The organism is Mycetocola sp. Y171, from assembly GCF_056713165.1.
This window is the reverse complement of record NZ_JBWYGX010000003.1, coordinates 1-57,671: the sequence shown is the minus strand read 5'-3', so window position 1 is coordinate 57,671 and position 57,671 is coordinate 1. Positions and strand designations below refer to the sequence as shown.

At 65.5% G+C, this 57,671-nt stretch carries 50 protein-coding genes and 1 pseudogene (1 of these 51 running past the window's edge); 15 read left to right on the top strand and 36 right to left on the bottom strand.

Annotated elements, in window-relative coordinates; genetic code table 11:
• The 7 genes from AC1M2K_RS16295 to AC1M2K_RS16265 all read right to left on the bottom strand — a co-directional run.
• A protein-coding gene (locus AC1M2K_RS16295) for a WXG100 family type VII secretion target (RefSeq protein ID WP_480239211.1) crosses the window boundary here: on the bottom strand, window positions 1–46 show its beginning. It extends 251 nt beyond the left edge of the window; 46 of the gene's 297 nt are visible here — the first part of the coding sequence; the start codon lies at window positions 44–46; its stop codon lies beyond the left edge, outside the window.
• A gap of 112 nt (window positions 47–158) precedes the next feature.
• Window positions 159–4,652, bottom strand: a complete 4,494-nt coding sequence (locus tag AC1M2K_RS16290; protein ID WP_480241794.1) for an FtsK/SpoIIIE domain-containing protein — start codon at window positions 4,650–4,652, stop codon at window positions 159–161.
• Between the two features lie 60 nt (window positions 4,653–4,712).
• Window positions 4,713–5,150: a hypothetical protein gene (locus AC1M2K_RS16285; protein ID WP_480241793.1), complete on the bottom strand. Its 438-nt coding sequence runs from the start codon at window positions 5,148–5,150 to the stop codon at window positions 4,713–4,715.
• 1 nt (window position 5,151) lies between these two features.
• Window positions 5,152–6,222 carry a hypothetical protein gene (locus AC1M2K_RS16280; RefSeq protein WP_480241792.1) on the bottom strand — a complete coding sequence of 357 codons (1,071 nt, stop codon included), beginning with the start codon at window positions 6,220–6,222 and terminating at the stop codon, window positions 5,152–5,154.
• A 106-nt stretch (window positions 6,223–6,328) separates the two neighbouring features.
• Window positions 6,329–7,114: an amino acid ABC transporter ATP-binding protein gene (locus AC1M2K_RS16275; protein ID WP_480241791.1), complete on the bottom strand. Its 786-nt coding sequence runs from the start codon at window positions 7,112–7,114 to the stop codon at window positions 6,329–6,331.
• On the bottom strand, window positions 7,101–7,763 hold the full coding sequence (locus tag AC1M2K_RS16270; RefSeq protein ID WP_480241790.1) for an amino acid ABC transporter permease: 663 nt from the start codon (window positions 7,761–7,763) through the stop codon (window positions 7,101–7,103). Before AC1M2K_RS16270 ends, AC1M2K_RS16275 begins: the two co-directional genes overlap by 14 nt.
• A gap of 25 nt (window positions 7,764–7,788) precedes the next feature.
• Window positions 7,789–8,616 carry an amino acid ABC transporter substrate-binding protein gene (locus tag AC1M2K_RS16265; RefSeq protein WP_480241789.1) on the bottom strand — a complete coding sequence of 276 codons (828 nt, stop codon included), beginning with the start codon at window positions 8,614–8,616 and terminating at the stop codon, window positions 7,789–7,791.
• Window positions 8,617–8,888: 272 nt separating this feature from the next.
• Between AC1M2K_RS16265 and AC1M2K_RS16260 the strand changes: the two genes are divergently transcribed.
• Window positions 8,889–10,241 carry a low temperature requirement protein A gene (locus AC1M2K_RS16260; RefSeq protein ID WP_480241788.1) on the top strand — a complete coding sequence of 451 codons (1,353 nt, stop codon included), beginning with the start codon at window positions 8,889–8,891 and terminating at the stop codon, window positions 10,239–10,241.
• A gap of 60 nt (window positions 10,242–10,301) precedes the next feature.
• On the opposite strand, the gene AC1M2K_RS16255 is transcribed toward AC1M2K_RS16260, so the two are convergent.
• From AC1M2K_RS16255 to rpoB, 18 genes and pseudogenes are all read right to left on the bottom strand, one after another.
• Window positions 10,302–11,681, bottom strand: coding sequence for an HNH endonuclease (locus AC1M2K_RS16255; protein ID WP_480241787.1), 1,380 nt, complete (start codon window positions 11,679–11,681; stop codon window positions 10,302–10,304).
• A gap of 146 nt (window positions 11,682–11,827) precedes the next feature.
• Window positions 11,828–12,499, bottom strand: coding sequence for a hypothetical protein (locus AC1M2K_RS16250; RefSeq protein ID WP_480241786.1), 672 nt, complete (start codon window positions 12,497–12,499; stop codon window positions 11,828–11,830).
• Window positions 12,500–12,501: 2 nt separating this feature from the next.
• On the bottom strand, window positions 12,502–13,224 hold the full coding sequence (locus AC1M2K_RS16245) for a hypothetical protein (protein WP_480241785.1): 723 nt from the start codon (window positions 13,222–13,224) through the stop codon (window positions 12,502–12,504).
• Window positions 13,221–14,270: a type IV pilus assembly protein PilM gene (gene pilM / locus AC1M2K_RS16240; RefSeq protein ID WP_480241784.1), complete on the bottom strand. Its 1,050-nt coding sequence runs from the start codon at window positions 14,268–14,270 to the stop codon at window positions 13,221–13,223. The genes AC1M2K_RS16245 and pilM overlap by 4 nt, the downstream gene beginning before the upstream one ends.
• A 24-nt stretch (window positions 14,271–14,294) precedes the next feature.
• On the bottom strand, window positions 14,295–14,756 hold the full coding sequence (locus AC1M2K_RS16235) for a prepilin peptidase (RefSeq protein WP_480241867.1): 462 nt from the start codon (window positions 14,754–14,756) through the stop codon (window positions 14,295–14,297).
• Between the two features lie 144 nt (window positions 14,757–14,900).
• Window positions 14,901–15,185: pseudogene (locus AC1M2K_RS16230) on the bottom strand (prepilin peptidase); the annotation flags it as partial.
• Entirely contained in the window at window positions 15,185–16,993 is a 1,809-nt protein-coding gene (locus AC1M2K_RS16225; RefSeq protein ID WP_480241783.1) for a hypothetical protein, read from the bottom strand. The gene AC1M2K_RS16225 and the pseudogene AC1M2K_RS16230, both read right to left, overlap by 1 nt.
• Window positions 16,990–17,679 (bottom strand): type II secretion system protein, encoded by a 690-nt coding sequence (locus AC1M2K_RS16220; protein ID WP_480241782.1) that lies wholly within the window; start codon window positions 17,677–17,679, stop codon window positions 16,990–16,992. Before AC1M2K_RS16220 ends, AC1M2K_RS16225 begins: the two co-directional genes overlap by 4 nt.
• Window positions 17,676–19,052, bottom strand: a complete 1,377-nt coding sequence (locus tag AC1M2K_RS16215) for a type IV pilus modification PilV family protein (RefSeq protein ID WP_480241781.1) — start codon at window positions 19,050–19,052, stop codon at window positions 17,676–17,678. Before AC1M2K_RS16215 ends, AC1M2K_RS16220 begins: the two co-directional genes overlap by 4 nt.
• Window positions 19,053–19,139: 87 nt before the next feature.
• A complete protein-coding gene (locus AC1M2K_RS16210) occupies window positions 19,140–19,571 on the bottom strand; it encodes a type IV pilin protein (protein WP_480241780.1) in 432 nt (143 codons plus the stop codon).
• 179 nt (window positions 19,572–19,750) lie between these two features.
• The gene (locus AC1M2K_RS16205; RefSeq protein ID WP_480241779.1) at window positions 19,751–20,980 is read right to left on the bottom strand and encodes a type II secretion system F family protein; all 1,230 of its coding nucleotides are present in this window, start codon (window positions 20,978–20,980) and stop codon (window positions 19,751–19,753) included.
• The gene (locus AC1M2K_RS16200; RefSeq protein ID WP_480241778.1) at window positions 20,981–22,576 is read right to left on the bottom strand and encodes a type IV pilus twitching motility protein PilT; all 1,596 of its coding nucleotides are present in this window, start codon (window positions 22,574–22,576) and stop codon (window positions 20,981–20,983) included. It abuts the gene before it with no gap.
• 79 nt (window positions 22,577–22,655) lie between these two features.
• Window positions 22,656–24,326, bottom strand: a complete 1,671-nt coding sequence (locus tag AC1M2K_RS16195; RefSeq protein ID WP_480239193.1) for a GspE/PulE family protein — start codon at window positions 24,324–24,326, stop codon at window positions 22,656–22,658.
• A 146-nt stretch (window positions 24,327–24,472) separates the two neighbouring features.
• On the bottom strand, window positions 24,473–25,234 hold the full coding sequence (locus AC1M2K_RS16190) for a hypothetical protein (protein ID WP_480241777.1): 762 nt from the start codon (window positions 25,232–25,234) through the stop codon (window positions 24,473–24,475).
• Window positions 25,235–25,323: 89 nt separating this feature from the next.
• Entirely contained in the window at window positions 25,324–25,965 is a 642-nt protein-coding gene (locus tag AC1M2K_RS16185) for a hypothetical protein (protein ID WP_480241776.1), read from the bottom strand.
• 144 nt (window positions 25,966–26,109) lie between these two features.
• Complete coding sequence (locus AC1M2K_RS16180; protein ID WP_480241775.1) at window positions 26,110–26,799, bottom strand: hypothetical protein; 690 nt, start codon at window positions 26,797–26,799, stop codon at window positions 26,110–26,112.
• Between the two features lie 157 nt (window positions 26,800–26,956).
• On the bottom strand, window positions 26,957–30,838 hold the full coding sequence (locus AC1M2K_RS16175; RefSeq protein WP_480239189.1) for a DNA-directed RNA polymerase subunit beta': 3,882 nt from the start codon (window positions 30,836–30,838) through the stop codon (window positions 26,957–26,959).
• Between the two features lie 45 nt (window positions 30,839–30,883).
• On the bottom strand, window positions 30,884–34,375 hold the full coding sequence (gene rpoB, locus AC1M2K_RS16170) for a DNA-directed RNA polymerase subunit beta (RefSeq protein ID WP_480239188.1): 3,492 nt from the start codon (window positions 34,373–34,375) through the stop codon (window positions 30,884–30,886).
• A gap of 391 nt (window positions 34,376–34,766) precedes the next feature.
• On the opposite strand from rpoB, the gene AC1M2K_RS16165 reads away from it, so the two are divergent.
• The gene (locus AC1M2K_RS16165) at window positions 34,767–35,726 is read left to right on the top strand and encodes an endonuclease domain-containing protein (protein ID WP_480241774.1); all 960 of its coding nucleotides are present in this window, start codon (window positions 34,767–34,769) and stop codon (window positions 35,724–35,726) included.
• A gap of 80 nt (window positions 35,727–35,806) precedes the next feature.
• On the opposite strand, the gene AC1M2K_RS16160 is transcribed toward AC1M2K_RS16165, so the two are convergent.
• The 3 genes from AC1M2K_RS16160 to AC1M2K_RS16150 are packed head-to-tail and all read right to left on the bottom strand — an operon-like array spanning window position 35,807 to window position 38,036.
• Window positions 35,807–36,670, bottom strand: coding sequence for a 5-oxoprolinase subunit C family protein (locus tag AC1M2K_RS16160; protein WP_480241773.1), 864 nt, complete (start codon window positions 36,668–36,670; stop codon window positions 35,807–35,809).
• Window positions 36,667–37,284: a 5-oxoprolinase subunit PxpB gene (gene pxpB, locus AC1M2K_RS16155; RefSeq protein WP_480241772.1), complete on the bottom strand. Its 618-nt coding sequence runs from the start codon at window positions 37,282–37,284 to the stop codon at window positions 36,667–36,669. The genes AC1M2K_RS16160 and pxpB overlap by 4 nt, the downstream gene beginning before the upstream one ends.
• Window positions 37,281–38,036 carry a LamB/YcsF family protein gene (locus tag AC1M2K_RS16150; RefSeq protein ID WP_480241771.1) on the bottom strand — a complete coding sequence of 252 codons (756 nt, stop codon included), beginning with the start codon at window positions 38,034–38,036 and terminating at the stop codon, window positions 37,281–37,283. The genes pxpB and AC1M2K_RS16150 overlap by 4 nt, the downstream gene beginning before the upstream one ends.
• Before the next feature lie 135 nt (window positions 38,037–38,171).
• On the opposite strand from AC1M2K_RS16150, the gene AC1M2K_RS16145 reads away from it, so the two are divergent.
• The 5 genes from AC1M2K_RS16145 (at window position 38,172) to AC1M2K_RS16125 (ending at window position 41,914) form a co-directional block, all read left to right on the top strand.
• Window positions 38,172–39,047, top strand: a complete 876-nt coding sequence (locus AC1M2K_RS16145; protein ID WP_480241770.1) for a spermidine synthase — start codon at window positions 38,172–38,174, stop codon at window positions 39,045–39,047.
• Window position 39,048: 1 nt separating this feature from the next.
• Window positions 39,049–40,203: a PQQ-dependent sugar dehydrogenase gene (locus tag AC1M2K_RS16140; RefSeq protein ID WP_480239182.1), complete on the top strand. Its 1,155-nt coding sequence runs from the start codon at window positions 39,049–39,051 to the stop codon at window positions 40,201–40,203.
• 131 nt (window positions 40,204–40,334) lie between these two features.
• Entirely contained in the window at window positions 40,335–40,859 is a 525-nt protein-coding gene (locus AC1M2K_RS16135) for a hypothetical protein (RefSeq protein WP_480239181.1), read from the top strand.
• Window positions 40,860–40,901: 42 nt separating this feature from the next.
• Window positions 40,902–41,396 carry a SprT-like domain-containing protein gene (locus AC1M2K_RS16130; protein ID WP_480241769.1) on the top strand — a complete coding sequence of 165 codons (495 nt, stop codon included), beginning with the start codon at window positions 40,902–40,904 and terminating at the stop codon, window positions 41,394–41,396.
• Entirely contained in the window at window positions 41,393–41,914 is a 522-nt protein-coding gene (locus AC1M2K_RS16125; RefSeq protein ID WP_480241768.1) for a DUF1697 domain-containing protein, read from the top strand. Before AC1M2K_RS16130 ends, AC1M2K_RS16125 begins: the two co-directional genes overlap by 4 nt.
• A 9-nt stretch (window positions 41,915–41,923) precedes the next feature.
• On the opposite strand, the gene AC1M2K_RS16120 is transcribed toward AC1M2K_RS16125, so the two are convergent.
• Window positions 41,924–42,355, bottom strand: a complete 432-nt coding sequence (locus AC1M2K_RS16120) for a VOC family protein (RefSeq protein ID WP_480241767.1) — start codon at window positions 42,353–42,355, stop codon at window positions 41,924–41,926.
• 21 nt (window positions 42,356–42,376) lie between these two features.
• On the opposite strand from AC1M2K_RS16120, the gene AC1M2K_RS16115 reads away from it, so the two are divergent.
• Window positions 42,377–43,009 (top strand): CGNR zinc finger domain-containing protein, encoded by a 633-nt coding sequence (locus AC1M2K_RS16115; protein WP_480241766.1) that lies wholly within the window; start codon window positions 42,377–42,379, stop codon window positions 43,007–43,009.
• A gap of 12 nt (window positions 43,010–43,021) precedes the next feature.
• Here AC1M2K_RS16115 and AC1M2K_RS16110 read toward each other — a convergent pair whose 3' ends face one another.
• Together AC1M2K_RS16110 and AC1M2K_RS16105 are read right to left on the bottom strand one after the other, a co-directional pair.
• Window positions 43,022–43,573, bottom strand: a complete 552-nt coding sequence (locus tag AC1M2K_RS16110; RefSeq protein ID WP_480241765.1) for a 2-phosphosulfolactate phosphatase — start codon at window positions 43,571–43,573, stop codon at window positions 43,022–43,024.
• A gap of 42 nt (window positions 43,574–43,615) precedes the next feature.
• Complete coding sequence (locus AC1M2K_RS16105; RefSeq protein ID WP_480241764.1) at window positions 43,616–44,080, bottom strand: EVE domain-containing protein; 465 nt, start codon at window positions 44,078–44,080, stop codon at window positions 43,616–43,618.
• A 139-nt stretch (window positions 44,081–44,219) separates the two neighbouring features.
• Between AC1M2K_RS16105 and AC1M2K_RS16100 the strand changes: the two genes are divergently transcribed.
• The 4 genes from AC1M2K_RS16100 to AC1M2K_RS16085 all read left to right on the top strand — a co-directional run bounded on the left by AC1M2K_RS16100 (window position 44,220) and on the right by AC1M2K_RS16085 (window position 47,321).
• On the top strand, window positions 44,220–44,729 hold the full coding sequence (locus AC1M2K_RS16100; protein ID WP_480241763.1) for a hypothetical protein: 510 nt from the start codon (window positions 44,220–44,222) through the stop codon (window positions 44,727–44,729).
• A gap of 298 nt (window positions 44,730–45,027) precedes the next feature.
• Complete coding sequence (locus AC1M2K_RS16095; protein WP_480241762.1) at window positions 45,028–46,509, top strand: DEAD/DEAH box helicase; 1,482 nt, start codon at window positions 45,028–45,030, stop codon at window positions 46,507–46,509.
• A gap of 84 nt (window positions 46,510–46,593) precedes the next feature.
• Window positions 46,594–46,743: a hypothetical protein gene (locus AC1M2K_RS16090; protein ID WP_480241761.1), complete on the top strand. Its 150-nt coding sequence runs from the start codon at window positions 46,594–46,596 to the stop codon at window positions 46,741–46,743.
• A 62-nt stretch (window positions 46,744–46,805) separates the two neighbouring features.
• Entirely contained in the window at window positions 46,806–47,321 is a 516-nt protein-coding gene (locus AC1M2K_RS16085; RefSeq protein WP_480239172.1) for an N-acetyltransferase family protein, read from the top strand.
• Here the strand turns inward: AC1M2K_RS16085 and AC1M2K_RS16080 are convergent.
• A complete protein-coding gene (locus AC1M2K_RS16080; protein WP_480239171.1) occupies window positions 47,318–47,887 on the bottom strand; it encodes an NUDIX hydrolase family protein in 570 nt (189 codons plus the stop codon). The two genes, AC1M2K_RS16085 and AC1M2K_RS16080, sit on opposite strands and share 4 nt — an antisense overlap.
• A gap of 94 nt (window positions 47,888–47,981) precedes the next feature.
• Between AC1M2K_RS16080 and AC1M2K_RS16075 the strand changes: the two genes are divergently transcribed.
• The 3 genes from AC1M2K_RS16075 to AC1M2K_RS16065 are packed head-to-tail and all read left to right on the top strand — an operon-like array spanning window position 47,982 to window position 54,072.
• The gene (locus AC1M2K_RS16075; protein ID WP_480241760.1) at window positions 47,982–48,623 is read left to right on the top strand and encodes an alpha/beta hydrolase; all 642 of its coding nucleotides are present in this window, start codon (window positions 47,982–47,984) and stop codon (window positions 48,621–48,623) included.
• A gap of 57 nt (window positions 48,624–48,680) precedes the next feature.
• On the top strand, window positions 48,681–53,303 hold the full coding sequence (locus tag AC1M2K_RS16070) for an ATP-dependent helicase (protein ID WP_480241759.1): 4,623 nt from the start codon (window positions 48,681–48,683) through the stop codon (window positions 53,301–53,303).
• On the top strand, window positions 53,296–54,072 hold the full coding sequence (locus AC1M2K_RS16065; protein WP_480241758.1) for a DNA-formamidopyrimidine glycosylase family protein: 777 nt from the start codon (window positions 53,296–53,298) through the stop codon (window positions 54,070–54,072). Before AC1M2K_RS16070 ends, AC1M2K_RS16065 begins: the two co-directional genes overlap by 8 nt.
• A 6-nt stretch (window positions 54,073–54,078) precedes the next feature.
• Here the strand turns inward: AC1M2K_RS16065 and AC1M2K_RS16060 are convergent, their stop codons facing one another.
• The 4 genes from AC1M2K_RS16060 to AC1M2K_RS16045 form a co-directional block, all read right to left on the bottom strand.
• Window positions 54,079–54,576, bottom strand: coding sequence for an FBP domain-containing protein (locus AC1M2K_RS16060; protein ID WP_480241757.1), 498 nt, complete (start codon window positions 54,574–54,576; stop codon window positions 54,079–54,081).
• Window positions 54,577–54,641: 65 nt separating this feature from the next.
• Complete coding sequence (locus tag AC1M2K_RS16055; RefSeq protein ID WP_480241756.1) at window positions 54,642–56,021, bottom strand: NAD(P)(+) transhydrogenase (Re/Si-specific) subunit beta; 1,380 nt, start codon at window positions 56,019–56,021, stop codon at window positions 54,642–54,644.
• Complete coding sequence (locus AC1M2K_RS16050; protein WP_480239165.1) at window positions 56,018–56,326, bottom strand: NAD(P) transhydrogenase subunit alpha part 2; 309 nt, start codon at window positions 56,324–56,326, stop codon at window positions 56,018–56,020. The genes AC1M2K_RS16055 and AC1M2K_RS16050 overlap by 4 nt, the downstream gene beginning before the upstream one ends.
• Complete coding sequence (locus tag AC1M2K_RS16045) at window positions 56,326–57,471, bottom strand: Rossmann-fold NAD(P)-binding domain-containing protein (RefSeq protein ID WP_480241755.1); 1,146 nt, start codon at window positions 57,469–57,471, stop codon at window positions 56,326–56,328. The genes AC1M2K_RS16050 and AC1M2K_RS16045 overlap by 1 nt, the downstream gene beginning before the upstream one ends.
• Window positions 57,472–57,671 lie beyond the last annotated feature (200 nt).

Here is a 57,671-nt window from a genome sequence, read left to right as displayed (position 1 = left end):
CGGAAGCGGTCTTGAGGTCCTGGTACGTAACGTTGATGTTTGCCATGGTGATATTCCAATCCGTTTCTGGAGATCCCGTCTGGATCGCCCCCACGTGTACAACCTAACGGACGCATTGCGGGCGGTCGATGGGGAGTGGTCCCCATGCAGCCGTCCCGCTAGTTCTCCTGCACCAGCGGGAGCTGCACACGCGAGAACTTGCCACCGGACACAAGCACGCCCCTGCCCTGCGGGAACTCGGCCCGCTGCATCCTCGGCAGGGTCGTCTTGAGGACGATGTCTCCGTCGATCGTCTCCGGCTGGAGGAGCAGCCCGCGGCGGGCGTTCTTGAACTCACCGAGCAACGGCCAGGAGCTCGACCACGAGCTCGATTCGGCCTCGGCGAGGATGAAGTGATCGCTGCGCTTGATCGCCCGGATCATGTCGACGATCGGGTTGTCCGCCGGCGTCTGGAGGAAGTCGGCGATCTGTTCGACGATCACGGCGATGGTGCCGTCCGTGTCCGGGTCGACGATGGCGGCGAGCAGCTCTTTCGCGAGCGTCGCGGCATCCTCGATGGTGACCGCAGACGAGACGAAACGCGGGTCCCTGCCCACCGGCGACCGCTTGTTGCCGATGTAGTACAGCCGCACTTCGGGGTCGAACCTGCTGATCGACTCGACGAATCCACGGAGGGCAGTCGTCCGGCCGCTCGCGGGTGGACCGGCGATGAGGAACGTCCCGGCGAGCTCGATGCCCACAGGGCCGAGGTCTTCGTCGCCGAGTCCGATCGCGGGGAACGTGCCGACGCGGGTCGGCAGTTCGGTGACCGGGTACTCCTTCGGCAGGGAGCGGATCGGCTGCGCGGGAACGACACCGGCCCGGGTCATGGCCGCTGCGAGCCCCTTGGTCGCCGCCGACTGGTCGGACAGCGACGCCGAACCGCCGAGCACGGCGATCTGGGTCTCCTCACCGTCGACGATGGCGCGGCCGGCCGGTGAAGCGGTGGAGAGGATGTCCCCAGGCACGTCGAGCATGGAGTACGCGGTCTCGTCGGCGAGGCGGAGCACGACCCGGCGCTGGACACTTGACGTGATCGAGCTCGGCACCGAACCGGTGCGGTCCGCCGAGAACACGACGTGCATGCCGACCTGCCTGCCGCCGGAGATGATGTCCTGGAACACGCTGTACCACTGCGCCTTGCCCGCAGGCACTTCGAAGTCCTGGCGGAAGTTCTGGAACCCGTCGATGAGCAGGAGGATCCTGCGCTCATTGGGGCTGTTCGCGAGCTGACGGTAGTCGACGATCGACGACGCATTGGCTTCGGCATAACGCGGGCCGCGTGACTCGAGTTCCTGCTTGAGCTGGCGCATCAGGCGGATGACCCGCTCGGTGTCGTCGCCGTGGATGATCGATCCGACGTGGGGCAGGTCCTGCAGCATCCGGAGGCTGCCGCCGCCGAAGTCGAGGCCGTAGACCTCGACCGGCCCGCCGCGCGGGGTGATCGCCGCCGCAGTGGCGACGGTCCTGAGCACCGTGCTCTTGCCCGAGCCACCCGTGCCGTAGACGACGAGGTGCCCGTCGACATCCGGGTTGAAGTAGACGGGAAGCTGGAGCTGCTGCTCCGGGAGGTCGGAGACGCCGAGGAGGAGCTGGGCGTCGGTGCGCTGGCGAAGCTTGCCGAGGTCGTAGACCGTCGCGAGTTCGTCCTGCCAGGGGCGGCGGGGCGCTGGGATCTGCGCCGCCGCAGCCGCCGAGATGATGGAGGTCACGAGTCGCTGCTGGTCGGTCGGCCCGAGGTCGCGTGATTCGTCGACGTCTTCGCGGCCAGGTTCTTCCCAGCGCGCTTCGGCACCGAACCGCAGCTCGGTGACGTCGATGCCGGGGCGGTCGGGTTCCCGCGAGGTCCAGCCGCCGGCGTAGGCGGACTGGAAGGTCTGGAGACGCCCTGGACCGGTCTTGGCGAGCCCACGACCGGGGATCGCCGGATCGAAGTGCGCGGCATCCTTCACACCGACCACGTCGGTGCTGTCACTCTCGTCAGCCATCCGGAGTGCGATGCGGAGGTTGGTGTTCGCGCGGAGGTTGTCCTTGATGACGCCTGCAGGGCGCTGGGTCGCCATGATGAGGTGGATGCCGAGCGAGCGTCCGCGCTGGGCGATGTCGACGACACCGTCCACGAACTCAGGGACCTCTCCGGCGAGAGCCGCGAACTCGTCGATGACGAGAACGAGGGCGGGCGGGCTGTCCGGGTCGCCGCGCTTCTCGAGTTCGAGCAGGTCCTTGGCCTTCTTGCGGTTGAGCAGGTGCTCGCGGAAGTGCAGTTCGGCACGGAGGCTGGTGAGCGCCCGCCGGACGAGGTGCGGGCTGAGGTCGGTGACGAGGCCGACGCAGTGCGGAAGGCTCACGCAGTCGGCGAATGCCGAGCCGCCCTTGTAGTCGACGAAGAGGAAGGTGACGCGGTCGGGGCTGTACTCGGCAGCCATGCCGAGCACCCAGGCCTGAAGGAACTCGCTTTTACCCGACCCGGTGGTTCCGCCGACGAGGGCGTGCGGTCCCTGGGTGCGCAGGTCGAGGTGCATGGCGTCGACACCCGCGGATCCGATCGTGGCGCGCAGCTTGCCTGCCCGCCGTTTCTTCGGCTGGATGCCGGGCGTACGGTCGTGGATGGACGTGTTCTGGCGCCACCGGTCGATGACCGCGTCGCTCTGCTCGACGAGGTCGTGACCGAGGAGGGCGACCATCGAGACGGAGCGGGGAAGGTCGCTGGAGTCGGACACGACGGCGCCGGCGTCGATGACCGGAGCCATCCTCCTGGCGTAATCGAGCGCGGTGGGCGGATCGATGAGCTCGGTGACCACGTCGGTGATCGTCTCGCCGATGCGCACGTAGCCGACGGTCGCCTGACCGTCCTCGTCGTCAGGGACCGAGAGCCATGTGCGGCAGACTGCGGGGAGGGCACTCACGTCGCGAGCCATCCAGATCGGGTAGACACCGGCATCCGCTGCCAACTCGGCGAGCTGGACGAGACGGGCGCGATCGACGGAGACGTCGTCGGCGATGAGCACGACGATCGCCGGGAGCGGCGCCTGGAAGCCTTCGTCGTGGCTTTCGCCGACATCGGCGCCGCGTTCGAGGGCTGCGCTCTTCTGTTTCATGGCGCCGCGGCGCTGCTGCTTGGCCTTCTTCTCGGCCACGCGGTTCTGGATGATCTCCTCGAGCGCTGACATGAGGTTGGTGGAGCTCGCTGCACTGTCTGCGAGGTGGATGCCCTCGATCGGCGAGTGCGGCGACGAGGTGTGCGGGATCCACTTGAGCCAGCTGAGCTGGTCGGACCACTGCGGGGTAACCATCGCGGCGACGGCGAGTTCAGACGGAGAGTGCAGAGCGGTGAGCTGAACCAGGATCGAGTTGAGCGACCCGATCGCCGCCGCAGGGGAACCGGCGATACCAAGAGCACCGGAGTCGTAGAGGTTGTCGATGATCGGCACACCGGCGACGTACTTGTTCTTCTCGACGAGGGCCTCGAGGCGCTCCTGGAACTTCGGCAGCAGGTCGCCCTTGTCGCTCGCCTTGACCGTGTTCCTCGATGTCATCGATCCGACGCCGAGACGAACGTTGAGGAACGACCAGTGTTCGGGGCGTCTGGTCCAGAGAAGAGGGCCTCTGCGCATCGCTCCATCGAGCGCCTCGGCCGTCGAGGGCGCTTCGGCGAGCCGCAACCGCTGCTCGGTGACACTCTCCTTCTGCAGCCGTTCGTCGAGATCGGCGAGGTGGGCGTCGAACTTGGCGATCGCCTTCTTGAGGGCGCGCTTGTCGCGCTTCTTGCCGGTGATGAAGTTGCCGATGAGCATCATCGGCGTCATGGCGATGAAGAGCAGCGACATCGGGTTCTTCGTCAGCACGAACATCGCGCCGCCCATGAGCATCGGGGTGATCATCGCGAGAAGCGGGAAAGGAGCCGGCTCTTTCTCTGCGGGGACCTCTGGCGCGGCGAACTCCTGGCCTGCATAGCGCTGCTCGACCTTGGGCGACCGGTTGAAGAAGATCGGGCCGGCCTTCGGGGCGACGCCCGCTTCGGCGACGGACTCGTGGAGCGCAATCTTGACGTCGGTGTCTCCCAGCCGGACCGTCTCGGTCTCGGTGATGTGCAATCGGGCGACGATTCCTCCGTCGACTTCGACACCGTTGGCCGAGCCGAGGTCGATGACGTCGACGCCGTCGGCGACCTCGAGGCGTGCGTGCTTCTTGGACACCATCTTGTCGTCGACCACGATGTCGCACGCGCCGTCGCGCCCGACCGTATAACTGCCGGCAGTCAGCGGGATGCTGCGTCCCACCTCCGGCCCGTTGAGGACCGTGAGAGTCGCGATCGTCGGGGCGTGTCCGGTCTTCGCCTGCGAGAAGTACCGACCAGCATCCGAGATGTGCACGGTGGCGCCCGAGCCGATCCATGCTTCGCCGACAGGAGCGTCCGGCGGGAGGGCGAGCCATTCGGTGTGACCGGGAAGCGCCGCCTGCAACGTGTAGTTGCCGTCAGGCGAAAGCGCCTGGGCCGGATCGACGCGAGCGATCGTCGACGCCACTTCGGTGATGGTCGCTCCGGCGTCGGTGGTCACGATGATGTCGTCGCGACCGCCCGACGGACGGGCGAGGGTCAGTTTGAGGCGCATGTCCGTCCTTAGTCACAGGCCGGTCCCGGCGAAGTATTCCGCCGGGACCGGGAAGTTCTTCTAACCTACCCGGCGGGAGTGACCGGTGCGATGTGGAGAAGTCCCCATGAGGTACGCCGCCGCGGCGACGGCAGACAGCACAGCGACGACGTAGATCCCAGGGAATCCGAACTGCGCGAGTGCGAAAGCCGGTCCTCGGAGGGGGTCTCCTCCCCCGAGGCCGTAGAGCACTCCCCCGACCAGGAGGAAGCCGGCAACAGCTCCGAGCACCGGGAGCACGACGACCACCAAGGCACTTCCCGTTGCCTGCAGTCGGAGCAGGACGGCGAGGAATCCGGCGATCGCTGCGACCATCATGGCGACGGTGAGTCCGACGGAAGTGTCAGGACCGGTGACAGGCCCAACGGACGAGAGCGCCCAGGTGACCAGTCCGAGAGCGACGCCGAGGCCCAGCGTCGCCAGGAGAGCGACGCCCAGGCGCCGCGAATCGGATGCCACGCTAGGAGACGACGGGGCCCTGGTCGAGGATGCGTTCGTATTCCTGGCGAGCCTCGACGTTGCGTTCCCTGACCTTGCGACCGCGAGCGGCGATCCAGGCACCGAACCAGATCGGTACTTCCCTGGCGATGATGAATGAGATGACCGCAGCAGGCGAGAAGAGCGAGTCCTGGACGACGCCGGCGACCTCGTTCGGGCTGATCCTCGCGGCCACTTCGATGAGCACTCCACCGAGGTACGAACCATAGACGATTGCTGCGACGACGAAGCCGCCGATGACGTATGCCCACCAGCCACCGCGGTTGACCACGGAGACGAGAATCACCATTGCGAGCAGGAAGAAAATCACCGGGATCCAGAACGGGGCCTTGACGAGCACGTCGTTGACGGTGTCGACCGAGCCATCGTTCACGACGAAGAGCAGCGCGAGGACCGCGGCATACAGGGCCGCGAAGACGACGGTGGCGAGGAGGGAGACGAGGATGCCGAATCCGCGGTTTCCCTTCGCCTTGGGCTCGCTGGGGGCCTGGACGTAGACCGGCTGACGCACCGGGGCGACAGGAGGCGTGGTGGCAGCAGCAGCGGCAACCGCAGCGGGCGCGACCGGTGCCGTGGAATCCGTGTAGACCGGAGCGACGGCGGTGTCGCCGTCACGGGCGGATTCCTCTGCACGAACTTTGTCTGCGCGGAGATCGGCCTGGGTGAGCACGGTGGGCTCTGAGGAGGACAACACGTGGGTGTCCGCTTTCTCGGCGTACGCGTGGTCGGCGACCTCGGGAGTGTGGTGGGGTGCCTGCTCGGCGGAAGAAGTCACCGGGGTTGCCTCTGCGGCAACGGGAACCTGGTCGACAGGGACCTCGTGGACGGCGCTCTCCTCGGTCCCGGCCTCATCGGCGGGGACCGAATCGCGGAACGCATCCGGGTTGTATTCGTCCGAGTTCTGCGTCTCGGAGACGGCATCCTGAGCTGCTGCGTCGTCGCGGGGGGCGTCGAGGTTGTCGGCGGAGACGTTCTCGGACGTCTGCTCGCCGTCGTTGGCCGGCTTTCCCTGATCGGGGGTGGTGTTGCTCATGGTGACACTCCTCGTCGATCGGGGCATGATCTGCCCCGTGCGAGTCACTTTACCGGCGAGGGTGCGCTTTTCCGCGGAACCGCGCGGTTCGTCGCGGCGACGGGGTTCAGTCGAGCGGCGAGAGGATGCGGTGGAGGAATTGCTTGGTGCGCTCTTCCTTCGGCGCGGTGAAGATGTCTCGCGGGGCTCCTCGTTCGACGATGACGCCGCCGTCCATGAAGAGGACCTCATCAGCAACGTGGCGGGCGAAGGCGAGTTCGTGGGTGACCACGACCATGGTCCAGCCTTCGTCGGCGAGTTCCTTCATCACGGCGAGCACGTCTCCGACGAGTTCAGGGTCGAGCGCGCTCGTCGGCTCGTCGAAGAGCAGCAACTGGGGCTTGAGGGCGAGGGCACGGACGATTCCGACCCGCTGTGCCTGGCCGCCTGAGAGCTGGAACGGGTAGACGTCGCGCTTCTCGCTGAGCCCGACCCGTTCGAGGAGTGCGACCGCTTCCTCGGTGGCGACGGTCTTCGACACGCCCTGCACCTGGACGGGACCCTCGATGATGTTCTCGATCACGGTCATGTGCGGGAACAGGTTGTAGTGCTGGAACACCATGGCGGTGCGGTCGCGCAGGGCGAGGATGTCCTTCCTCGGCGGTTTCGCCGAGTAGTCGATACGGATCCCGTCCGTCGACGTGACAACTCCGGCATCCGGAATCTCCAGGCCGTTGATCGAGCGCAGCACGGTGGTCTTGCCCGAGCCCGACGGTCCGATAAGCACGAGCACTTTGCCGCGGCGGACGGCGAGGTCGATCCCTTTGAGGACCTCGTTGTTCCCGAAGGATTTGTGCAGTCCGGCGACGGTGAGCAGGGCGTCCGGGTCTGAGGAACGGTCAGTGGGCGACATAGCGGTCCAACCTCTTTTCGAGCACGTTCTGCCCCGACGAGAGCACCAGGCAGATGAGCCAGTAGATCAGCGCGGCCTCGAGGTAGACCAGCATGAACTCGCTGCTGAACGCCGCGATCTCCTGTGCCTGGCGGAACAATTCGGTCACGAGGATCAGCGACGCTAGCGACGTGTCCTTGACAAGGCTGATGAAGGTGTTCGACAGCGGGGGCACCGAAACGCGGGCGGCCTGCGGGAGGATGATCCGCCTCAGTGCGCGACGGCGAGACATCCCGATCGTGTATGCCGCTTCCCACTGACCCTGATGCACCGAGAGGATCGCAGCGCGGATGACTTCGGCCGCGTAACCACCGACGTTAAGGGAGAACGCAATGATCGCACTCGGCCACGGGTCGAGCTTGAGCCCGATCGACCCCAGCCCGTAGAAGATCACGAACAGCTGAACGAGCAGCGGGGTGCCGCGGATGATCGATATGTACACCCGGGCGATGGACGACACGACCTTGATGCGGGAGAGCCGCATGAGTGCAACCAGGAGCGCGATGATGAGCCCGACCGCGAACGAGATGAGCGACAGCGGGATGGTGCCCAGGATCGCCCCTGACACGAGCGGCCAGAGCGAGCTGACGAACAGTTCCCACTCAGTCATGAGGGAAGTATCGCAGGAGCCGAAGCTACTTGGTCACGTCCTCGCCGAAGTACTTGTCAGAGATCTCGGCGAGGGTACCGTCTTCGCTGAGCTCGGCGAGAGCCTCGTCGATGGCGTCGGCGAGGTCGTCGCTGCCCTTCTTGAGAGCGAATGCACTGCGTGAGGGGTCTTCGGTTTCGGCGACGATCTTGATGGCGGCGTCCGGCTTCTGCTTGAGGAAGTCGAGGAAGGTCAGCTTGTCGTTGACGGTCGCGTCGACCCGGCCCTGTTCGAGGAGCGCGACGGCCTGTGCCCAGCCTTCGACGGCTTCGACGGTGGCGCCCGCGTCTTCTGCGACGCCGTACCAGTTGCTCGTGTTGGACTGTGCGGTCGTCTTGCCGGCCAGGTCCTCAAGGGACTTGATGTCGGTGTTGTCCTTCGCGACGATGACCACACCTGGGGAGACCGTGTACGGCTCGCTCAACGTGTACTGCTCTTCGCGCTTGTTGTCGATGGAGACCTGGTTGGCGATGATGTCAAAGCGACCAGCTTCAAGCCCGGCGAAGATGCCGTCCCACTGGGTCTCTTCGAACTTCACGTCGAGGTCGAGCTTCTCCGCGACAGCGGTCACGACCTCCACGTCGTATCCGGTCAGGTCGCCAGCGCCACCTTCGTGGTAGCTGAACGGCTTGTAGGTGCCTTCGGTTCCGACGACGAGCACGCCGGCTTCGGTCACGCGCTCGAGTGCGCTCTCGGACTCCGTCGATCCTCCGCCCGATCCTGCCGTGTTCGCGGAGCAAGCCGAGAGAGTGACGGCGAGGCCGGCGACGGCGGCCGCTGCAGCGAGCTTTGACAGAACGGAACGTGAAGACATGGTGGGTTTCCCTTTCGAAGTGGACCGGGGCATCCGGGTCGATCGGACTCTGCGGATGCCTCAGCAAGCGAGCGTAAGCCGCTGTGTGGGTGGCAACAATTCACATGACGCGCTGTTACACCTAGAGACAACGTGGCATTCCCGTCGTTTATGCCCGCCCAGCGCTCGCCTTGGAACCCCATCCCTCGCTACACTCCACCGCAGCAAGGCATTTCGTCCTCTGATCGGAGGCTCCCGGCTCAGGACACGCCACCTTTCACCGGGAGGATTCCGTGAACGAATCGCCAGACTTCGCGTCTCAGTTGCAGCAGGAGCTGCGGCACCGGATTCGACCGATGCGTGGACGGGATCCGCACGAACGGGGGCGTTCGGTGACGCCGCTCGAACTGCTCTATGACCTCACCTACGTCGTGGCGTTCGCCGTGGCGGCGGACCTCCTCGCTGAAGAGCTGAGTATCGGGGTCATCTGGCCGGCTCTGGGGGCGTATGCCTTCGCGGTGTGGGCCGTCAGCTGGGCCTGGCTGAACTTCACCTGGTTCGCTTCTGCATTCGGCAACGACGATGTACTCCTGCGTCTTGCAACGATCGTGCAGATGGTCGGGGTTCTCGTGCTCACCTACGGGCTCCCTGTCAGTTTCGAAGCGGCAGCGCATGGTGAAAGCCCGAACAATCTGATGATGGTGATCGGCTACATCATCATGCGCGTGCCGCTCATCGCCCTGTGGCTGCGTGCGTCCAGGCAGGATCCGGAACACCGGAGGAATGCGCTCTCCTATGTGGTGATCATCTCGGCCGCTCAGGTCGGGTGGCTCCTCACGGCGATCCTGCCGCTTCCTGTGCTGGCAACGGTAGTCTTCCTCGTCGCACTGGCTCTCGCTGAGATGATCGCGCCGGTCCTCGCCACGAGACGGTACGGGTATGCGCCGTGGAATGCAGGGCATATCGCCGAGCGGTTCGCCCTCCTGACCCTGATCACCATCGGTGAAGTCATCGCGGCGACAACCGCAGCAGTAGGGGCGCTCACTCAGGAGATCGGGTGGTCGGTGGAAGCCGCGCTGATCGCCGTGTCTGGTTTCCTCATAGCGGGAAGCGTCTGGTGGACGTATTTCCTCGTGCCGTCGAGGCTGGTTCTCGAGCAACGACCGGAGCGAACGTTCGCGTGGCGGTACGCGCATCTGGCGCTGTTCGGGTCCATCGCCGCGATCGGCGCCGGGCTGCACCTGACCACGATCGCTGTCGAGCACGGCGGCGTCTCGCTGCTCGGTATCGCCCTGGCGCTCTCCGTGCCGTTCGCGGTGACGATCCTGCTCATCTTCATGATCTGGAGCGTCCTGATGCGTTCATTCGATCTGACTCACCTGCCGTTGCTGCTCGTGACTCTCACTCCGCTCGCGATCGCGGTGCTGGTCGGTGCTTTCACGGACCCGAACGAGGCGCTCGATCTCGAGGCTCCCGGTGCGATCACTGCTCTGAGTGCCGTCATCGGTCTCGTCGCGCTCGGGGCGATCATCGAAGTCGTCGGACACGAGATCGTCGGCTACCGCCACACGCTCGCGGCGTGGGAACGAGATCCGGGGTCGGCTCGGTCGGCTGAGGCGTCGGAGACGCCCGCCGCGGGGCCTTGAGCCTGCCGGGGTCGCCGCCCGTAAACGGAGCGTGCTCCAGCTGCGTGAAAGTCGTGTGGTTCAGGGGCGGAGGTAGGGTTTGCGGGTCATCCAGGCTGGTGGGATGGTGACCGGTTTGCCGTCCACGACGGTCATGGTCCATTCGCCGGCGTGCATCATCCGGTGGTGGAACCAGCACAGAATCACCCCGTTCTCGACGACCGTTTTCCCGCCTTCGGACCAGGGGATGATGTGGTGCACTTCACAGCCGGTGGCGGGGATGTCGCATTCGTGGCAGGTGGGTCCGTCCCGGGCGATGATCGTGAGTTTCTGCGTCCGGGTGAAGGTACGTTGGGGGCTGGCCAACCCGGTCACCCCGCCACCCGGGTCGAGGAACACCGGTTGGACCGTGCTGTCGCAGAGGATCTGCTCCACCGCCGAGTACGGGACCTGGTCGGAGACCCCGACGACCTGACCGGTTCCCTGCTGGTCCGTGAGCAGTTGTGCGGGAACGGTGACCAGCACCGTCGGCGCCGCACCGCTGATGGTGGGTACGGTGTCGGAGCGGGCGAGGGAGTCGATCATCGCGGCGAACACGTCCGCGCGTTGCTGCCCCGGTGTTCGTGGGTCCTTCCGCGCCTCCCGGTCCTGGTGTTCTTCGTCGGTGAGGAATTGGGGTGCCGACCGGGGGGTGAGGATCGCGTCGAACAGGGCATGCAGTTTCACGGCGACATCGACGGTCAGTTTCCCGCCGAACGGCACCACACCGTGCTGGGCGGTGCGGGACACCCAGAGGTCCCGCTGCTGGAACGCCGCCTCGGCGTGGGGTTCGATACCGTCCGGGTCGAGACTGTCCCGCCACAACCTCGCCTGCCCGGCGATCAGGTCCGCCGGCACCGCCAACCCGCCCGGCACGCTCTGCCCGGTCGCCTGGCCCACCAAAGCCTGTTCCGCGGCGACCAGGTCAGCGACCTCCGCCCGGGGTGCTGCCTCCTGCAACGCTTTCGTGATCACCTCAGCGGTTTCGACCCCGATCAGCCCCGCCGAAAGCGCGGCACTGACCGTGGGAAACAACGCCGGTAACAGGATGCCGGTATCGGACACCCGCTGACCGGTGAACGCGCCGACCTTCACAAACCGGTTCGCGGTGCGGGAAGACACCCCGGTGACCTGCTCCACCAGTTGCGACGGCCGGGCGTAGCCGTGCCGGGCCGCCAAACCGGTCGCACCGCGGGTTTTGTCTGACCGGGCCGCGACCTCATTGCTGCCGGCTGCCAGCACCGCTTCCGCCCGCCGCAAGACCCGGGCAACATCAGAGATCAACGTCAGCAGTTCGTCACCGGACAACCGGCCCAACGAGTCCAGATCCGCATCCAGAACAGCCGCGGGGCAGCCCTCAGCGCAGCCTGCCTCGACCGGCAGGGTCTCGGCCGGGAATGTGGCGGTGATCGGGGTGTTCATATAACCAGTGAACACCCCACCACCGACATTCCCACCCCAAAACCCGCCACAAATCGGGCCCTGTGGACAACACATCCGAAAGAACTTTGGTGAAGGACCGACCCGCGAACCGGAGAAGATTCAGCCGGATAACGAGTCCAGGCTTCCTATTCGTTCAACAGTACGTAGACGTACCCAGTTACCGTCGACGTGAACACGCCCGGCTTGTCATCCAGAGGCTGAATGACGATCTGTGTCGCCATGAACAGCCGCGGGCCGTGCTGCAGTTTGTCGATGAAGCTCCTGGCACCATCGCGGTCACCTTCCACCGCGACCTGGACTGGTATCGCAACGAAGTTCTCCGAGGTGATGCGGGAGTCGGTGATGGTCTTCGGCACGTCGGGCAGCGGTTCAGCAGCGGCCTCGACCGCGGCCCCTGCGTCCGTCGGTTCTTCGCCGTCCACTTCAACCGGTGGGATTGACGTCTCCGGGACCGTGTATTCGACGGCCTCGGCGACAGTCAGCGAGATGACCTTTGTCTTGCTGGCCGCCGCGAGGTTGTCGAGTTGGGTGAGAAACGCCGGCATCTGACCAACGGCAGGAATCGAACCGCGGAGTCCGGCGAGTTCCGTCCGGAGCTCATCGATGTTCGCGAAGTCGCCCTTGAGCTTGATGTTTGTCATTTCAGTCGCGGTGTTCTGAGCCTCGACCGCAAACCGTTGTTCATCCGCAGCTGCCTTCGCTTTGAGCTGCGGCTCCACGCCGACGAACCATCCGAGAGCGAGGATGCCGACCATGACGATCGCAGAGGCGAGAATCCAGATCTTTGTCTTGTCCATGATCAGTCTTCCTCCTTGGCGGTTTGATCCGACTCTGTCTCGTCCGCCGCCTCGTCGTCGGGCACTTTCTCGTCGTCAGGTACGAATCGCTCTGACCACGCGCCCTCGCCGATATGCATGGTCACGATGGTCTTGTACAGACCGGTCTCCTCATCGAAGGTGATTGAGTCCGGGTTTGCGTCCGTGAACCCAGGTAGTGTGCTCAGTGCGACCAACCAGGCGTCCGTGTCTGGCAGAGCCTTCGTGGCAGCGCCGAACGTGAGCGTCGCCACCCGCAAGCCCTGGAGCGGCGCGTCTGGCTGCGCATAATCAATGAGCGGGGAGGCTCCATCTATCGACACCTGGACTATCGCGACGTTCTTCGGCAAACTCTTCTCGATCTTGTTGAGATAGGCGTTCCAGTCGATCTCGGTCGCAGCCCCCACTTTCTGCCCCGCCTCGACCTTGGAAAGCTCTTCCTGAACGAGTCGCACGTCCGCGTACTCTTGCTGCTCTGCCAACAGTTCAGCGGTCTTTGCCTGAGCCGAAACCAGCTGCAGTTGGGAGGTGAGGGAAAAGTAGAAGCTCGTTCCAGTGCCGACGAAAACTAGCAGGACGACTGCTATCACACCCCAAATGAGCTTCCGTCTCGTGCGTCGGCCCTTGTGCTCCCGGCGAATCTCGGGCGGGAGGAGATCCGCCCGCGGCGGCGCGCCTACAGCGAGGGTCTCTACTGCCTTGCTCACGCTGCGCTCCCCAATGCGAGGCCCAGCGCCACGAGGACTGCGGACTGATTCATGCGAAGGCCGTCAGGTTTGACCGACTTCGAAAGGGAGAGACCGGCGAATGGGTCAATAGGCACGACTGCCGTTCGCGTCAACTCGGTGAGAGCATCCGGCAGACCGTCAAGTTGAGCTCCGCCTCCAGTAAGCACGATGCGCTCGACGGGAGCATCCGGGCGGGACTGGCTGAAGTAATCGAGGGTGTTACGGACGCTGCCGAGCAGTTCGCTTGTCACTTCATTTATGATCTCCATGGGCTGCTGAAATTGCGGCTCCTCCACGCGGGTGCGAAGGCCGACTCCGCGCTTCAGCCCTTCAGCCTGCGCAGTTTCGATCTCAAGCCGCTGGGCTAGCGCCGTCGTGAGATCGTCGCCACCCGCTGGAATGATTCTCAGAAACTGGGGAACGCCATCCGTGGCGATGACGAGAGTTGTCGCACTCGCGCCGATGTCAACGATGGCGACTGTCCCGGCTGCCTGGCCGTTGCGAAGGAGCGCTCGGGTGAGGGCGAACGGGATGAGGTCCACACCGGTCGTCGTCAGACCCGACTTCTCAACGGCACGGACGTTGCCCAGCACAGCCTCCTTGATCGCGGCGATGAGCAGGCCATTGACGACCGGCCCGCTGTCGGTCATTTCTTCGGAGACCGGGTAGAAATCCAGCATCGCTTCGCTCACCGGCACCGGCAACAGCTCTTGCACCTGGTAAGGCAGTGCCTCGCGAATGCGGGTCTGGGACATCTTCGGCACCGTGAGGTCACGTGCGAGAACCCTTTGGTTGCCCATCCCGATGACGACATTCTTGGTTTTGAAACCGCCGGTGGACCATAGACGTTTGATGACGGTGGAGACGGTATTTGGTTCGATCACCTCACCGCGGCTCACCGCTCCGGCTGGCAAGGGCAGTTCGGAGTAACGCAGCAGCGTCGGTTTTGCTTTGTCCGGGTCCTTGAGCTCGACAGCTCGAATAGCGACGCTTCCGATGTCGATTCCCACAACGCTCGTTGACATGATTCTCCTCTTGCTTTCCCGTACCTATGCCACGCCGAGGAGCGAGAGGTAGGAAGTCCATAATGTGGTGCCCGCGAAGGTGCCGGTCCAGGCGCCGGCGAGCATCCATGGGCCGAACGGGATGCCGCTCTTCCGGCCGGCCCTTTTCAGTACCATGAGCACGATGGCATAGAGCCCGCCGAGAAAGAATGCCGCAAATGCGCCAACCAGGAGTGCGCCCCATCCAACGAAGCCCAGGTAGAGGCCGAGCACACCGGCGAGCTTGACGTCCCCAAAACCCATGCCTCCCGGGTAGAGCATCGCCATGAGGAAGTACGCAGCCCACATGGCCGCCATTCCCACGACGCTGCGGACCAGTGCGTCAATGTCGCCGTGCACGATGCCGGCTGTCGCTAGAAGTACTCCGCCGACGAGGTAGCTGGGCAGGACGATCGCGTCGGGGAGCTTGTGCGTATCGAGGTCGATCAGCGCAAGGGATACACTCACACCCGCTAACCAGAGAAATGCGAGGAGCACGAGCACGTCGCCGACAAGTTCGCCGGTCGGACCGGTCCCACCCGTGGCGATCGAGCCTGTCGAACCCCCGCGGGTCGGGCTCGCCGAGACCACCCACCACCAAGCCGCAACTACGGCAAAGAAGACGCCGACGCCGGCCTCGACCAGTGGGTAGCGAGCTGAGATAGGTTCGCTGCACGAGCGGCATCGACCTCGGAGCGCCAGCCAGGAAAGCACTGGGACGTTGTCGTACACCTTGATTCCGGATCCGCAGCCCGGACATGCGCTGGGCGGAGATACGACAGACATCCCGTTGGGTACTCGATAGACGACGACATTCAGAAAGGAGCCGACGAGCAAACCGAACACTCCCACCAGGACGGCAACCGTGATGAGCAGTGAAGAAGTGGCGACATCCATCAGCCGGCCGACCCATCCGCCTTGAATGCCGCGGACACTTCCACCAGTTCGCTGATCCCGTAGGACGTCGACACCGGTGAGAGGAACTTGGGCGGAGCCATGAATCTGAATCGAGGGTCGTAGTTGTACTCCTTCACATACCCAGAGCCGGACGTCGTTGCGACAGTCCCACGGAACTTCTGTGAGATCGCGCCCTTCACGGTCAACTTGCCACGCGAACTCCCCAGGTCGTGATTCTGCACGACGAAGGTATGTGCGACCGACAGGATCGCAGCGCTGATCGTGCGGTTCGCCGCCAGTGCGAAGTGGCTCTTGAGCTCCTTACAGGTGCCGTTCTTGATTCCGTTTCCGCTGTTCGAGTAATACTCGTCGCAGATTAGCGGGTTCCACACCCACACGGCGTTCTGCCCGACGATGCCGAGCATGTCGGCGGTGTCATCCGCGTATGTGACGTCGCCCGTGACGTAAACATAGTTCTCGGCAGCAACGGTCACCTGGCCGCCGAGCTTCCCCTTCACGTAAACGTCACCGTTGCGGCATCCGTAATGCGCGGGTTCTGCCCAGGGGATGACCTCGTCTGCAAGCGGGAACCTGTTCCCACCGAATGACCAGCCCTTCTTGCCTGTAGCAGTTACGCAGGTGAATCCATCGCGAGTGGCCGTCGGGGCCGTGTAGTTCGGGTCATTCGAGAGTCCAGGAACGTTCTGCACGAAGATGAGATTTTGCTCGATCACTGTGATCGTTGCGCCTCCCGCCGACCCAAGCGACCCTGCGCCTGTGCCGGGAACGCCGCATTCGGGAGGAGTTGTCCCGGTTGTCGCCGGAGCACCGGCGATTCGTGTCTTCACAGTGAACGGCGACTTCACGTTCATCTTTCCGCCGTCGAGGAACGTGATAACCGTGGGACCGGTGTAGAGGCATCCGGGACGAGTCACCGCGTCGCTGAGGTCGGTTCGAGTCTCGGAGCGCATCTCGGAGTTGGTCGCCGGCATGCCGATACTCGTGCTGAACTCAGGGGAGCCCGGGACATCGAATGTCGGCGTGCACCCGGAACTCGTGACTTTTCGGTAGATCGGGAGTTTGTTGTTCGAAGTCGTGACCTGACCCTTGAACCGGGTGCCGCAGATGAGCAGAGTGTCGTTGGAATGCATCGGCCCGTTGATCACGTCGCCTGGAGCGAACTGGATCTCTGAGCAGTCGCTATCGTGCTCGTTGTCGTTCTGTTCCCATGCGTGGGTGACGTCACACTTGCTGTTCTGCTTCTGCGCCGGATCGACGATCTCATAATCGGTGAAGTAGAGAAAATCGATGAACCCCTGCTGCTTGACGTTGACCACGAGCGTTCGAATGGACTCGCCGACACGCCCTGTCGCACGAAGCCGCAGGATGCCGGACGAAGAGTACTTCGAATTGTCGACCTCGTAGCGGTAGCTCGCCTTGCCGTTGCTCCCCGACACGGTCGCCCATGATCCTCCGGTACCCAGCCCGAATGCTGGGTTGACCAAGGACCCGGTCGGCAATTGGAGTTCGCTCCCTGAGCTGAACGGAGCGAGCTTGTCCCCGTACTTCACGTAGGCGTTGTCGTTGGACAATTTGGATTTGTAGTCTTCAACCCCTGCGTACGCCGCGGCCATGGCGGCATTCCAGTCCGCGTCAGTACTTGCCTTGCGAAGGCTGCTGATCGAGAACGCCGTACCGGTCGCGATGAGCATCATCAACACGGCGCCGATGACGATGACCATCACCAGTGCGGCACCCTGCTCGTCCCGGCCCCGATCGAACTTCGAGAATCGGCTGTGTGCGTTCATGTAACCACCCGGTGGAATCCGAGGTTGGGTATTCCAACCGTGTTTTGCAGGGTAACTCGGTGCTGGTCGGTGACTCCTTCTTCCTGAAGGGTGAGGGTCACTTTCACTGCGGCGATACTGCGTCGCTGGTCGTCGCTGAGAAGAAGGCCCGGCAACGCTGTTCCATCGGCCGCGACATACGAGAAGAGCGGGCCGTCGGTTCCCATCGGAGCAATAGACGTCGCGAGCACACGGGTCGAGGAGGGCGGAGTGCTCAGCGAGTCGAATGTCCAGTAGCCCCCAGTAGTCGGTTTGGCCGCCCATTGTTTCTCGACAAGTTGTCGCTTCGCGTTGAGGTAGAGCTGCACCCTGACGGGTGTCTGCTCGCTGGATTGGAGGTTCACGAATGCGTACATCGTGAGCGTTTCGGCCTGCGCCACCACGAAGGCAGGGTCGTTGATTTCGCCCTTGACCGGATTCTCGGTGCCGGCACGGATGAGACGCGAGGTCTGGTTCATTGCGTTCGAGGCCTGCTTGGTGTTCGTGTTGAGTGACTGTGCCAAGCTCATCGTCCGTGTGGTACTAACAAAGAAGCCGACGACCATCGTCGAGGCTATGCCGAAAATCAGCACGGCGACGATGAGTTCACTGAGGCTGATTCCCGCCTCGCCACGAAGCCTGGCTCCCGGGGTTCGCGGACGCATCATGGCGTCACCACCTGCCGCGGATCCAGCATGACGGTGCCGTCGAGCTTGATCGTTGTGCCCGTTGAAGAAGGTGGCACCGAAAGGACGCTCGACCCAACAGAAGATCCGCCAAGCTCGATTTTCCAGGTGCCGTATGGCAGCGCCACCACCGTGCTTGAGCTCCCCGCCAGATTCGTGAAATTCAGGGTCTGTGCGAGGTCGCATCCGGGGTCACCGCTCTCCGGATCGGCTGCGGTCGACACCGCACGCAGCGTGGTCGCCGAGGTACCGGTGTTCTTCACGGTCACGACGCCCATTGGTACGTCGACCGTCGCGCTCCCGGCAGGGCCGGTTGTGACGATCGCCGGCGGAATCCCGCTGACCGGCGACCCCGTTGTGTTCGTCCCATCAGGCCAATTCGTTGGATTGATCGACGCGCAGGCCATCGAGGTGTCGCTCGCCGAGGAATACTTACCGGCCAGGACCTGATATCCGCCGGTGAATGGGTGGAGATCGAAGGTGCGACTCGCGGTTGCGGTCGCGGCCTGATTCAGGTAGATCCCATACGTGCTGACCAGGCTCGTGTACAGGTCTGTAGGAATTCTTGGCGGCGAGACAGTGTAGTTTGTGGCGTACTTCGCTGTGACTGTTCCAAAGTAGTCGAATGCGAAACCGGCGGATGCCGTTGCGCCGGCCGCGACGACGGCCTTTTGACTTTGGGGCTCCGTCTCCTGCTTCTCGGTCACCGAATTCGTTCGAGCGATCTTCACCGTGTAGGTTCCCGGCTTGACCTTCAGAATGTAGGTGCAGCCTTCCGCGTCAGTGGGGAGAATCGTTTCGGTGATCGCCGCTGCGCCGGTTGCGGCAACCGGAGTGGCCGTCACGGTGACATTCGAACTGCCGGTGCCTCCGGCGTTTCTCACCCGCACAAGGATGGTACCGAGAGTGGGGTCGTTGATCTTCGAAGATGGCGCGAGGACGGTGTCTGCCTGGACGGGCGTCGAGCTCATCATCCCGGGCCACGTCACGGTGACGTTGATTCGCTTGTACTGGAGGGTACCTCCGCCGACGCCGCAATCGGCGGCGACTCCCGTCGCGGTGACCCAGTCCGTCGAAATTTTCATGGTGAAGACCGTGCTGTTAACGGTTTGAGTCTTCGTCCTGTCGTAGAGGTCGAAGACGTCTTCGATCGAGCGAGCGAGGTCGATCTCTTGCGCGGCGAGGTTCGCCGCGACCTCCCGACCTCGGGCATCCCGTGTCACGGAGAGTACCGACACCATCGAGTACGCAACACCGACGGCGACGAAAGCGAAGATCATCATCGCGACAACAACCTCGATCAGTGTCATCCCAGCTTCAGAATTTGAAGAAACAACGTCGCGGATGCGTCGCATGGCATTCACCTCCTTGGTTCGGGTCGAAGGGGCTGGAAGCTAGATAGGGCGCCGCCTACTGGCGGCGCCCTATCTAGGAGTTGGTGCCTACGGGCAGACGCCGTCTTCTACACCCTTGTTCGCAGTGATGCGGAAGATCTTGGTTACATCGTCCTTGCGGTGTGCATCGATGCAGAGCGCGTCGATATTGGCACCCTTGATCGCCAGACCCTCGGTGTTCTCGGACTCAGTGAGGCCGTACTTCGTCAGCGCCGTCTTTTCGTCGGCGACTGTCAGGGCGGGCATCTTGTTCTTCTCGGTGTAGAACGCCGTGACGGCGATCTTCGCGTTGGTGAGGTCGGACTTGACGGCGCTGTCCTTCGCGCTGTTCTGAACTCCGATGTAGATCGGGATGGCGATCGCGGCGAGGACGCCGATGATGATCACGACGACCAGGAGCTCGATCAGGGTGAAGCCCTTTTCTTTTTCCTGGATGGCCTTGTAGCGTGCCGCGAGTGCGGCGGTGATGCGAGAAACCATGAGGCTTTCCTTCTGATTGAGGGGTACTGGCTGGTGCGTTTGGGAGGACCGGATTGGCCTGCCGGTCTCCGACTTTAGGGGAGCCAGATCGCGGGTAAAGACACGCCTATGGGGGTGAAATGAGCATTTCTCGCCCCCAGAGCGGGGGCTGATGAGCATTAAGCTGAGTGATCCTCAGATTACTTGACCACAGTGGCAATGCTGAAAATCGGGAGGTACAGCGCGACGATCATGCCGCCGACAACGATGCCGAGAAAAGCGATGAGCAACGGCTCGATCAGCGACGTCAACGAGTCGGTCATTGTCTTGACTTCCTGGTCGTAGAAGTCAGCGATTTTGTCGAGCATCTGCTGCAGCGCTCCGGAGTCTTCGCCGACCGCGACCATCTGGATCACCATGGGCGGAAATACGGCCTCCTCGGCCAGTGGCGCGGCAATCGATTTGCCTTGCCGCACCGAGTCGGCGACGCCCTTGAGCGACCGTTCGATGACGTAGTTCCCCGACGTCTCACCCACGATCTGGAGAGCCTGCAGGATGGGCACGCCGGCCCCGATCATGTCCGCGAAGTTGCGCGAGAACCGGGCGACCGCGAGCTTGGTCATAAGCATGCCGAAGACGGGGATCTTGAGCTTCAGCGGGTCCAGGAACCTTCTCACGGCCTCCGTGTGCTTGTTCTTCTTCCACCAGATCGAACCGACGATTGATACGACGAGGATGAGAGGCCCGAGCCAGATCATCTGTTCCGAAAGCGTGACCAGGATTTGGGTCGGAATAGGCAGACTTCCGCCCAGACCCTCAAACATGGTTTTGAAGACGGGCACGATGAAGATGAGCATGCCGGCGACAGCGATAAGGACCATGCCCACGACGACGACCGGGTAGGTCATGGCGCTCTTGATGGTGTTGCGGAGTTCGGTCTCCTTCTCGAAGTTCTTCGCGACGGTGTCGAGCGCCTTGTCGAGGAAGCCGCCGGTCTCCCCCGCCTTGACCATGTTGATCATGATCGGCGGGAAGTCGCGGTCGTGCTTCCGCATCGCCTCTGACAACGACATGCCGGTCTCGACGTCGTCGCGCACGGTCACGAGGATCTTGGCCAGCGGCTTCGACTCGGTCTGTTCGGCGAGAATCGACAGGGTCCGCATGAGCGACAGACCGGCACTCGTCATGGTCGACATCTGTCGGCTCATGATGGCGAGGTCCTTGAGCGTCACACCCTTGGAGAACCCGGGGATCGTGATCTCTTTGCTCAGCCCCGTGCCATCCGGAGCGGCATCGATCGATACGGGAGACAGACCCATCGTGCGAAGTCGGGCCGCGACGGCAGCCTCGCTCGTGGCATCCACCTTGCCCTTGACGATCTTGCCCGCCGCGTCACGGCCCTTGTACGCGTAACCGACTGTGCTGGCCATCTACCGCTCCAATTTCGCTGAGTACGAATCTCCGAAATCGATTCCGCCGGCCTGCATGGCACGCGTCGACTGCTCGGTCGGCGACTGAACGCCGTGCAGCATGCGCTGGAAGCCCTCAGGATCGTGCGCCTTGGCCTCAGCGGCCTGCCGGGTCACCCGCCCGCTGTTCACGAGCTCAGCGAGGTGCTGGTCCATCGTGTGCATGCCGAGTTCCTTACCCGCCTGCATGGAGGAAAGGATCTGGTAGGTCTTGCCCTCACGGATGAGGTTCGAGAGCGCAGGCGTGATGATCATGACCTCGGTGGCGACGACTCGGCCCGAGCCGCTCGCCTTGGGCACGAGAGTCTGGCTGACCACTCCCTGCAACGTGCCCGCCAGCTGCGTTCGCACCTGGTCCTGCTGGTGCGACGGGAACACGTCGATGATGCGGTCGATCGTCTGCGCGGCATCCTGCGTGTGCAGTGTGGCGAAGACGAGGTGGCCGGTCTCGGCCGCGGTCAGAGCCACCGAGATCGTCTCGAGGTCACGGAGCTCACCGATGAGGATGACGTCAGGGTCTTGCCGCAGCACGTGCTTGAGCGCGTTCGCAAAGCTGTGCGTGTCTGCCCCGACCTCACGCTGGTTGACGATCGACTTCTGGTTCTTGTGCATGAACTCGATCGGGTCCTCGACCGTCACGATGTGGTCGGCACGCGTGCGGTTGACGAGGTCGATCAGGCCGGCCAGCGTCGTCGACTTTCCGGAACCGGTCGGACCGGTCACCAGAACGAGCCCGCGGGGCAGCGTGGCGAACCGACTGACCGAGTCGGGCACGCCGAGGTCGCTCAGCCGCTTGATCTCGGTCGGGATGAGACGGAACGCAGCGCCGATCGCGGCACGCTGCATGTAGTAGTTCACGCGGAACCGGCTCTCCTCCGTCAGCGTGTGCGCGAAGTCCAGCTCGAGGTGCTCCTCGAAGATCGCGAGTTGCTTCTCGTTGGCGATCGCCCGGAGTTCGGCGTTGATCTTCTCACGCGTCCACGGCGCAGCGCCCTCGATCGCCTTGAGCCCGCCGTTGACGCGGATCATGGGCGGCGCATCAGCCGTGACGTGGAGGTCGGATGCGTTGAGGCGCACGACCGTGTGCAGGGCCTCAGCCAGGCTGACGGCGCGCAGTGCAGCCGGCTCCGGTTCGGCCTGGCCGTAGCTGGAGCGGCCAGCGGATGCCGCCGCCTCCTGCTGCAGGCGGTTCACCTCGCTCCGGCTCGCCGGCTGGTCGGCCTGCGACGGATACGTCGACGGCGAGTATGCGGTGTACGCCGCGGTCGGCAGGTCGGCCTGCGCGAACGACTGGGCCTGGGCCTGTTCCTGGTCGGGAGCGCCACTCCGGCGGTAGTCGGCGACGGGCTCCTGCGCGGCCGCAGCCGCTTCGTAGCCGGTCGGTACGGCGGGCTCCGGCTCGCGCGGAGAGTCTGCACCACGGGCGAACGCAGAATTGTCGAGATCCTGTAAGGATGCGGCAGCGTCCGCCCGGCTGCGACGTCGGATGCCCGGCGTCCAGCCCTCGACGTTGGCCCCAGGGGGCAGGATCGGGATCTCGTAAATTGGGTCGCTCAAGCGTCACTCCCTCTGTGTGCTTTTTGCTGTGTGTGCAGTTGTGCGGTGCGCGATGTGATTTGCAGAAAGGTGTGTGGCACTAGACGACGACCCGGAGGATCTCTTCCAGTGAGGTGAGTCCCATGGTCGCCTTGGTGAAGCCGTCCTCACGGAGGGTGAGCATCCCCTGCTCACGAGCGACTCGGCCGATCTCGGCGCTGGACTTGCGGGCGACGGCGAGGCGCTCGATCTCCTCGGTGACCGTCATGACCTCGTGCAGCGCGAGACGGCCACGGTAGCCGGTGTTCGAGCACTGCTGGCAGCCGTGCGGCACGAACAGGCCAGGCATCCGCCGTGAGATCTCGGTCTGCGGGAACTTCAACCGGTCGAGGTCCTCCTGCGAGTACTCGGCGGGCACCTTACAGCGGTCGCAGAGCCGGCGGGCGAGTCGCTGGGCGACGACGCAGTCGAGTGCGGACCCGACGAGGAACGGTTCGATGTCCATCTCGGTCAGTCGCACGACGGCACTCGGCGCATCGTTGGTGTGCAACGTCGACAGCACGAGGTGACCGGTGAGGGAAGCTTCGATCGCGATCTGCGCGGTCTCGTGGTCACGGATCTCACCGAGCAGAACGACATCGGGGTCCGACCGCAGGATCGATCGCAGCGCGCTGGCGAAGGTCAGTCCGGCCTTCGGGTTCACCTGGACCTGGTTGATGCCCTTCATCCGGTACTCGACCGGGTCCTCGACCGTGATGACGTTGATCTCCGGCCGGGCAACCGTGTTGAGCGTCGTGTACAAGGTCGTCGACTTGCCGGACCCCGTCGGTCCTGTGACGAGGATCATCCCGTACGGCTTCGTGTACGACGTCTTGTACGCCTCGAAGTTGCGGTCGAGGAGCTGCAGGTCGCGCAGGTCGAGGCTCGTGTTCGAGTTGTCGAGGATACGCATGACGACTTTTTCGCCCCACACCGTCGGCAGCGTCGCAACACGGAGGTCGATCTTGCGGCCACCGTGCATGACCGACATACGGCCGTCCTGCGGTTTACGGCGTTCGGCGATGTCGATCTCGCTCATGATCTTGAGCCGGGAGATGACACCGTTCTGGATGCTCTTGGGAGCGCTCTGCATTTCGTGGAGCACGCCGTCGATGCGGTACCGCACCCTGAGCTCGTACTCACCGGGCTCGATGTGGATGTCGGACGCGTTGTCCTGGATGGCCTGTGAGACGAGGAGGTTCACGAAGCGGACGATCGGTGCCTCGTCGTCATGGACGTCGCCGATGCCGAGGTCGGTCTCCTGCGGCGCGTTCTCTTCCTCGAGCGTCGTGGTGAGGTCGCTGAGTTCGCCGTCTGCGCGGAGGTACCTGTCGATGGCGGCGAGCAGGTCGGCGCGTTCGGCGAGCACCGGCTCGACCTGGAGGTGGGTGGCGGCACGCACGTCGTCGATCGCGAAGACGTTGCCGGGGTCGACCATCGCGAGCTTGAGCACTTTGCCGTCGAGGCCGATCGGCAGCACGTCGTGCCTGCGGCAGAGCACGGACGGCACAAGAGTGACGGCGGTGCGGTCGACCGGGTACTCGAGGAGTTCGACGAATCCGATCCCGGCCTGTGTCGCCCTGGCGCGGGCGAGCTGCACCGGGGTGACGAGACCCTGGGTGACGAGACCGGTGATGGCCGACTCGTCGTCCGCCTGGTTCCGCGACACCCGTTCGAGCTGGTCGAACGGCAGAATGCCCTGAAGAATCAGGGTTTCCATGATGGATGCCATTTCGATCACCTCCGGGTACAGGCAGCTTTGCAACGGTATCCGCGGGGCGAACAAGCGGCACAGTCCCCCGTTGGGGATTTGGCAGCCCCCATTCGCGTGACGCATGGTCGGAACGACGGATGCCACGGCATCCGTTCTCGGGGAAATCAGCCCCAGAGCGTGGCGACCATATCCGCGGTGTACCCCGTCGGCGTGAAGTTCGACCAGAAGGTGCAGAGCCAGATGTTGCCGCGCAGGAAGTGCGACTCACCCCAGGCCTCGCCGTCTCCCACGCTCTTCATGGTGCAACGGGTGCCGAGTGCCTGCTCGTAGCAGGTGTAGTCGGCCGCCCTGAGCGCTCCCAACGCTGACGCGGATTGCGCCTTCGTGACTTCGTTGGCCTGGGTCAGCAGGCCGAAGTGTCCAGCGCTCCCCCACGTGCAGACAAGTCCTGGCAGCCCGATCTGGTGCGCGGCGACCGTCTCGGCCTTCGAGAACGGCGGCTCGAGGGTGGTGCCGTCGTTGAGCGGGAGTTCTTCGTCGACAGACAGGTAGGTGTACATCGAATCGCTGTAGAGACCGGAGCAGTCACCGGGCAGAACCGCGGCATCGGGATCCGGCGGAACGACCGGCGGTGGCGGCGTCGGGGGCGGTGATGGTGCGACGGGCGGCGTCGAGGGCTCGGGGGTCGGTGACCGATCGGGCGACCATGGAGTGGGCCGTGCCGTGGAGGTCGGCCCGGCAGAAGGCGTCGGGGAGGGCTGCGAGACCGGCATCCCGCTGACGGCGACGGCGGTCACAGTCGAGACGGCCACCAGTCCGACCACCGCGATCACGAGCCAGACGGTCGTCCACCGGTTCCGTGGTGACCTGTTCTCCTCTGCTGCCGGGGTGGGCGGACCCGCCGCGTCCCGATCGTCGTCGGACATGGCTCCCCCTTCGCTCAGCGTGTGCTCAAGCTAGCGAAAGTCGCGATCCGGCAACAGCCGTCGGGATCACGATTGGGTGTCAGGTCCGGCTACGGCCAGAGCGCCTCAACCATGTTCTCGGTGTAGCCCCGCACCGGCGCGTTCAGCCAGAACGTCGACAGCCAGATGTCATCCCGCAGGAAGTGCGACTCGCCGAGAACGTTGCCGTCGGTCTCCTCCCGGATCACGCAGCGCGTGCCTTCCTGCTGGTCGTAGCAGTCGAAGTCGGCGTTCTCCATGATCGCGAGCGCCTGGGCGGACTGTTCCTGGGTCACGTGTGCGACGGCCGTCACGATGCCGGACTCACTGGCGCCACCCCAGGTGCACTGCAGGTACTCGAGCGACCGGAGGAGTTCTTCGAGCTCGTCGGTGTTCGAGAAATTGGGATCCGTCATGGTCGGGTCGTTGAGCGGCGGGTGATCGTTCTGCAGCCGCTCGAGCATCTCAGGCAGGTACATCTGCTCGCAGGATGCCGGGATGACCGTCCCGACCGGCTGCGCCGTTGCGCCGGTCGACGGGGTCGGCCGCGGCGCGGTGGTCTCGGTGGTCGGATCGCCTGAGCTGTCGGGAGTCGGGGCTCCTGAACATCCGGAGAGGATGCCCGCCGTCAGGAGGGAGACGGCGCCGAGCACCGCGAGCCGACCGATCACACGACTGCGCCGTGTGCCCGCACGTTGAGCGGATGTGAGCATGAGGTCCCCGTTTCGAAACTGTCCTTCGACTCGCGAGCCTACCGGCGCATCCGGAGAACGAGAAAGCGACCACGCGTGATGACGACGCGACAGCGAACGGATGCCGTGCCACGGCATCCGTCTGTCGTCGCTACGGTGCCGGCGTCACTCGCCCCAGAGCACGCCGATGATGTCGTCGTTGTAACCCTCGATGTCGATGTTGAGCCAGAACGTGCTGATCCAGATGTTGTCGCGGAGAAAGTGCTCCTCACCCATGATCGTGGCGCCGTTCTCCTCGTTGATGGCGAGGCCTTTCGAGCAGGCCGTTCCACCGCGGTGGTCGACGCACTCGAAGCCCGCCTCCTTGAGCAGCAGAAGGGCCTGTCCGGCCTGGGCGGAGGTGACATCGTTGATCGACCCGAGGATTCCTTCCTCGCCCGCACCAGCCCACGTGCATCTCAGTTGCGGCAAACCGGCGCGGATCGTCTCGAGCGCCTCGTCCTTGAGCACGGATGAGTCAGCAACGGTTTCGTCGTTCAGCGGGTTCCACGGGTACTCCGTCCTCAGGGCGAAGTACTCAGGACTGAAGGCATCCTCACACTCGGCGGGGAGCGCGACTGCCGGTGGTGACGGCGTTGCTGTCGGGGTGGGCGACGGGTCCTCCACGACGGGTTCAGCCGGCGTCGACGTGGGTGACGCAACCGGGTCCGCGCCTGCACCGCCGGTGAAGACGAACACTGCAACAACCGTAAGGGCGACGACCAGCACCGCTGCGGCTACGATCGCGAGAACACGCCCCCGGCGTGGCGCACCGACCGGGTCGATGCTGATGGGGTTCTGGTCTGACGTGGTCATTCTCGCCTTCGATCGAGGGGTGTGGCCCAACACTAGTGGCGGCTCTGGCCCGAAAGACCGCTGGTCAGATCACGATTCCGCATCGCCTTTCCCTCGCAAACGCCAAAGGGCCCCGGCGCAATGCCGGGGCCCTTCAACTCTTACCGATCAGTACAACCTAGTTGTACGTTCCCGGGGTGAAATCGTCGTTCGAGAAGGTGTCGAAGTCGACGAAACCGAGGTCGGACTCGTCGAATACACCATCCGTTGCGAAGATGCGGTTCGGGTAACGCTCAGCCTTGGCCTCTTCCGTCGCCTCAACGGTGACGTTGCGGTACTTGCCGAGGCCAGTACCAGCCGGGATGAGCTTTCCGATGATGACGTTCTCCTTGAGGCCGAGAAGCGGGTCGCTCTTGCCCTCCATGGCGGCCTGCGTGAGAACGCGGGTCGTCTCCTGGAACGAGGCGGCGGACAGCCACGACTCGGTCGCAAGAGAAGCCTTGGTGATACCCATGACTTCCTGGCGGGCGGATGCGGTCTTCTTGCCCTCGGTGAGCGCAGCGCGGTTCAGCTCGTTGTACTTCATCCGGTCGACGAGCTCGCCGGGCAGGAGCCCGGTGTCACCGTGGTCAACCACGGTCACCTTGCGAAGCATCTGACGGACGATGACCTCGATGTGCTTGTCGTGGATCGGCACACCCTGCGAGCGGTAGACGCCCTGGACGCCACCGACGAGGTGCTTCTGCACTTCGCGGACACCGAGAACCCGGAGAACTTCCTTCGGGTCGACGGCACCGAGGTGCAGCGGCTGGCCGAGCTCGACGTGCTGGCCATCCTCGATGAGGAGGGTCGCACGCTTGAGAACCGGGTAGATCACGGGCTCGTCGCCGTTGTCAGGCGTGAGGATGATCTTCCGGCTGCGGTCGGTGTCTTCGATGTTGACACGGCCGGCAGCCTCGACGATCGGCGTAGCACCCTTGGGGGTACGGGCCTCGAAGAGCTCCTGGACGCGAGGAAGACCCTGCGTGATGTCGTCAGCGGATGCCGAACCACCGGTGTGGAAGGTACGCATCGTGAGCTGGGTTCCCGGCTCACCGATCGACTGTGCCGCGATGATGCCGACGGCCTCTCCGATGTCGACGAGCTTTCCGGTGGCGAGCGAGCGGCCGTAGCAGGCAGCACACACACCGACGGCGGACTCACAGGTCAGGACCGAGCGCACCTTGATGTTCTCGACACCTGCCTCGACGAGCTTGTCGATGAGGACGTCGCCCACGTCGGAGCCGGCTTCGGCGACGACGGTGCCCTTGGGGTCGATGGCGTCTGCGGCGAGTGAACGGGCGAACACGGAGTTCTCCACGTTGGCGTCACGCACAAGCGTTCCGGTCGAATCCAGTGCGGCGATCGTGAGCTCGAGACCCTTGGTCGTTCCACAGTCGTCTTCGCGGATGATGACATCCTGCGAGACGTCCACGAGACGACGCGTGAGGTAACCGGAGTCAGCGGTACGCAGAGCCGTGTCAGCCAGTCCCTTACGAGCACCGTGGGTTGCGATGAAGTACTCCGCAACCGACAGGCCCTCGCGGTAGGACGAGATGATCGGGCGAGGGATGATCTCACCCTTCGGGTTGTTCACCAGGCCTCGCATACCCGCGATGTTGCGGATCTGCAGCCAGTTACCACGAGCACCCGATGTCACCATGCGGTTGATCGTGTTGTCCTCGGGGAAGTTCGCCCGCATGGCCTCTGCGACCTTTTCGGTCGCTTCGGTCCAGATCTTGATGAGCTCCTGGCGACGCTCGGCATCGGTCGTCAGACCCTTGTCGAACTGACCCTGGACCTTCGCGGCCAGCTTCTCGTAGCCCTGGACGATCTCGCGCTTGTTCGGCGGGGTGAGAACGTCGCTCAGTGCGACGGTGACGCCGGAACGGGTTGCCCAGTGGAAACCGGCATCCTTGATGTTGTCCAGCGTTGCTGCGACGACGGTCTTCGGGTACCGCTCGGCGAGGTCGTTGACGATCGACGAGAGCTTGCCCTTGTCGGCCACATCTTCCACGTACGGGTAGTCCGCGGGGAGCGCCTCGTTGAAGAGGGCGCGACCGAGGGTCGTCGTGACGAGGGAGACGCCGCTGCCGTCATAGCCTTCGGGGGCGAGGCCCTTACCGAAGGTGATGTCGTGCAGGCGGATCCGCACCTTGGCGTTGAGGTCGAGCGACTTCTGGTCGAACGCGAGAATTGCTTCGGCGATCGAGGAGAAGGCACGGCCTTCGCCCTCGACACCCTCCTTGAGGGTGGTGAGGTGGTGCAGGCCGATGATCATGTCCTGCGTGGGCAGGGTGACCGGGCGGCCGTCAGACGGCTTGAGGATGTTGTTCGAGGCGAGCATCAGGATGCGAGCCTCGGCCTGGGCCTCAACCGACAGCGGAAGGTGCACAGCCATCTGGTCACCGTCGAAGTCAGCGTTGAACGCAGCACAGACGAGCGGGTGCAGCTGGATGGCCTTACCCTCGACGAGCTGAGGTTCGAACGCCTGGATTCCGAGGCGGTGGAGCGTAGGTGCACGGTTCAGCATGACCGGACGCTCGCGGATGATCTCTTCGAGAACGTCCCAGACCTCTGGGCGGCTGCGCTCGACCATACGCTTCGCGGCCTTGATGTTCTGAGCGTGGCTCAGGTCGATCAGGCGCTTGATGACGAACGGCTTGAACAGCTCCAGGGCCATCTGCTTGGGCAGACCACACTGGTGCAGCTTGAGCTGAGGACCGACGATGATGACCGAACGGCCCGAGTAGTCGACGCGCTTTCCGAGCAGGTTCTGGCGGAAGCGACCCTGCTTGCCCTTGAGCATGTCGCTCAGAGACTTGAGGGCGCGGTTACCCGTTCCGGTGACCGGACGACCACGGCGACCGTTGTCGAACAGTGCGTCGACGGCCTCCTGAAGCATGCGCTTCTCGTTGTTGACGATGATCTCGGGGGCACCGAGGTCAAGAAGTCGACGCAGACGGTTGTTGCGGTTGATCACACGACGGTAGAGGTCGTTGAGGTCGGAGGTCGCAAAGCGGCCACCGTCGAGCTGGACCATCGGGCGCAGCTCCGGCGGGATCACCGGAACGACGTCGAGGACCATGGCGGCCGGCGAGTTGCCGGTCGACAGGAACGAGTTGACGACACGGAGGCGCTTGATGGCGCGGATCTTCTTCTGACCCTTGCCTTCGGCGATCTGCGTGTGCAGCAGCTCGGACTCGGCGGCCAGGTCGAAGCTGAGGAGGCGCTTCTTGATCGCCTCTGCACCCATGAACGCCTCGAAGTACAGGCCGAAACGGTCCTGCAGTTCGTGGAAGACGGCATCCTCAGGCTTGAGGTCGCCGACCTTGAGTCCACGGAAGTCGTCCCAGACGCGCTCGAGGTGAGCGATCTGCTCGTCGTACGACTTGCGGGCCTGGCTCATCTCCTTCTCAGCGGCGTCCTTGGTGCGACGCTTCTGGTCAGCCTTGGCGCCTTCTGCCTCGAGGGCAGCGAGGTCGTCTTCGAGCTTCTTCAGACGGTCGGCGATGCGGGAGTCCCGCTGGTCGCCGAGGGTCTTGATCTCGAGGCGGATCTCGTTCTCGAGTCCGGGCATGTCCTGGTGACGAGCATCCTCATCGACCGAGATGACCATGTACGCGGCGAAGTAGATGACCTTTTCGAGGTCCTTCGGCGCCATGTCGAGCAGGTAGCCCAAGCGCGAAGGAACGCCCTTGAAGTACCAGATGTGGGTGACGGGGGCAGCCAGCTCAATGTGCCCCATGCGCTCACGGCGCACGGACGACTTGGTGACTTCCACTCCACAGCGCTCACAGACGATGCCCTTGAAGCGGACACGCTTGTACTTGCCACAGGAGCATTCCCAGTCACGGCTCGGGCCGAAGATCTGTTCGCCGAACAGACCGTCCTTCTCGGGCTTCAGGGTGCGGTAGTTGATGGTCTCGGGCTTCTTGACCTCACCATACGACCAACGACGGATGTCGTCGGCGGTAGCCAGGCCAATGCGAAGCTCGTCAAAAGTTGTTACGTCGAGCAATTTCTCTCCTAAAGAAAGGTCTCTGAAATCTTCTGTCGGCCAGGCTTAGATCTCGTCGATTGACGAGGACTCGAACCTGGAGGAAATGTTGATGCCGAGCTCTTCCGCAGCGCGGAAGGCGTCGTCATCCGTGTCTTTCAGGCTGACCGCGGTGCCGTCGGCAGACAGCACTTCCACGTTCAGGCAGAGAGACTGCATTTCCTTGATCAGAACCTTGAAGGACTCGGGGATACCGGGCTCCTGGATGTTCTCACCCTTGACGATGGCCTCGTACACCTTCACGCGGCCGAGGATGTCGTCCGACTTGATGGTGAGGAGTTCCTGGAGCGCGTATGCGGCGCCGTAGGCCTCGAGGGCCCACACTTCCATTTCACCGAATCGCTGGCCACCGAACTGAGCCTTACCACCGAGCGGCTGCTGGGTGATCATGGAGTACGGTCCGGTCGAACGAGCGTGGATCTTGTCGTCGACGAGGTGGTGCAGCTTCAGGATGTACATGTATCCGACCGAGATCGGTGCCGGGAACGGCTCACCGGAACGGCCGTCGAACAGGTTGGCCTTTCCGCTGGAGCCGATGAGGCGGTCGCCGTCACGGGTGACGGTCGTCGAGTCGAGAAGACCCGCGATCTCTTCCTCGGATGCACCGTCGAACACGGGCGTCGCAACCTTGGTTCCTGCAGGTGCACTGTGTGCCTCCGCCGGAAGGTTCTTCGCCCACGTCGGCTTGCCTTCGACCTTCCATCCCTGCTGAGCGATCCAGCCGAGGTGGAGTTCGAGGACCTGGCCGAAGTTCATTCGACCCGGGATACCGAGCGGGTTGAGGATGATGTCGACAGGGGTTCCGTCCTCGAGGAACGGCATGTCTTCGACAGGCAGGATCTTCGAGATGACGCCCTTGTTGCCGTGACGACCGGAGAGCTTGTCACCCTCGGTGATCTTGCGCTTCTGGGCGATGTAGACGACGACGCGACGGTTGACGCCCGAGCCGAGCTCGTCGTCACCGTCTTCGGCGTTGAACTCCTTGACGGCGATGATCGTGCCGCGCTCACCGTGGGGAACCTTCAGCGAGGTGTCGCGAACTTCGCGGCTCTTCTCGTTGAAGATCGCGCGGAGCAGACGCTCTTCGGCCGAAAGCTCGGTCTCGCCCTTGGGCGTGACCTTTCCGACGAGGATGTCGCCTGGGCGGACTTCGGCGCCGATGCGGATGATGCCGCGCTCGTCGAGGTCCTTCAGGAGCTCCGGGCTGACGTTCGGAAGGTCACGGGTGATCTCTTCCTTGCCCAGCTTGGTGTCGCGCGAGTCGACCTCGTACTCCTCGATGTGAATCGAGGAGAGGGTGTCGTCCTTCACCAGGTTCTGGCTCAGGATGATCGCGTCCTCGAAGTTGTGGCCTTCCCATGACATGAATGCCACGAGGAGGTTCTTTCCGAGGGCGAGCTCGCCGTTCTCCGTTGCGGGGCCGTCAGCGATGACCTCGCCGACCTCGACACGGTCACCGGCGGAGACGATCACGCGGTTGTTGAAGCTCGTCCCCTGGTTGGAGCGGTCGAACTTGCGGAGGTAGTACTCCTGTGTTCCGCCTTCGTCGAGCTGGATGGTGACGACCTCGGCTGAGACCTCGGCGACCACACCGGCCTTGTCGGCTGTGATCACGTCGCCGGCGTCGATGGCTGCGTAGCCCTCCATACCGGTTCCGACGATCGGCGACTCCGAGCGGAGCAGCGGGACAGCCTGACGCTGCATGTTGGCACCCATGAGTGCGCGGTTTGCATCGTCGTGCTCGAGGAACGGGATGAGGCTCGTCGCGACAGACACCATCTGGCGAGGCGAAACATCCATGTAGCCAATCTCACCTGCGGGGAAGAGGTCGACCTCTCCACCCTTGCGGCGAGCGAGGACGCGGTCCTCGGTGAAGCGGCCGTCTGCCTTCAGCGGCGCGTTGGCCTGGGCGACGATGAAGTCGTCCTCTTCCATTGCCGTGAGGTAGTCGATGTCCTTCGTGACCAGTCCGTCGACCACGCGACGGTACGGGGTCTCGATGAAACCGAACGCGTTGATGCGGGCGAACGACGCGAGCGAACCGATCAGGCCGATGTTCGGGCCTTCAGGGGTTTCGATCGGGCACATGCGTCCGTAGTGGGACGGGTGAACGTCTCGCACCTCGACGCCTGCACGCTCACGTGACAGACCACCCGGGCCAAGAGCCGACAGGCGGCGCTTGTGGGTGAGGCCCGCGAGCGGGTTGTTCTGGTCCATGAACTGCGACAGCTGGCTCGTTCCGAAGAACTCCTTGATCGCGGCGACGACGGGGCGCACGTTGATCAGGGTCTGCGGGGTGATCGCTTCGATGTCCTGCGTGGTCATGCGCTCGCGGACGACGCGCTCCATGCGGGACAGACCGGTGCGGACCTGGTTCTGGATGAGCTCGCCGACGGCGCGGATACGACGGTTACCGAAGTTGTCGATGTCGTCGATGTCGAGGCGGATCTCCGCCTTCTTGCCGTCACGGAGACCGGTGAAGCTGGTCTCGCCCGAGTGCAGGCGCACCAGGTACTTGATCGTCTCGACGATGTCGTCGACGGTCAGGACCGAGTCGCTGAGCGGGGCGTCGAGGCCGAGCTTCTTGTTGATCTTGTAACGGCCGACCTTCGCGAGGTCGTAGCGCTTGGAGTTGAAGTAGAAGTTGTCGAGAAGCGCGCGAGCGGCCTCAGCGGCAACCTGCTCTCCCGGACGGAGCTTGCGGTAGATGTCGCGGAGCGCATCTTCCTTGGTGAGGATCGTGTCCTTCTCGAGGGTCAGCTCGATCGACTCGAAGCCCTTGAACTTCTCCATGATGTCTTCGCTGGTCAGGCCGAGGGCCTTGAGGAAGACGGTGACCGACTGCTTGCGCTTGCGGTCGATGCGAACGCCGACCTGGTCACGCTTGTCGATCTCGAACTCGAGCCATGCTCCGCGGCTCGGGATGATGCGGGCAGAGAAGATGTCCTTGTCGGACGTCTTCTCCTGGTTGCGGTCGAAGTAGACACCGGGGCTGCGGACGAGCTGCGACACGACGACACGCTCGGTGCCGTTGATGATGAACGTGCCCTTTTCGGTCATGAGCGGGAAGTCGCCCATGAACACGGTCTGAGTCTTGATCTCACCGGTGAGGTGGTTCATGAACTCGGCCTCGACGTAGAGAGGAGCGGCGTAGGTCTTGCCACGCTCCTTGCACTCGTCGATCGAATACTTCTCCGGCTCCAGGAAGGGGCTGGTGAAGCTCAGCTGCATCGTCTCGCCGAGGTCCTCGATGGGTGAGATCTCCTCGAAGATCTCGTCGAGGCCGGAGTGAGTCGGCAGGTCCTGGCGGCCGGCCTTCGTGGCTTCATCGACGCGTGACTTCCACACGTCGTTGCCCACGAGCCAGTCAAAGCTCTCGGTCTGCAAAGCAAGCAGATCCGGAACCGTCAGGGTGTCGGTGATCTTCGCGAACGACAGACGCGATGCGTCGCGGCCGTTCTTGGGTGAGTTGGTGGATGCGTTGCGCGCAGCAGCCAAGGAAATAACCTCCGTGGGCCCTCGTACAGGCTCTAGTTACTGGTAGTAATGGAGAACTCGTCAAACGCCATCAAAAATGGTGCGTCTTTCTTGAGAAAGAAACACTGGGCCGACCGCAATATGAAGGCATGGGGAACGTCTGGGAGCGCAAAGATCAACTATAGGCCTTCTGACGCGCCGTGTCCAGCAGAATCCTTGACGGAGATGGATCACTGCGGTATAACGCCCCGCGAGTTGCTGACTTTGCGGTAGTCGCGGGCACCCGAAACCCCAGCAAACCCAGCAATTCGCGGGCAGTGAGGGTCCTCCCCAGAGTACGTTTGCAGAACGGTTGATTCACAGAAACCGCTCAGCCCGGTCGTCCGGTGGCGCATCCGGTGACGCTGTCGGCATGACCGCACGAAACCCACTCCCTGACGCTCTCGGCCGCGGCCCGTTCACTGTCGCCGATGCGCTGTCCCTCGGGGTGACGCGGGACCGCCTGGCCGCCACCGACCTCATGAAGCCCTTCGCTGGCATCCGTATGCCTTCCCGTGCACCCGTTCCTCGCCCACAATCGGTCGCTGACTGGATGACGGTCTTCTCCCGGCATCAGGACGAGAATCGATTCCTGTGCAATGCCTACCGACTGCGGATGCCCGACGGCGCTTTCTACTGCGGACCAACCGCAGCACTTCTCCAGGGGCTTCCGCTCCCCTACTGGCTCTCTGCTGATCGCCGACTCCACATCGGGCTGCCGGATGATTGCCGCGCCGTGCAGGTCGTCGGTGCGGTAGGCCACAGCTATCGCATCGACCCTGCGCAGGTCACGAACAACGACGCCGGGCGCCTGACGACGCCGGAACGAACCTGGTGTGACCTCGGGCGAATGCTTCGCCTTCCCGATCTCGTAGCCGCCGGCGATCACCTCATCCGCCGCGACAATCCGTCGACGACAATCAGTCGGCTTGCGGTCGCGGTTGCGGGCAACAAGGGCCAGCGGGGCGTCAAGAACCTGCGCGTGGCCTTGTCTCTTCTCAACGACAGGGCGGAGTCACCGAAGGAGTCCATCCTTCGGGTCGAACTCGTCCTCGCCGGGCTTCCTCACCCACAGGTCAATGTGGACGTCTTCGACGCGTTCGGCCGGTTCATTGCGCGCGCCGACCTGTTGTACCGCCGGTACGGCCTGATTCTTGAATACGAGGGGCTGCAGCACCTCCTGGACCCGAATCAGTGGCAGCACGACATCGAGCGCATCCGAAAGCTCGAGGACGCGGGGTGGAGGGTGATCCGTGTGACGCAAGCGGATCTGAAGGATCTCCGCGGCTTGATCGTGCGTATCAACACCCATATCCGCACCCGGGGCCTCTGACCACGCGAGTTGCTGGCTTTGAGGTGGTGCGGGTGCCGCGGGACCCCCTCAAACCCAGCAACTCGCGTGGAGCTTGGGGCTCAGCGCGCGTGCCTGAAGCGCACCTGCTGCCCAGGACGCAGCTGCGCGAAGACATCGAGAGCGTCGGATGCCACGACCGCGATCACCGGATAGCCACCGGTCACCGGGTGGTCGGCGAGGAGCACGGTGGGCTGCCCCGACGGCGGCACCTGTATCCCGCCGGCCACCATCCCCTCGCTCGGCAGCTCTCCCCGGTCGAGCCGAGGGAGCTGCGGGCCATCGAGTCGCGCACCGACCCGGTTCGACGCTGCGCTCAGCGCCCACGTCGAGGAGAACAGCAGGTCGAGCGCAGAAGCGGGGAACCAGTCGTCCCGCGGCCCGACGACGAGCGCGACCTCGACGGTGCCGGAAAGCGGCGGGCTCCAGGGGGCGACATCCAGCGTCGGCACCGGCACGGTCGCCGCACCGCCGATCGGCAGCACGTCGCCCTCTGCGATCGGGGCCGGCCCGATCCCGGAGAGGATGTCACGCGAGCGCGACCCGAGGACGGCGGGCACGTCGATCCCGCCGCGGACGGCGACGTAATACCGCAGGCCCGAGTCTGCGGGCCCGATCTCGAGAACACTTCCGGCCGGAACGGCCACCGGATGATTCGGGTCGATCGGCTCCCCGGCCACGCGTGCCGCTCCCCACGCGCCGGTGACGGCGATCCAGGCATCCGTCTCGAACACCGCCGAGAAACCACCGACGGTGATCTCCAGCCCTGCAGCGTCTTCCGCGTTGCCGACGAGGCGGTTGGCCAGTCGAAGCGCACCCCGGTCGAGCGCACCGGACCCGCTCACACCGATCGCCGCATGCCCTGGCCTGCCGAGGTCCTGCACCGTGGTGAGCGGTCCTGCGGCCAGCACCCTGATCCCGGTCACGACGCCTCCCGGAACCGGACCACTCGCCCGGGGGAAAGAAGCGCGGGCTCAGCCTCCGCCTCGTCCCACACCGTCGCATCCGTCCGTCCGATGAGCTGCCACCCACCGGGCGACGAACGCGGGTAGATCCCGGTGAACTCGCCGGCGAGCCCGACAGACCCGGCCGGCACGCTCGTGCGCGGACTGCTGCGCCGCGGCACGGCGAGCACTGAGGAGTCGGTCACGAGGTATCCGAACCCCGGCGCGAATCCGACGAAGGCCACTCGCCAGACGGATGCCGTGTGCACGTCGACGACCTCCCGTTCGCTCAGCCCGACGAGGGCTGCGACCTCGGCGAGGTCCTCCCCCGCGTACTCCACGTCGATGGTCAGCTGCTCGTCGTCGGCGATGGTTCCGCGCGGAGCGGGCGGGGTCGTGCGGATCCAGCCGGCCACGCGATCGGCCGCGACCACCTCAGGGTCGAAAGTGACGAGAACGGTGCGGGCAGCCGGGACGATGTCGACGATGCCGTCGGGGCGGGCCCCGGTGAGCGCCACGTGAAGGGCGACGACCGCATCGAGGTCGTCGCAGTCGACGAGGATCCCCCGGTCGCCGACGGCGTGCATCGCCCTCATACGACCGCCCTCACCTCGACGCCTGCCCTGGCGAGCGCCCTCCGGACCGCCGACGCCACAGCGACGGAGTCCGGGGTGTCTCCGTGGACGCAGAGCGAATCGACGGCGACAGACAGCACAGTGCCGTCGAGCGAACGCACGGTGCCCTCGGTCACCATGGTGACCGCCCGCCCGGCGATCTCGTCCTCGCCACGCAGCACGGCACCCGGCCACTTCCGCGGGGCGAGGGCTCCGTTCCGCTGATATGCGCGGTCGACGAACGCCTCACGGATGAAGGGCAGGCCGTGAGCTTCGGCAGCGACCTCGATCCGGGAACCAGGCAGTCCCATGAGCGGAAGGCCGGGTGAGAATCGGGCGACCGCCGTCGCGACGGCATCCGCCCTGCGTTCGTCGTGGACGATCCGGTTATAGAGGGCCCCGTGCGGTTTGACGTAACGGATGCCGGTGCCCGCCCGCTCCGCGTGTCCGGCGAGCGCCGTCAGCTGCTCGAGAATCTCGTCGATGAGCACGGCGGGGAGGACCTCGATGTCGGCACGGCCGAAGTGCGCCCGGTCGCGGTACGAGACGTGGGCGCCGACGCTGACGGAGTGTTCGACGGCGAGCAGGCAGGACGCGAACATCGACTCCGCATCACCAGCGTGAAAACCGCAGGCGATGTTCGCACTGGTCACGAGCGCGAACAGGGCGGCGTCATCGGCCGTCGGCTGACCGTCGACGGTCTCGCCCAGGTCGCTGTTCAGGTCGACGCGCATGACTTCAGGCTAGCCCCGCCCTGCCCGCCCGTCAGGATGTGTTGCAGACCGCACGGATCCGGTCCTTCGCCGGGAGATGTTCACCGGCATCTGCAGTCCGCTGCCCTCTGGAGGTCGCGAAGGTAGGCTCGACGCATGGCGCAGCGACAGATCGACAACCCCAGCATCCGACTGGCGGCGAGCGGTCACACGGCGGTCATCGAGTCCGACCGGTTCGTCCCTGGCAGCTTCCAGCTCGTCGTCGACGGCACACCGCAGTCACACGTCAACCTCGACGACCCGACGAGCCTGTTCTTCGAGTACATCCAGCGCATCGGCCACGTGATCGACGAGGTCAGGGCCCCGGGCGAGCCGATCACCGCCGTGCACCTCGGCGCAGGCGCGCTCACCCTCCCCCGATACGTCGAAGCGACGAGGCCAGGCAGCAGACAGCAGGTCGTCGAGTTGGAGCAGGATCTGGTCGACTTCGTCCGCGAACACCTCCCCTGGCCGAAGCGTGCAGCCATCCGGGTGCGCTACGGCGATGCGCGTGAGGTGCTCGGCCGGTTCCCCAGCGGACTCTCCGGCAGCGTCGACCTCGTCGTCTCAGACATCTTCTCGGGCGCACGGACCCCGGCGCACGTCACGAGCATCGAGTTCTACAAAGAGGTCGTCGCGCTCCTCAAGCCCGACGGCATCCTCGTCGTTAACGTCGCGGACGGGCCAGGGCTCGGCTACGCGCGCCGACAGGCGGCGACGATCAGCGAGGCCGTCGGCCACGTCGCGTTGCTCGCCGAAACCCAGATCCTCAAGGGCAGGAGATTCGGCAACGTCGTCATGGTCGGGTCGAACACCGAGCTGCCGATGGACTTCATCCCCCGGCTCCTTGCCGGCGGTCCCCACCCGGCCAAAGCGGTCGCAGGTGACGAACTCCGGCAGTTCATCTCCGGGGCTCAAGTGGTGACCGACACCACAGCGGTGCCGTCTCCCCCTCCTGCGCAGAGCATCTTCCAGGTCAAAGGGGGGAGCTGAGATGCCGAGGTACCTCGCGGCGATCGCCGTCCTGGCCGCAACAGTGCTCGTCGCCGGCTGCACGACCTCTCAACCGCGCCAGGAGACTCCGACGGGTCCTGACACCCCGGCCCCTGCACAGACCGGCGCCCCTCCCGTCTATCCGACAGGCGAATCGACGGTGCTAGCCACAGGACTCGACGTTCCGTGGTCGATCCTGCGGCTCGGCGAAAGCACCCTGCTCAGCTACCGGGACAGCGGCCAGATCATGGAACTTACCCCTTCGGGCGACCTTCGCGAGGTGGCGGTGGTCGCCGGCGTGAGCGCAGGCGGCGAAGGGGGGCTGCTCGGACTGGCCGCGCGGACCCAGGACGAACAGCACTGGATCTACGCCTACTTCACCTCGAACGACGACAACCGCATCGTGCGGATGCCGCTCACCGGCTCCCCCGGAAGCCTCGGCCTCGGGACCGCCGACGTCGTCCTCGACTCACTCGAGAAGGCCGGCAACCACAACGGCGGACGGATCGCCTTCGGCCCTGACGGGATGCTCTACGTCACGGTCGGCGACGCCGGGAACGCCGAATCCGCCCAGGATCCTGAGTCGCTCAACGGCAAGATCCTCCGCGTGACTCCGACAGGCGACGTTCCCCAGGACAACCCGTTCGACGGGTCGGAGGTCTGGTCGCTCGGCCACCGCAACCCGCAGGGCCTGGCCTGGGACGAGGACGGGCGGCTCTGGGCGAGCGAGTTCGGCCAGAACACGTGGGACGAACTCAACCTCATCGAACCGGGCGAGAACTACGGCTGGCCCGTCGTCGAAGGACAGGCGGGCAATGCCGAGTTCGTCGATCCCGCCTACCAGTGGTCGACAGACGAGGCCAGTCCGAGCGGATTGACCATCGTCGACAACACCCTGTTCATGGCCGCCCTTCGCGGCGCCCGCCTGTGGGGCATCCTCGACGGCATCCATGTGCCTGAAGGCAGCCACGGCCTCGAGGGCATCGTCACCGCATCCTCCTATTTCGACGGTGAGTTCGGCCGCATCCGTGATGTGGCACCTGGCCCGGACGGCACGCTATGGCTGATCACGAACAACACCGACGGCAGGGGCAGCCCCGGCCCGGACGACGACCGCCTGATCGAGGTGACGCTCGCACCGCTCGTCGAGGGGTGACGTGAGCGCTCCGCTCGCAGAGATTTTTTACGCGAATGACGACAGGCGGATGCCGGTGAGCACCGCATCGGGAACCGCGGGTTAAAGTCGGAAGGAACCCGGGTCGAACACCTCCCGGACTTCGGACATCGTTGGAGTACACCCTGAGCATCATCCTTGGCTATGACGCCGGAACACTGCGTGAGAAAGTCGACCTCAAGGCTGTTGGGGATCGACTGCTCGAACTCGGCGACATGCGGAGCCTCAACGCCCTCTGCGAGAAAGCCTGGCTGCTCAAGGTCGCCGGTCAGCTCGATGAAGCCCTCGAGGTGGCCAACCAGTGCGTGCGACTCGCCCGCTTCACCGGCGACCGCAAGGGCCTGATGCAGCCCAGGATGCTCCGCGCCCAGGTCCTGCAGTTCCGCGGCGCTTACGAAGAGGCGCTCCACGAGCTGTCCTCGCTCATCAACGAGGCACACACCCACGACTGGACGCTGCTGGAGGCCCTCGCGCTCCAGCACAGGGGCAAGGTCTATTTCGACCAGGACGAGTTCGCGCTCGCCCTCGCCGACTTCAAGGCTGCGGTCCGCCTGCGAACCGATCTGGGAGCGTCAGACGACCAGCTCGAGTCCGCGCTGATCGCCGTCGCCATCACGGAGTCGTTCCTCGGGCGCTGAACCCGACGAGCAAATGTCGGCCGGGCGCGCTACCGTATTCCCATGTCCGATCTGGCGAGAGTACGGTTGTGGGCCGATGCTCTGATCAAGCTGCATCTGGATCCGGCCGTCTGGTCGTTCGGATTCGACAATGCCAAGCGTCGCGCTGGCCTGTGCAATTTCTCGACGAAGCGCATCACGGTCTCCCGCTACCTCGCCAGCCGGTTCGACGACGACGAGATCCACCAGATCCTCCTCCACGAGGTGGCGCACGCCCTCGCCGGTCCTCGCGCAGGGCACGGCCAGTCGTGGAAGCGGATCGCCGCTGAGCTCGGCTACGAGGGCTCACGGGTGCACCACGGAGAAACGGCTGACGAACTCGCACCGTGGGTGGGCTCCTGCCCGAACGGCCACACGCTGTACCGGTACCGGCAGCCCAAGCGCCACACCTCCTGCGGGGTGTGCTCCCGCCGGTTCGACCCGCTCTTCGAGATCAGCTGGGTGCATCGGGCCATCACCCCGGCCATGCGCCAGCGCGCCGCAGCGCAGGCATCATGAGCGCGGCACGCCGGATCGCCCTGCTGCGCGGGGTGAACGTCGGCGGAGTCACCGTGAAATCCGCCCAGCTGGCCGACGTCTTCCGCGGACTGGGCTTCAGCGATGTCCGCACTGTCCTCGCCAGCGGCAACGTGCTCTTCGCCGGAGCGGGCAGCCACGTCGAGCAGGCAGCGGCCATCGAGCGCGGACTCTCCGAGGAGTTCGGCTACCCGGCGCGGGTGATCGTCACCGATCAGCCGGCCGTCGCATCGATCGTCGACGCGTATCCGTTCCCCGAGGTCGACGACAGGCAGCCGTATGTCATCTTCACCGGCGAACGGACGGATGTCGCGGCGCTCACCGACGCAGCGGCGGGCCTCGATGACGAGATCGAACGGGTGCAGCCGGGCGACGGGGTCCTCTACTGGGAGGTTCGCAAGGGAATGTCGACCGACAGCACGTTCTCGAAGCGCGCCGCGAAGACCCCCGGCATCCTGACCACGACGAGGAACCTGCGCACACTGCGCAAGCTGCTCTGACCAGCCGGGTCAGGCGATGCAGAACTCGTTGCCTTCGGGGTCCCGCATCGTGTAGGTCACCGGGCCACGATCGCTCGTGACCCACAACCGTGTCGCGCCGAGCGCCTCGACCCTCGCCACCTCCGCGAGCACGTTCTCCTCACCGACGTTGAGGTCGAGGTGAACGCGGTTCTTGGCGACCTTGCCCTCCGGCACCTGCTGGAAGTAGAGCCGTGGTCTCTTCCCTGACGGGTCATGTGCAGCAGCCGCGACCTTGAACAGGGACCGGCCGTTGCGGTAGATCCGCTCGTCAGGCGGGAGTCGGCCCGATTCGACGAGCGAGTCGACGAACTCGGAGACTTCAGGCCCGTTCTCGACCTCGTAGCCGAGCACGGCCGCCCAGAAGTCGGCCTGGGCGTGCGGGTCGGCGGTGTCGAAGGTCACCTGGATCGACGCATCCATGTAACCGAATATATTGGTTACATGAACGAAGTGGCAACGACTGTTCCCGTCACCGGCCAGTGGTTTCCCACTCCTGAAGGAACCAGATGGTGGTTCGATTCCGGGTCCCTCGCGCTGGACTTCGCGTACACCGGGAGCGTGACCGCCGACGGAACTCTCGAGGACCAGCCCGGCGAGACCCTCCATTCCCCGGCGGATCTCACGGCCTGGCTCAGCGGACGGCTCCCCAGCGCAGCTGCAGGAAGCAGGGACCTCGCCGATGCGATTCGGCTGCGCGGGGCGATCAGCGGCCTCGCCCGTGCGGCGAGCGCCGGGAGAGCCGGCGACTCGGCCGAGATCGACCTGCTCAACCTCTATGCGGCCACCCCGGACATCCCACCGAGACTCGCAGGTGGCGCGATGCAGGCCGGGCGCACCGAGCCGAGGGCGGCCCAGGCACTGTCGACCGTGGCCCGGGATGCCGTCTCGCTGTTCTCAGGGACGACCGCAGGCCGCATCCGTACCTGTGACGCAGACGATTGCGGACTGATCTACCTCGACACCTCGCGCGCCGGCAACCGCCGCTGGTGTTCGATGCAGCGGTGCGGCAACCGGAACAAGGTCCGCGCCCACAGGGCCCGCGCACTCCCGCGCGATGCGGCCGTCACCCGGTGATCCTCACCGCGCTCAGGACTTCAGCACACGGACGTCGTCCGACGCATCGACCATGGCCGCTGCGACGACGCGGTCGCGCTCCCCGGCAGCGATAAGGGACTGACCGTCGACGGATGCCGTGAAGAGATGGGCGACGGCGTTCTTCAGGTTCACGAACGACGCGCACGCGACGGCCGCTTCAGGTGAGGTGAAGTCGATACCGATGGTGACGAGGGCGTCGACGACCGCGCCGGAGGCGAGCACGTCAGCGGCGGAGAACGATCCGTCCCTTCCCGCTGCGACGACGGCGATCGAGACCCGGCGGCCGAGCCGCACCTGATGGGCGAGGACCCAGGCGGCTGCTGCGCTGCGGTTCGTCAGGTCGGCGGCGATCACGGCGCCGGCAGGCGAGGCTGCAGGGATGTCGTGGTCGGCCAGGCCCAGCGAGTCGACCCAGACGAGAACGTCCGCGTGACCGATGCGCTCGACGCCGCCGACGCCGATGTCGAACCGGACCTGGTACTTCGCCTGGCTCTCTGAAGGGTTCACGGTGACGGTGTTCGGGGCTTCGAGGCGATCAGACATGTCCCCCAGACTAACCGCGGGAGGATGTCGCTCCGCGTTCCGTTACGCCCAGCGGCGTTCCTCCGGGTACCGCCGATCGTCCGGGGACGGACGCTGCATCGCCTGGCGGATCGTCTCGAAGTCGTGCCGCGAGATTTCGATCAGCCCTGCCCGCAACTGATACCCCCAGTTGGGCGAGTTGCGCGTGAAGTCCAGCGCGCCGAGCAGGGGCCTGATCGGAGCCGACTCCGCCGCCAGGTCCCAGTCGACCCGCCTGCGCCACGGCCTCCAGTCCAGGGAGAGCGCCTGGTATACGCTGTCGTCTGCGACCCGGCCGATGGCGGTGAAATGCCTGAGTACGTCGCCGTCCGGATGTTCGGTTCTCGGGGAGTAGTAGACGATGCCGTCGGATTCGTCCATCGAGTCGAGGCCGGCACGAGCACCGTGGTTCGTCTGCGCGAACCCGACGTCGACGGCGGTGCGCACGTGGTCACGTGAAGCCACCGCCAGCCAGTACCGAATCGCCATGCTCCCTGTCTAGCGCATGCCCGGTCGCTAACTTCGGAGATTCCCGTCGCACCGCTCCGATCCCGGCCCCTGACGGGGAATTCGGTCTGAATCTCCGCAATTCGGAACGGAGCCGGCCGATGACGGCGAGACTGGGAGCATGCGCGTGCAACTGAAACTCATCCTTGACTGCGAGCCGGACGACGCGTGGCGCGCACTCCGCTCGCCCGCCGTCCTGCGGGAGTTGTATTCGCCGCTGCTCGAGCTCGACCCCGACGGCCCTGTGCCGACCCTGTGGGAGCCCGGCAGCATGGACGTCTCCGTGCGCGGCGCAGGCGTGGTCCCGGTCGGGCGCCAGCGGATCGACCTCGATTTCGACCTCAGCCGGGTGCCGGGAGTCAGGATCCTGGTCGACTCCGGCCGGCCGCTCACCGGCCCACTCGCCCTGCTCGACGGCTGGCGCCACCAGATGGCCGTCGCTCCAGCGCCGGGCCAGGACGGGAAGACGCTCTACCGCGACCGGCTCGACTTCGGCGGCCCCGCCGCCGCGGCGCTGTGGATGCCGATGTGGACGATGTGGCAGTGGCGTGGCATCCGCCTGACCCAGATGGCACCGAACTGGGCGTTCGAGCCGGTGCAGCCGCCAGAGGCCGAACCCGCAGACGCCTGAGCCCACGGATGGCAGTTCAGACCCGTCGAATGTTACGGCTGACCGGCGGTTCAGGGCGGCCTGTCAGCCAACAGGCGACTCGACCCGCTAAGCTAGAGGTACTTGCGGGCCCACCATTGTGCCCCTTGCGTCGTAGAACGCTTCCTCTCTCCCCGAGAAATCCGTCAAGGATTCCGGGTCGATGACTCTTCATACGGCGAACGGATGTGGCCTTCGCCACCTTCGCCACTCTCTCCCGCTCCAGCGATTTCGCCTGTCGAGATCCGTACGGGATGCTGATGCCCCGAAAGGCACCACTTTGTCAGAAACTGTCCCAGAAACCACCTTCGCCGAACTCGGCGTCCCCACAGCACTCGTCTCGGCACTCGCCGCAGACGGCAAGACCCTCGCCTTCCCGATCCAGGTCGACACCCTCCCGGACACCCTCGGTGGCCGCGACGTCCTCGGCCGCGGAAAGACCGGCTCGGGCAAGACCCTCGCGTTCAGCATCCCGATGGCGGCACGCCTCGGGGGAAAGCTCGCCGGCGGCAAGCGCCGCCCCGGCCGGCCGCTCGGACTCGTCCTCGCTCCGACCCGTGAGCTCGCCACGCAGATCTCCGCGGTACTCACCCCGCTCGCGGCGGCATACGGCCTCAACACCACGACGATCTTCGGCGGCGTCAACCAGACCCGCCAGGTCACAGCGCTGAAGGCGGGCGTCGACATCGTCGTGGCCTGCCCCGGCCGCCTCGAGGACCTGATGAAGCAGGGCTTCGTCAACCTCGACGCCGTCGAGATCACCGTGCTCGACGAGGCCGACCACATGGCCGACCTCGGCTTCCTGCCGGTCGTCACCCGCATCCTCGACAAGACGCCGTCCAACGGACAGCGCCTGCTCTTCTCGGCCACGCTCGACAACGGTGTGGACAAGCTCGTCCGCCGCTTCCTGCACAACGAGGTCCTCCACTCCGTCGACGAGGCCACCAGCCACGTCTCGGCGATGACCCACCACGTGTTCGAGGTGTCAGGTCCCGACTCCAAGAAGGACCTCATCGAGACCCTCGCGTCGGGCACCGGCCGCCGCATCCTCTTCATGCGCACCAAGCACCACGCCAAGAAGCTGGCCAAGCAGCTCACCGACGCGGGCATCCCCTCCGTCGACCTGCACGGCAACCTCTCGCAGCCGCAGCGTGACCGCAACCTTGCCGCGTTCAGCGACGGCAGCGCCCGAGTCCTGGTCGCAACGGATGTCGCGGCGCGCGGCGTGCACGTGGACGACGTCGAACTCGTCATCCACGTCGACCCGCCGATGGAGCACAAGGCATACCTGCACCGCTCGGGCCGCACCGCCCGCGCAGGCAGCGCAGGAGACGTCGTCACCATCTGCCTCCCGACCCAGAAGAAGGACCTCGCGCAGCTGCTGCGCAAGGCCGCCATCACCGTCACGCCTGTCGGCGTCACGGCGAAGTCGGCCGAGGTCACCGCGCTCGTCGGTGAGGTCGCCGCATACGTCAAGCCGGCACCGCGCCAGGCAGCACCGCAGGGCGGTGGACGCTCGCAGGGCGCCAACGCCCAGCGCAAGCGCTCGGCTCGTGAGGGCCAGGGCGGCGGACGCTCACGTTCGGGTTCGTCTCGCGACTACTCCACGTCGACGGCAGGCACCACCGGCCGTCGCCACGAGGGTGCGTCCTCCGCGCGTCCCGCCCAGGCACGTCCTGAGCGGTCAGCCCGCCCGTCCACCTCTGGTGGCGCGGCGACCGGCGGCCAGCGTACGCACCGCCGGGTCTCCAGCGGCCGCTAGACAGCACCTTCTCCGGAAGCCATCGCGTCCGGTTCTCGCATCTCCGATGCGTCGACCGGCCGCGGTGGCTTTCGCCGTTAAGTCGTGGGCCATGTCGACGATAATCTGATCTGGGTCCCCGCACTCACCCTCGGACTCGTCGATGTGAAGGTCGCTGCGGTCACCGACGGCTGGTCCGGATCGAAGCTCGCCTGGCGTCTCGAAAACCGTGGCAACCCCTGGCCCGCCGCCTGATTTTGTCAACCGGGGGTTCCGCCGATTTCTCACCGCGCCGGACGCGGGGGTATGGTCACGGTATGGACACCGACGTTGTTGTTTCCCCCGTTCACGAGATCATCGTCCGCCCGGTGCGGGACGTCGACGCAGAGTCGCTCGGACGCGTTCACGCCCAGTGCTGGCACGAGGCGTACGACGAAGTGATCAGCAAGGCCGCCCTCGAACGGCTGTCCCCCCGCCGCATGGCCGAGCTGTGGACGCACTGGATGAACCAGGGTGACGGGTACCACCAGTTCGCTGCCGTCCATGACGGCGAGGTCGTCGGGTTCTCCGGATCAGGACCGGCCAGGGACGACGACGCACCCAGGCCGCTCGAGCTGTACTTCATCAACATGCTCGCGGAGTTCCGCAGCACAGGCACCGGCCAGAAGCTGTTCGACGCGGCGATCGGCGACCAGCCGGCCTACCTGTGGGTCCTGTCGACGAACATGCGCGCCCGCCACTTCTACGAGAAGAACGGTTTCGTCGCCGACGGCGCCGAGCACACCGAGCCGTTCCTCGGCGAAGAGATCCACGAAGTCAGGTACGTCCGTTAGGAAAGTCGCCCCACGGACGCGAGAGCGAGCCGGAGGAGCGTTCCGCGGCCACCTTCCATCTCGGCGCTGACGGCATCCGTCTGGGCTTCCTCCGGTGTCATCCAGGTCAGTTCCAGTGCGTCCTGGCGCGGGTCGCAGGTACCGGTGACCGGAACGACGTAGGCGAGAGAGACCGCGTGCTGCCTGTCGTCGGTGTAGGCGGAGATGCCAGGCATCGGGAAGTACTCGGCCACATGGAACGGGGTCGGCGACGCCGGGAGCAGCGGGAACGCCATCGGCCCGAGGTCCTTCTCGAGGTGGCGGAAGAGCGCGTCACGCAGCGTCTCGCCGTACATCACCCGACCGGAAACAAGGGTCCTGGTCATCTGGCCGGTGGCCGTCGCGCGCAGCAGGATGCCGACCTCTGTGACCACGCCGAGGCCGTCGACCCGCACAGGGATCGCCTCGACATAGAGGAGAGGGAGTCGACGTCGAACCTCTTCCAGCTCGATGTCACTGAGCCAGCCAGGAGTCGGGCTCGCGGATGGATCCTGCGGCTGGTCGGGGTCTGGGGTGCGAACGCTCATGGTCCATTCTTACCCGGTTTGCCGGATCCGCCGACCGCCACCACCAGGTTCGGGGTCGGTAGGCTGGATCCGCTGCCCGAACAAGGAGAATCCGATGGCCACCCACACGATCGATCCGGAGGCCGTTCTCTGGTCGGCAGGCGAGGAGGACCGCGAGGACCGCTCGTTGCTCATCGTCCTCCACGGATACGGATCGAACGAAGCCGACCTGTTCCAGCTCGCTCCGTTCCTGCCGCTCGAACCGGTGATCGCCGCCCTCCGCGCTCCGCTGGTCGCCCCGTTCCCCATCGACGGGTGGTCCTGGTATCCGATCGACAAGCCGGGAAGCCCCGACGAGGCCGGGCTGGCCGAGTCGACCGCCGCCGTGCTCGAGTGGATCGACGGGCTGCCGTATACGCCGGAGTCGATCGGGCTGCTCGGTTTCTCGCAGGGAGGCGCGATGTCGATCGAACTGCTGCGCGCGGCACCCGAGCGGTTCTCGTTCGCGGTCAACCTCTCCGGGTACGCGTCACCGGCACCACAGCCAGGAGACGCCGCCCTCGCCGAACGGCGTCCACCGGTTTTCTGGGGACGGGGCACACTCGACGACGTGATCCCCGCTGCAGCCGTCGAGCACACCACCGACTGGCTCCCGGGACACACCCGGCTCGTCGGCCGGATCTACGACGGGCTCACCCACGCCATCTCGCAGCAGGAGCTCGCAGACGTCCGCGGGTTCATCGAACGACAGCTCTGACGACCGTTCACGAGCGCTTCCCCGGATGCTGTCAGTGGTGTCAGGCAGGATGGAACCGTGAGCAACGTGCTTGAGCGATTCTCCCCGGCCACCCGCGCCTGGTTCAGCGGCGCGTTCGCCGCGCCCACAGACGCCCAGGTCGGCGCGTGGGATGCGATCTCCCGCGGCTCGCACGCCCTCGTCGTCGCGCCGACCGGTTCGGGCAAGACGCTCTCCGCCTTTCTCTGGTCGATCGACAGGCTCATGGCCGAACCGCGCAGAACCGAGCCAGGCACGCGTGTGCTGTACATCTCCCCGCTCAAGGCGCTCGGTGTCGATGTCGAGCGCAACCTGCGCGCCCCCCTGACCGGCATCACCCAGACCGCGATCCGACTCGGCGCCGAGGTCCCGCACGTCACGGTCGGTGTGCGTTCGGGCGACACCCCGGCCGCCGACAGGCGTGCGCTGGCCAAGACACCGCCTGACATCCTCATCACGACGCCCGAGTCGCTGTTCCTCATGCTCACCTCAGCCGCACGCGAGACCCTGAAGTCGGTCGAGACGGTGATCATCGACGAGGTCCACGCCGTCGCCGCGACCAAGCGCGGGGCGCACCTCGCCCTCTCGCTCGAACGGCTCGATGCCCTCCTCGAGAAGCCCGCCCAGCGGATCGGCCTCTCCGCTACCGTGAGGCCGCGCGAGGAGGTTGCGCGATTCCTCGGCGGCACCGCACCCGTCGAGATCGTCGCCCCTCCGGCGTCCAAGCGGTTCGACCTCCGGGTCGTGGTGCCCGTCGACGACATGACTGACCTCCCGGCCGCAGCGCAGCAGACGCCGGAGGGCTCAGCGGCCGGTGCGATCCTGCCGGACGGCGAGCGCGCCGGGTCGATCTGGCCGCACGTCGAAGAAGCCATCGTCGACCGCATCCTCGAGCACCGGTCGACGATCGTGTTTGCCAACTCACGGCGCCTCGCCGAGCGCCTCACCGCCCGGTTCAACGAGATCTACGACATCCGGTCTGCCGAATCCGTCCCAGACGAAATCCTCGTCGATGCCGTGGCCGGGGGCCGAGCTCCTGCTGCCCTGATGGGCGGAAGCGGGCAGACGGCCGCGCGCGACGAGGCCGCTCCCCAACTGGCCCGCGCCCATCACGGTTCCGTCTCCAAGGAGCAGCGGGCGTTCATCGAGGACGACCTCAAGTCGGGCAGGCTCCGCTGCGTCGTGGCGACGTCGAGCCTCGAGCTGGGCATCGACATGGGTGAGGTCGACCTCGTCGTGCAGGTCGAGTCGCCTCCCTCTGTCGCGAGTGGGCTGCAGCGGGTCGGCCGGGCGGGCCACCAGGTGGGTGAGATCTCCCGTGGAGTGTTGTTCCCCAAGCATCGTGCAGACCTCGTCAACTCGGCGGTGGCATCCGAACGCATGGTATCGGGTCAGATCGAGTCGCTCGCCGTCCCGACGAACCCCCTCGACATCCTCGCCCAACAGACTGTCGCCGCGACGGCACTCGAGCCGCTCGACGTCGAGACCTGGTTCGAGCAGGTGAAACGCAGCGCGCCTTTCGCGCGGCTCCCCCGGTCGGCGTTCGAGGCGACCCTCGACCTGCTCGCTGGTCGCTATCCGAGCGATGAGTTCGCCGAACTGCGGCCCCGGATCGTCTGGGACCGCGACGCGGGAACGATCACCGGGCGGCCGGGTGCTCAGAGACTCGCTGTGACGAGCGGGGGCACGATTCCCGACCGCGGTCTGTTCGCCGTCTACATGGCATCAGGCGACGCGTCCGGTGCAGGCTCCCGCGTGGGCGAGCTCGACGAGGAGATGGTCTACGAGTCGCGGGTGGGCGACATCTTCGCCCTCGGGGCGACGAGCTGGAAGATCCAGGAGATCACCCACGACCGGGTGATCGTCACGCCCGCGTACGGCCAACCAGGTCGACTTCCGTTCTGGAAGGGCGACGGACTCGGCCGGCCCGCTGAGCTCGGCGAGGCCGTCGGCGCGTTCATGCGTGACATCGATGCAGCAAGCGAGACGGATGCCGCCGAGCGGCTGGCAGGGGCGGGTCTCGATTCGCGGGCCGCAACCAACCTCGTCGCGTACCTCACCGACCAGCGCACGGCCACCGGGCATATTCCGAGCGACAAGACCCTCGTCGTCGAGCGCTCCCGCGATGAACTCGGCGACTGGAGGGTCATTCTCCACTCCCCATACGGCATGCAGGTGCACGCTCCGTGGGCGCTGGCCGTCGGGGCGCGGGTGCAGGAGAGGTTCGGCATCGACGGAGCCTCGATCGCCAGCGACGACGGCATCATCGTGCGCATCCCGGACACCGAACTCGAACCGCCGGGCGCCGAGCTGTTCGTGTTCGACGCCGACGAGCTCGAGGCCGTCGTGACCGAGCAGGTCGGCGGTTCGGCACTGTTCGCCTCACGGTTCAGGGAGTGCGCGGCGCGGGCTTTGCTGCTGCCGAACTACTCGCCGGGCAAGCGGGCGCCGCTGTGGCAGCAACGGCAGCGATCGGCGCAGCTGCTCGATGTCGCTCGCAAGTACCCGGCGTTCCCGATCATCCTCGAGACCGTCCGCGAGTGCCTGCAGGATGCATACGACCTGCCTGCCCTCCTGGGCATCGCGAGAAAGCTGGCCAGCCGGGGCATCCGGATCGTGGAGACCACGACGGACACCCCGTCGCCCTTCGCCAAATCGCTGTTGTTCGGCTACGTCGGCGCGTTCATGTACGAGGGCGACAGCCCGATCGCCGAACGCAAGGCGGCTGCACTCACCATCGACTCGGCCCTCCTGGCCGAGCTCCTCGGTCAGGTCGAGCTGCGCGAACTGCTCGACCCGGGCGTCATCGCACAGACCGAACTTGAGCTGCAGCGTCTCGCCGAGTCGCGGAAGGCACGCGGCGTCGAGGGTGTCGCCGACCTGCTGCGGATGCTCGGGCCTCTGACACTCGACGAGGTGAGCGCCCGGCTGGAGTCGGAGCATCCGCTCGAGGACGCAACGGTGCACCTCGCCGAACTGTCCCGCGCCAAGCGCGCCATCGCCGTCACGTTCGCCGGCGCATCCTGGTGGGCGGCCATCGAGGACTCGGCCCGGTTGAGGGACGCCCTCGGCGTGCCCCTGCCGATCGGCGTACCCGTCGCTTTCATCGAACCCGTAGCCGACCCGGTCGGCGACCTGATCGCGCGCTTCGCCAGGACGCACGGGCCGTTCACCACCCAGGAGGCCGCAGACCGTTTCGGCCTCGGCAGCGCCGTCGCCCAGCACACCCTCGTCCGGCTTGCCGACCAGCGCCGGGTGATGCGTGGCGAGTTCCTCGCCACCGGCCGGGAATCCATCGGAGACAACACCGAGTGGTGTGACTCCGAGGTGCTCCGTCGCCTCCGCGTCCGCTCCCTCGCCGCGCTGAGGCACGAGGTCGAACCGGTCGACCAGCACGCCTTCGCCCGGTTTCTTCCGCACTGGCAGCACGTCGGCGGCCGCCTCACCGGTATCGACGGCGTCGCAGCGGTCATCGACCAGCTCGCCGGGGCTCACATCCCGGCGTCCGCGTGGGAATCCCTGATCCTTCCGCAGCGGGTGACGGACTACTCCCCCGCCATGCTCGACGAACTCACCGCCACCGGTGAAGTCCTCTGGTCTGGGGCAGGCGCGCTCCCCGGGAACGACGGCTGGGTGTCGCTGCACCTGGCCGAGACCGCCAACCTCACCCTCCCTCTCGTCCCCGAACACCAGCCCGATGCGCTGCAACGTGAGGTGCTCCTTGCGCTCGGCGGCGGCGGCGCGTTCTTCTTCCCTCAGCTCGCCGAGACCACTGGAGCGACAGACGACTCCGCGCTGGTCACCGCCCTCTGGGAACTGGTCTGGGCTGGGCTCATCACCAACGACACGCTCGCCCCGCTCCGGACCCTCACCGGGCACGGCGGCGGCGCGCATCGGACCCAGCGGGCGGCACCGCGGTCACGGATGTACCGCGGCCGCCCTCTCGCCCGCCCGTCGATGTCGACGCGGGTCGCCCCGACGCTCGGCGGTCGCTGGTCGATCCTCCCCCTGCCTGAACAGGATGCGACGATCCGCACCGCGGCGACGGCGGAGACCCTGCTCGAGCGATACGGCGTCGTCACCAGGGGGTCCGTGATGGGTGAGGGCGTACCGGGCGGCTTCGCACTCACCTACCGGGTCCTCAGTACTTTCGAAGACACCGGCAGGGCCCGTCGCGGATACTTCATCGACGGACTCGGCGCGGCACAGTTCTCGACCGCCGGCACCGTCGACCGGTTGCGGACGTTCGCCAGGTCGGATTCGAACAACGTTCCGGATGCCGCCGATCGCGAGGTCGTGACGCTCGCGGCCACCGATCCCGCGAACCCGTACGGAGCCGCACTCCCCTGGCCGGCTCTCGACAGCGCGGGGACCAAACACCGGCCGGGCCGGAAGGCCGGAAGCCTCGTCACCCTGGTCGACGGCGCTCTCACCCTGTACGTCGAACGCGGCGGGAAGACGCTGCTGACGTTCACGGACGACGAGGCCGTGCTCACCGTCGCCGCGGCATCCGTCGCCGACCTCGTGCGCCGCGGCCGCATCGACAAGCTGGCTGTCGAGAAGGCCAACGGTGACTTCGTCCTCGGCACAGCCGTCGCTGCCGCCCTGCGCGAGGCCGGCTTCACCGAGACCCCGCGCGGGCTCAGGATCCGGCATGCCTGAGGGCGACACCGTCTTTCGTGCCGCGCAGCACCTCAACGAGCGACTGCAGGGGGCGACCGTCTCGACCTGGGACCTCCGTGTGCCCGCCTTCGCCACGAGCGACCTCACCGGTGAGCGGATCGAGGGCGTTGTCAGCCGCGGCAAGCACCTGCTGCACCGGGTCGGCGATTACAGCCTGCACAGCCACCTGAAGATGGAGGGGTCGTGGCACCTCTACCGGCCCGGGTCGACGTGGAAGCGGCCCGCGTTCCAGGCGCGGGCGATCGTGGGGTCGGCCGAATGGCTCAGTGTCGGATTCGATCTCGGAATCGTCGAACTCATCCACCGCGACGACGAAGACAGTGTCGTCGGGCACCTCGGGCCCGACCTTCTCGGCGAGTCCTGGAACGCCGATGTCGCGCTCGCCCACCTCACAGCCGCGCCGGAGCGCCCGACGGCCGTCGCGCTCCTCGACCAGCGCAACCTCGCAGGGCTCGGCAACGTGTACGCCAACGAACTCTGCTTCCTGCGAGGCGTGCTTCCTACCCGCCCGATCGGAGAAACGGATGCTGCGGCGCTCGTCGCCCTGGCGTCGCGCCTGATCCTGGCGAACCGCGACCGGGTGGAACGGACAACGACTGGGGACACCAGGCCCGGGCGCCAGACCTGGGTCTACGGCCGGAAAGGCCAGGCCTGCCGACGCTGCGGGACCCGGATCAAAAAGGGCGCTCTCGGCGCGCGTGAAACCGAGGAACGTGACAGCTACTGGTGCCCACGCTGCCAGGCCTAGAACGGCTCAGCTCGAACGATCGACATCGGCGAGGAAGCGGTCGACGCGTTCGAGCAGGCGGCTCCGGTTCGCGCGCACCAGGGAGTACGGACCGGCCTGGTGAGGCGACACCGGTGAGCCCATCCGGGCCTGGGCCGAGCAGGTGAGTTCGGCGCAGATGTAGGTACCGACCGTGCTGCCATTCCGCCCGGCCTCACCGGCGAGCGGTGCGACGAACAGGGCGACGTCGTCTCCGGGCTGCGCCGTGTGGCAGAGGCTGCACATGTGGAAGCGGTAGCGGGTCTTCGCCTGGTCGGCCCGGCGAAGGACGATGCCGACCGGCTCTTCACCGCGCCAATAGACGAGGTGGTATCGCCCGGGGGAGCCCGGATCGCGCCAGCCGAAGTAGTCGAGTTCGTCCCACGGCGCATAGCCGAGACCCGACGGAACGAACAGCCGCGAGGCGTCCTCCTGGGAACAGTTCACGAACGATTCCCTGATCTGCTTCTCCGTCAGTTCTTCCATCGGCCCTCCTCGTGCGGACAGCGCCATCATAAGGTCCGCCTGATGACGCTTCAAGAGCCACGCGCCTACACGTCCGCCTTCACGAGCGCCAGCAGCTGGGACAGCGTCGCCTTGGCATCACCGAGCGCGATCGATACCTTCGGGTCGTAGAACAGCTCATTCTCGATTCCGGCGAAGCCCGGGCTCAGGCTTCTCTTGAGGAAGACCACCTGCTTCGCTTCCGCCACGTGGAGGATCGGCATGCCGTAGATCGGCGATCCGGGCGAAGACTTGGCCGCCGGATTGACGACATCGTTGGCCCCGATGACGAGCACGAGGTCCGTCGACTTGAACTGGCCGTTCACCACGTCCATCTCGACGAGCGATTCGTACGGCACGTTCGCCTCTGCCAGCAGAACGTTCATGTGACCGGGCATCCGCCCGGCGACGGGGTGGATGCCGAACACCACATCGGCCCCGCGTTCCCTGAGATGGTCGGCGAGCTCGGCTGCGGCATGGTGGGCCTGGGCAACCGCGAGCCCGTAGCCGGGCACGATGACGATCCTCGAGGAGTACTCGAGGAGGATGGCCACGTCCTCTGGCGTCACTGTCCGGACGGCGCGGTCGGCGTCTCCGGCATCGCCTCCGCCTTTCACCGAGCGTCTGAACGCGCCGAACACGATCCCGGTCACGCTCCTGCCCATGGCCGTCGCCATGGAGATGGTGAGGATCGTTCCGCTCGCGCCGACGAGAGTGCCGGCAATCAAAAGCAGGATGTTCGAGAGCACGAGACCTGAGCCCGCGACGGCGAGACCGGTGAACGCGTTCAGCAGCGAGATGACGATGGGAACGTCCGCTCCCCCGATCGGCAAGACGAAGAACACGCCGATCACGAGTCCGAGCGCGAGAAGCACAGCGGCGAGGAGGAGGTTCCCGGTGATGGCCATGGTGACCGCGGTGCCGACCGCAGCCACCGTCAGGACAGCGAGGATCAGACCGAGCCCGGGGAACACCACCGCTCGGGACGTGATGATCCCCTGCAGCTTCCCGAAGGTGACGAACGACCCGGTCAACGAGACACCGCCGATGAACACCGTGAACGCGATGACCGCGCCGCTCCAGGCATCCGGGCCGTGGGTGAACTCGACGATGGCGACGAGGGCGGCTGCACCGCCGCCGACCCCGTTGAAGGCGGCGACGAGTTGCGGCATCTGGGTCATCCGCACCTGTCGGGCCGCAGGCACGGCGATGGCCGCACCCACGACGACGGCCAGCGCGATCCACATGCCGTTCCTGATCTCATGGCCGAGCACGTATGCCATGATCGCGATCACCGCACCGGCGGCACCGAGGCGGTTGGCACGTCGCGCGGTGCGCGGGGAGCTCAGCCCCTTCAGGGCGAGGATGAAGAGTACCGCTGCGATCAGGTAGCAGACGAGCACCACGTTCTCGTTGAGGAGGTTCACGACGGATCCTTCCTCGGCGCTGACCGGCGCGGTTTGGACGCGAACATGACCAGCATCCTGTCGGTCACCACGAACCCTCCGACGATGTTGATCGTCGCAAGCAGAACGGCGAGGAGGGAGAGGACGAGGGTCACCGGGTCGGCTGCCTGCCCGGCCACCATGATCGCTCCGAGGAGGATGATTCCGTGGATGGCGTTGGCCTCGGACATCAGCGGTGTGTGGAGCGTGCTCGAGACCTTCGAGACGACTTCGAAGCCGAGGAAGACCGCCAGGACGGTGATCGTGACGAGGGCGAAAGCATCCATCAGCGCCTCGCCTCGTCGGAGATCAGGTCGGAAAGTCGCGGGTGGACGACAGCGCCACCGTGGGTGAGGCACGATCCGCTCACGAGTTCGTCGGTGAAGTCGGGAACGACGACACCGTCCACGGTCAGGGCGGTGAGGAAGTTGGCGAAGTTCATCGCGAGCAGCTTCGATGCGTCGACGGCGAGTTCCGAGTGGATGTCCTTCACGCCGATCACCGTCACGGTTCCGGACTCTGCGGCGAACGGGATCCTTTCCCCCGCGACGGATGCCTCGACGTTTCCACCGGACTCGGCGGCGAGGTCTACGACCACGGATCCTGCCTTCATCCCCGCCATCATCGCAGAGGTGACCAGCAGCGGCGCCGGGCGGCCGGGCACGGCGGCGGTCGTGATGATGATGTCCGCGGCGACGACGTGTGGGGTGAGGAGGTCCCGTTGTCGCTGGGCCCGTGCCTCTCCGAGTTCCCGCGCGTAGCCGCCACCGGCATCTGCCGCTTCGAGGTCCAGCGAGATGAAGGTGGCCCCGACCGAGCGGACTTCTTCCGATGACGAGGAGCGAACGTCGTATGCACTGACCACACCGCCCAGCCGCCTGGCTGTCGCGATCGCCTGCAGGCCCGCCACCCCGGCCCCGAGTACGAGGACCCGAGTCGGCGCGAGGGTCCCCGCAGCGGTCATGGTCATCGGGAACATCCGCCCGAACGTGTCTGCTGCTACCAGTGCGCTCTTGTACCCGGCGATCAGCGCCTGCGACGAGAGCACGTCCATCGACTGCGCCCGTGAGATCCGCGGGAGGAAGTCGAGCGCGAACATCGTCACGCGGGCCGATGCTGCCGCTGTGACGGCCGCGACGTTGTTGAAGGGATCGACCGTACCGACGGTGATGGTCCCCGGCGCCAGTGCCGTGATATCGGATGCCGTCAATGGACGCACATGGAAGAGGACGTCGCCGGCGATCGGGCCAGGAGTGACGTCAGCGCCTGCTGCCGCAACGGCGTCATCGGGGACGCCGGCGAATCGCCCGGCCCCTGATTCGAATGCCACCTCGAGGCCGGCAGCCCTCAGCTTCCTGATGCTGTCCGGTGTCGCTGCGACGCGTCTCTCACCGACCACGCTCTCGCCTCGAATGACAACCCTGCTGGACACGGAACTCCTTCGTTCGTGCCTTCGAGAGTAGCCGGTCAACTGCCCGATCACGGAGAAGTTCGGGGAGCTCACCGGGCAAACGGATCGTTAACGCAGAAAAGCCACCCCGTGGGGTGGCTTTTCTGTTTAAGTTAAGTCCGGCGGTGTCCTACTCTCCCACAGGGTCCCCCCTGCAGTACCATCGGCGCAAAGAGTCTTAG

Excerpts from the sequence above, each read along its gene's own strand:
- AC1M2K_RS16120 (WP_480241767.1), bottom strand. The coding sequence starts at position 42,355 with ATGGATGCGTCGATCCAGGTGACCTTCGACACCGCCGACCCGCACGCC.
- AC1M2K_RS16150 (WP_480241771.1), bottom strand. The coding sequence starts at position 38,036 with ATGCGCGTCGACCTGAACAGCGACCTGGGCGAGACCGTCGACGGTCAG.
- AC1M2K_RS16125 (WP_480241768.1), top strand. The coding sequence starts at position 41,393 with ATGAGCGCGGCACGCCGGATCGCCCTGCTGCGCGGGGTGAACGTCGGC.
- AC1M2K_RS16280 (WP_480241792.1), bottom strand. The coding sequence starts at position 6,222 with ATGAGCAACACCACCCCCGATCAGGGAAAGCCGGCCAACGACGGCGAG.
- AC1M2K_RS16290 (WP_480241794.1), bottom strand. The coding sequence starts at position 4,652 with ATGCGCCTCAAACTGACCCTCGCCCGTCCGTCGGGCGGTCGCGACGAC.
- AC1M2K_RS16255 (WP_480241787.1), bottom strand. The coding sequence starts at position 11,681 with ATGAACACCCCGATCACCGCCACATTCCCGGCCGAGACCCTGCCGGTC.
- AC1M2K_RS16050 (WP_480239165.1), bottom strand. The coding sequence starts at position 56,326 with ATGGATGCTTTCGCCCTCGTCACGATCACCGTCCTGGCGGTCTTCCTC.
- AC1M2K_RS16275 (WP_480241791.1), bottom strand. The coding sequence starts at position 7,114 with ATGTCGCCCACTGACCGTTCCTCAGACCCGGACGCCCTGCTCACCGTC.
- AC1M2K_RS16105 (WP_480241764.1), bottom strand. The coding sequence starts at position 44,080 with ATGGCGATTCGGTACTGGCTGGCGGTGGCTTCACGTGACCACGTGCGC.
- AC1M2K_RS16215 (WP_480241781.1), bottom strand. The coding sequence starts at position 19,052 with ATGCGACGCATCCGCGACGTTGTTTCTTCAAATTCTGAAGCTGGGATG.
- AC1M2K_RS16085 (WP_480239172.1), top strand. The coding sequence starts at position 46,806 with ATGGACACCGACGTTGTTGTTTCCCCCGTTCACGAGATCATCGTCCGC.
- AC1M2K_RS16270 (WP_480241790.1), bottom strand. The coding sequence starts at position 7,763 with ATGACTGAGTGGGAACTGTTCGTCAGCTCGCTCTGGCCGCTCGTGTCA.
- AC1M2K_RS16250 (WP_480241786.1), bottom strand. The coding sequence starts at position 12,499 with ATGGACAAGACAAAGATCTGGATTCTCGCCTCTGCGATCGTCATGGTC.
- AC1M2K_RS16145 (WP_480241770.1), top strand. The coding sequence starts at position 38,172 with ATGGCGCAGCGACAGATCGACAACCCCAGCATCCGACTGGCGGCGAGC.
- AC1M2K_RS16115 (WP_480241766.1), top strand. The coding sequence starts at position 42,377 with ATGAACGAAGTGGCAACGACTGTTCCCGTCACCGGCCAGTGGTTTCCC.
- AC1M2K_RS16060 (WP_480241757.1), bottom strand. The coding sequence starts at position 54,576 with ATGGAAGAACTGACGGAGAAGCAGATCAGGGAATCGTTCGTGAACTGT.
- AC1M2K_RS16100 (WP_480241763.1), top strand. The coding sequence starts at position 44,220 with ATGCGCGTGCAACTGAAACTCATCCTTGACTGCGAGCCGGACGACGCG.
- AC1M2K_RS16195 (WP_480239193.1), bottom strand. The coding sequence starts at position 24,326 with ATGGCATCCATCATGGAAACCCTGATTCTTCAGGGCATTCTGCCGTTC.
- AC1M2K_RS16180 (WP_480241775.1), bottom strand. The coding sequence starts at position 26,799 with ATGACCACGTCAGACCAGAACCCCATCAGCATCGACCCGGTCGGTGCG.
- AC1M2K_RS16130 (WP_480241769.1), top strand. The coding sequence starts at position 40,902 with ATGTCCGATCTGGCGAGAGTACGGTTGTGGGCCGATGCTCTGATCAAG.
- AC1M2K_RS16185 (WP_480241776.1), bottom strand. The coding sequence starts at position 25,965 with ATGCTCACATCCGCTCAACGTGCGGGCACACGGCGCAGTCGTGTGATC.
- pilM (WP_480241784.1), bottom strand. The coding sequence starts at position 14,270 with ATGTCAACGAGCGTTGTGGGAATCGACATCGGAAGCGTCGCTATTCGA.
- AC1M2K_RS16225 (WP_480241783.1), bottom strand. The coding sequence starts at position 16,993 with ATGAACGCACACAGCCGATTCTCGAAGTTCGATCGGGGCCGGGACGAG.
- pxpB (WP_480241772.1), bottom strand. The coding sequence starts at position 37,284 with ATGAGGGCGATGCACGCCGTCGGCGACCGGGGGATCCTCGTCGACTGC.
- AC1M2K_RS16140 (WP_480239182.1), top strand. The coding sequence starts at position 39,049 with ATGCCGAGGTACCTCGCGGCGATCGCCGTCCTGGCCGCAACAGTGCTC.
- AC1M2K_RS16165 (WP_480241774.1), top strand. The coding sequence starts at position 34,767 with ATGACCGCACGAAACCCACTCCCTGACGCTCTCGGCCGCGGCCCGTTC.
- AC1M2K_RS16080 (WP_480239171.1), bottom strand. The coding sequence starts at position 47,887 with ATGAGCGTTCGCACCCCAGACCCCGACCAGCCGCAGGATCCATCCGCG.
- AC1M2K_RS16075 (WP_480241760.1), top strand. The coding sequence starts at position 47,982 with ATGGCCACCCACACGATCGATCCGGAGGCCGTTCTCTGGTCGGCAGGC.
- AC1M2K_RS16220 (WP_480241782.1), bottom strand. The coding sequence starts at position 17,679 with ATGATGCGTCCGCGAACCCCGGGAGCCAGGCTTCGTGGCGAGGCGGGA.
- AC1M2K_RS16265 (WP_480241789.1), bottom strand. The coding sequence starts at position 8,616 with ATGTCTTCACGTTCCGTTCTGTCAAAGCTCGCTGCAGCGGCCGCCGTC.
- AC1M2K_RS16065 (WP_480241758.1), top strand. The coding sequence starts at position 53,296 with ATGCCTGAGGGCGACACCGTCTTTCGTGCCGCGCAGCACCTCAACGAG.
- AC1M2K_RS16210 (WP_480241780.1), bottom strand. The coding sequence starts at position 19,571 with ATGGTTTCTCGCATCACCGCCGCACTCGCGGCACGCTACAAGGCCATC.
- AC1M2K_RS16205 (WP_480241779.1), bottom strand. The coding sequence starts at position 20,980 with ATGGCCAGCACAGTCGGTTACGCGTACAAGGGCCGTGACGCGGCGGGC.
- AC1M2K_RS16190 (WP_480241777.1), bottom strand. The coding sequence starts at position 25,234 with ATGTCCGACGACGATCGGGACGCGGCGGGTCCGCCCACCCCGGCAGCA.
- AC1M2K_RS16110 (WP_480241765.1), bottom strand. The coding sequence starts at position 43,573 with ATGTCTGATCGCCTCGAAGCCCCGAACACCGTCACCGTGAACCCTTCA.